Origin of the sequence: Bacillus proteolyticus, assembly GCF_001884065.1 — a bacterium.
GTDB classification, from domain to species: Bacteria; Bacillota; Bacilli; order Bacillales; family Bacillaceae_G; genus Bacillus_A; species Bacillus_A proteolyticus.
The window spans coordinates 1-57671 of record NZ_MACH01000052.1; the positions used below are offsets into that span (position 1 = coordinate 1).

The window sequence follows — 57671 nt, forward strand, 5'->3', positions numbered from 1 at the left end:
GGGCCTTAGCTCAGCTGGGAGAGCGCCTGCCTTGCACGCAGGAGGTCAGCGGTTCGATCCCGCTAGGCTCCATATAAATAGGGAAAGCTTACATCAAATGATGTAAGCTTTTTTTGTGCTTAAATTTCACATAAAAAGACAACTTTTGTATATGTTGTTTAAAATGAAAGAAGAGCATAAATAAGGGGAGATAATTATGAAAGTTGTTATTGCATCTGATTCATATAAAGAAAGTTTGAAAGCTATGGAGGTATGTGAAGCTATTGAAAGAGGTTTTGCAGCAGTTTTTCCTAAAGCAGAGTACGTTAAAGTACCAATTGGAGATGGAGGTGAAGGAACGGTCGAATCTCTTGTTGGTGCTACAATGGGGGAAATTATATCACTTAATGTGACAGGGCCGCTTGGAGAGAGCGTGCAAGCCTTTTATGGTATGTCTAAGGATAAGAAGACAGCATTTATTGAAATGGCAGCAGCATCAGGATTACAACACGTTCCAATTGAAAAGAGAAACCCACTTATTACAACGACAAAAGGGACAGGAGAACTTATATTACATGCATTAGATCAAGGAGCGAAACACATTATTTTAGGGCTCGGAGGAAGTGCTACAAATGATGGTGGGGCTGGTATGCTATCTGCTTTAGGCGCAAGGTTTATAAACAGGAAAGGTGAAGTAATAGAACCCTCTGGAGGGACATTACATTTGATTACTACTGTTGACCTTTCTAGGATTGATTCACGTCTAAAGGATCTAAAGTTAGAAGCGGCGTGTGATGTAGATAACCCTTTAGTTGGAGCTAGCGGGGCATCTTTTGTATTTGCGAGACAAAAGGGTGCAAATGTAGAGATGATGAAAGAGCTAGATGAGAATTTAAAACATTATGCTAATATACTTAAACAACATGTGTCTTTAAATGTATCTGAAATACCAGGGGCGGGGGCAGCTGGAGGAATGGGAGCAGCTGTCGTTGCAGTTCTAAAGGGGCAGTTAAGAAAAGGAATTGAAATTGTATTAGATTATACAAATTTTGATAAGTGTATAGAGGGCGCCGATCTGATTGTAACTGGTGAGGGAAGAATAGATGAACAAACAGCGTATGGAAAAGCTCCTGTTGGTGTCGCGAAGCGGGCGAAATGTCGTCATATTCCTGTAATTGCTATTGGTGGATCTGTATCCTCGAATTATACGACTGTTTACGAAAAGGGAATTGATGCAGTGTTTAGTATTACAGCGAGTCCAATGACATTAGAAGAAGCATATAAAAGGGCAGAAGAGAATATCGAAATGACAGCAAGAAATATTGCAGCAGTGTGGAAATTAGCATCAGAAAAACGCTTCTAAATGTAGAAGTGTTTTATAATTCATTTATTTGATGATATTTTGCATAATCCTGAGTGATGATGGGGAAAAGTGCGGATAAAAATATTAGCTGATAGAAAAGTCAGTTGTTTCATAAAGTTAACTTTATACATAGAATAGTCTTAAAATTTAGGTTTCAATGAGAGTACAAGTGAATATATTGTATATCCATGCAGAAAAATGTCGAGTTGAGTCAGACTATATAAAAGATTTAAAATATTTAGGAAGGCATAAAAGGGGGATACTATCTATGAAAAAAGAAATCTCAGTTATTGGAGTTCCAATGGATTTAGGACAGATGCGTCGCGGGGTTGATATGGGACCAAGCGCAATCCGTTATGCAGGGGTAATTGAAAGAATTGAACAAATTGGATATGACGTTAAAGATTTGGGAGATATATGTATTGAGAGAGAAAAAGAAGTAGATGAAAATACAAAATTAAGAAACCTTACACAAGTTGCAACTGTATGTAATGAATTAGCGAGTAAGGTTGATCATATTATAGAAGAAGGTCGTTTTCCACTCGTATTAGGCGGTGACCATAGTATTGCTATCGGTACGCTAGCTGGTGTAGCGAAACATTATAAAAATTTAGGTGTTATTTGGTATGATGCACATGGTGATTTAAATACAGAAGAGACTTCACCATCTGGAAATATTCACGGTATGTCACTTGCTGCAAGTTTAGGCTATGGACATCCGACGCTTGTAGACTTATATGAAGCATATCCAAAGGTGAAGAAAGAGAACGTTGTAATTATCGGTGCACGTGCATTGGATGAAGGAGAAAAAGACTTTATTCGCGATGAAGGCATTAAAGTATTCTCAATGCATGAAATCGATCGTATGGGTATGACGGCTGTTATGGAAGAAACAATTGCGTATTTATCTCATACGGATGGCGTTCATTTATCATTAGATCTAGATGGGCTTGATCCTCATGACGCACCAGGAGTTGGAACACCTGTAATTGGTGGTCTATCTTATCGTGAAAGCCACTTAGCGATGGAGATGTTAGCAGAAGCTGATATTGTTACATCTGCTGAGTTTGTTGAAGTAAATACAATTTTAGATGAGAGAAACAGAACAGCAACAACAGCGGTTGCTTTAATGGGTTCTTTATTCGGTGAAAAACTGAAATAAATGTAAAAAAAGCAACTGTGAAGTTGCTTTTTTTATTGGAAAATAGGCGTATAATAATGACTGATATTATACTGTAGGGTAAGAAAGTTTGACATCTTACCAATTTAAGCTAAAGGGGGCGTTTGTAATTGTCGTTTGTTTCATGTATGGTATAATTAACTAGTTGTTGGAAATACATACAGATAGAGCATAAAATAATATTTCAATATATGGATAGAATTGCTCGTAAGTAGGAGGAAGGGTTAGCATGCCTTTTGAAGATACGACCATTTTGAAATATCTTAGTACGGTATTAGATATTGCCGTTGTATGGTTTATTATATATAAGCTAATTCTTATAATCCGAGGGACGAAAGCTGTTCAACTTTTAAAAGGGATTACGGTTATTATTGTCGTTCGGATGATTAGTATTTTCCTTGGATTGCATACGCTATATTGGCTAACGGAACAAGTATTAACGTGGGGATTTTTAGCCGTTATTATTATCTTCCAGCCAGAATTGCGAAGAGCACTTGAGCAGCTAGGACGCGGAAGTTTATTTTCGCGTGTTGGAACTCAGGAGGATGATGAACCTGAAATTGTTGCAACATCGATAGCAAAAGCAACGGAATATATGGGAAAACGTAGAATTGGTGCATTAATTACGTTGTCAAAAGAGACCGGAATGGGTGATTATGTGGAAACGGGTATTCCGTTAAATGCAAATGTATCATCGGAGTTACTCATTAATATTTTCATTCCAAATACGCCTCTTCACGACGGAGCCGTAATTATGCAAGGAAGTACAATTAAAGCAGCGGCTTGTTATCTTCCGTTATCAGAAAGCCCCTTTATTTCTAAGGAGTTAGGAACAAGGCATCGCGCTGCAATGGGAGTTAGTGAAGTCACTGATAGTATTACAGTAGTTGTATCTGAAGAAACGGGCCAAATTTCTTTAACGAAAAACGGTAAGTTGCATCGTGATTTGAAGACAGAACAACTGAAGGATATGTTATTAGCAGAATTTAGTGGGAACGAAAAAACGACTTCTTCGTCTTTATGGAATTGGAGGAGAAAGCGTCATGGATAAGTTAATGGAGAATCATTGGTTTTTAAAAGGAATCTCATTACTATTGGCGTGTATGCTTTTTATGTCCGCAACTTTAACTGAAAAAAATACGACGTCGGGTATAGTACCTTTCGCAAATGATACGAAAGAAACATTAACTAATCATGCTATTAACCTTAAGTATGATGAAGAGAAATATATTGTAAGTGGTATTCCGGCAGAGGGCGTTAAGGTGAAGTTAGAAGGCCCAAAAGCAGCAGTTGCTACAGCAAAAGCAAAAAAACAATTTGATATAACGGTTGATTTGCGAGATAGTTCAAAAGGGACTTATGAAGTTTCTTTGAAAACGAACGGGCTTCCAGATGATGTAAAAGGAACAGTTCAGCCATCAACAATTAAAGTTACTCTTCATGAAAAAGCGAGAAAATATGTTCATGTAGATTTAAAATTATCAAATGAGGATCAGATGCCAGCGGGTGCTACTCTCGAAAAATCAAGCATTAAACCTGATACTGTTGAGGTAGTTGGGACGAAAGAAGAAATCGAAAGTATTTCATCTGCTAAGGCATATATCGACTTAAAAGGCGTGAATAAAACTGTTACAAAAACACCAGACGTTACATTGTACAATAAAGAAGGAAAACGTTTAAATGTAAAAACGAGTCCATCTAAAATAAGCGTAACGGTGAATGTAGCGACACAACCTACAGCAAATAACGTCGAAAAAACAGTTCCTTTAACATATTCGAAAAAAGGGAATTTACCAGAGGGTTTAGCTGTTACAAATATTAATGTTGAACCAAAAGAGGTAACGATAGCAGGTCCAAAAGACATTTTGGATAATATACAATCTATAGAGGGGGTCGAGGTAGATCTTAGTCAATTGACGGATTCTACAACATTCGATGCCTCTGTTTTATTGCCAAAAGGTGTGACAAGTGCAAAACCAAATCAAGTGAAGGTTTCTGTAGGGGTACAAAAGGTAAAACAAACGAAAAGTAAAACTATAGATGGTATCCCGATTCAAAAAAATGGCATTCCGAATGATGTTACTGCTCAGCTACTTTCGCCACAAGATGGAAAGATAAGCGTTGATATTTCAGGAGAAGCAAGTATAGTAGATAAAATAACAGCTGCTCAAATAACAGCTGCGATTAATCTGCAAAATGTATCTCCGGGGACGAAGGATGTTTCTATTCAAGTGAGCGGTCCTGGTAATATTTCGATAGAACCAAAACAAAAAAGTGCTAAAGTCACAATTGTGAAGAAAGAAAAGCCAGATAAAGAAGTACAGGGTAATATCGAACAACCAGATCCAGCAAACAATAAAGAAAACCAAACTGAAAAACCAAAAAATCCTGAACCGGATCCAGAAAAGGATCAGGAAAAAGATAAAGAAAAAAATAAAGACAAAGATAAAGACAAAGAAAATGGGCAAGAAACGAGCCAAGAACCAACAGTAGATAATCAAAAAGAGCACGAAAAAGGAGCGAATAATAATGGGTAAATATTTTGGTACAGACGGAGTACGCGGGGTTGCAAATAAGGAATTAACACCTGAATTAGCATTCAAAATTGGACGTTTTGGCGGTTATGTATTAACAAAAGATACAGATCGTCCAAAAGTAATTATTGGCCGTGATACACGTGTATCTGGACATATGTTAGAAGGAGCTTTAGTAGCAGGTCTATTATCAACTGGAGCAGAAGTAATGCGTCTTGGTGTTATTTCTACACCAGGTGTGGCTTATTTAACAAAAGCTTTAGATGCACAAGCGGGTGTTATGATTTCTGCATCTCATAATCCAGTACAAGATAATGGAATTAAGTTCTTCGGTTCAGATGGTTTTAAATTAACAGATGAGCAAGAAGCTGAAATTGAAGCATTATTAGACAAAGAAGTTGACGAGTTACCACGTCCAACAGGTACTAACCTTGGCCAAGTGAGTGATTACTTTGAAGGTGGACAAAAGTATTTACAATACATTAAACAAACTGTAGAGGAAGATTTCTCTGGTTTACATATTGCTTTAGATTGCGCACACGGTGCGACTTCTTCTTTAGCTCCATACTTATTTGCAGACTTAGAAGCTGATATTTCAACGATGGGAACTTCTCCAAACGGTATGAATATTAACGAGGGCGTAGGATCTACACATCCAGAAGTCTTAGCTGAATTAGTAAAAGAAAAAGGTGCCGATATCGGACTTGCTTTTGATGGTGATGGCGACCGTTTAATCGCGGTAGATGAAAAAGGAAGCATCGTTGATGGCGATCAAATTATGTTTATTTGTGCGAAGTATATGAAAGAAACTGGTCAATTGAAACATAATACAGTTGTTTCAACAGTTATGAGTAACTTAGGCTTCTACAAAGCACTTGAAGCAAACAATATTACAAGTGATAAAACAGCAGTTGGTGACCGCTACGTAATGGAAGAAATGAAACGTGGTGGATATAACCTGGGCGGAGAACAATCAGGTCACATTATCTTACTTGATTACATTACAACTGGTGATGGAATGTTAAGCGCACTTCAACTTGTAAACATCATGAAAATGACGAAAAAGCCATTATCTGAGCTTGCAGGCGAGATGACAAAATTCCCACAATTACTAGTAAACGTTCGTGTAACAGATAAAAAACTAGCATTAGAAAATGAGAAAATTAAAGAAATTATTCGTGTTGTAGAGGAAGAAATGAACGGAGACGGTCGTATTCTTGTTCGTCCATCTGGAACAGAACCACTTATTCGTGTAATGGCAGAAGCACCGACACAAGAAGTTTGTGATGCTTATGTGCACCGTATTGTAGAAGTTGTGAAAGCGGAAGTTGGAGCTGAATAATTTACCGAATTTGTTTTAAAAGGAGCACAAGAAGTGCTCCTTTTTCATATGTTTTATAGACAATGAAAAAAAATTCATTGACGGTTTATATTGTTTGTTATAAGATTGTCTTGTTCTTTTTCTCAAAGTAAATATTGTAAATTATAAAAGCGCCAGAACTACAAGTAGTGTAGTTGACGAGGTGGAGTTTATCGAGATTTCGGCGGATGACTCCCGGTTGTTCATCACAACCGCAAACTTTTACTTAAAACATTAAGGTGACTTAGTGGACAAAGGTGAAAGTGTGATGAGAGAAAAGGAACGGATGAAAACTAGCTGTATAAGTGTATACGGACTTAAACCCAATTGAGAGGAAGGTGAAAGCCGTTACAAGCTTACAGGGCTAGCAATATGTAATCCGTTTTTTTAATATAAATAAATGGTATCGGACTATGTCGTTACATGTTCGCAAAGCAGTGTAAGCATTTGTAACGGCGACTAAACATGTGTGGAATCGTAGGATTTATTGGAGAGCAAGATGCAAAGGAAATTTTATTAAAAGGTTTAGAAAAACTAGAATATCGTGGATATGATTCAGCAGGTATTGCAGTACAAGCAGAGAACGGTGTTGTTGTATACAAAGAAAAAGGCCGTATTGCAAAACTTCGCGAAATCGTAGATGAGAACGTAGCAGCAAGTGTGGGAATCGGTCATACACGCTGGGCTACACATGGTGTTCCAAGTAAGTTAAACGCGCATCCGCATCAAAGTACATCAAAACGTTTTACACTAGTTCATAACGGTGTAATTGAAAACTATGAGTTAGTGAAAAAGGAATATTTACAAGATGTAACGTTCGTAAGTGAAACAGATACAGAAATTATCGTACAGCTTATGGAACAACAAGTGAGCACAGGATTAAGTGTAGAAGAAGCGTTCCGTAATACGCTATCTCTTTTACATGGTTCTTATGCAATCGGACTACTTGATGCTGAAAATCCAAACATGATTTATGTTGCTAAAAACAAAAGCCCGCTATTAGTAGGTGTTGGTGACAACTTTAATGTTGTGGCGAGCGACGCTATGGCGATGTTACAAGTTACAGATCAATTTATCGAGTTAATGGATAAAGAAATCGTAATCGTAACAAAAGAAAACATTACAATTAAAAACTTACAAGGTGAAACGATTGAACGTGCACCTTATACAGCGGAATTAGACGCAAGTGATATTGAAAAAGGAACGTATCCTCACTTCATGCTAAAAGAAATCGATGAGCAACCACTTGTAATCCGTAATATTATTCAAAAGTACCAAGATGAAAATGGCGAGATTGAACTGGATTCAGATATCCGTAATGCAATCTTAGATAGCGATCGTATTTATATCATTGCATGTGGAACAAGTTATCATGCAGGTCTTGTTGGAAAGCAATTCATTGAGAAATTTGCGAAAGTACCAGTTGAAGTACACGTAGCAAGTGAATTCTCTTACAACATGCCATTATTAACAGAAAGACCATTCTTCATTTACATCTCACAAAGTGGTGAAACAGCTGATAGCCGTGCAGTACTTGTGCAAACAAATGAAATGGGTCATAAAGCATTAACAATTACAAACGTACCTGGATCTACGCTTTCTCGTGAAGCTGATTATACACTTCCGCTATATGCTGGACCAGAAATTGCAGTTGCATCGACGAAAGCATACACAGCACAGCTTGCAGTACTTTCAATCTTAGCGGCTGACATTGCACAAGCAAAAGGTGAAGTTCTTGATTTCGATTTAACACACGAATTAGGACTTGTAGCAAATGCAATGGTAGTACTTTGTGATCAAAAAGAAGAGATGGACGCATTAGCAAAACAATTTTTAGCAACAACGCGTAACTGCTTCTTCATCGGACGTAGCGTAGACTTCTTCGTAGGTTTAGAAGGTGCGTTAAAACTAAAAGAAATCTCTTACATCCAAGCAGAAGGATTTGCTGGAGGAGAATTAAAACACGGTACAATTGCCTTAATCGAAAACGGTACACCAGTTATCGCACTTGCTACACAAGAGCACGTAAACCTTGGAATTCGTGGTAACGTGAAAGAAGTAGTAGCACGCGGGGCTAACCCATGTATCATCTCAATGAAAGGCTTAGAAATGGAAGGTGACAGCTTCGTATTACCAGCTGTACACGAAGCACTAGCACCGCTAGTAGCAGTTATTCCATTACAACTTATCTCATACTACGCAGCGCTTCACCGCGAGTGTGACGTTGATAAGCCACGTAACTTAGCTAAGTCTGTTACTGTTGAGTAGGAAATTGGTAGAGTAACTAGATTATTGTAAATTTAAAATAAAGTCGCGACGTTTATAAAAAAGTTGTGAAGCTTTGCCCCTTTGGATATGATTATCTAAAGGGGCATTTTTGTGTCGAAAAAAAGAACATCTAATATCGATAAGTGGATTAAAGAGGGCAAGGAACTGGCAGTGGGAGAGATTATCAGCCTTGTCTTGAAATTCAAGACGATTCCTCATTAAATCGGTCAGTAGGATTAAAAAGTATAAAAATCGGCAGACAACATGAGTTTTTATCGGATTTGGGACGGAACTACTTCCATTTAACTGAATTTTCTGTTGTTATTTCGGGTATTTGTTGATGGAAAAAACCACTGATTAGAGTTTCACTTTATTGAACAAATTAGATTACTAGACATTACGAGGGGGATTATTAATGAAGGTGAAAGAAAAAACATATTTAAGTATAGAAGAGATCATTTCATTACCAACCTTATCAAATACAAACATAAGTGATGATGGCAAAAGCGTAGCATTTGTTAAGAAGACAGCTAACTGGAAAGACAATACATATAGGAATCATGTATGGATATATGAAAAAGATAAGGAGCAGAGTTACCCATTAACAACTGGGGATATAGATAGTATACACCCATTATGGTCTCCAGATTCTAGGGATATCGCATACCTTAGCCCAGTTGGTGACGGGGATAATAAGAAAAATCAAATCTTTGTTAAGTCAATAGATGGTTATAGTGAGTTACAAATTACTGATGAGAAAGAAGGGGTCAGTAATTTTAAATGGGAGCCTAATGGCAAAGGCTTTTATTATGTGGCACAGTCAAAAGAATCTGAGCTGATAAAGAAACGGAAGGAACTATATGGGGATTTCCAACATATAGGTAAGGAGTACAAGAATAATTGTTTATATTACATTGAAGTAGAAAAAGCGATACAAAATGATAAAGAGGAACACGAAAATAGTGGTGTTTATCAACTAACTAATGGGAAGGATTTTCATATCCACGGATTTGATATTTCAAATGATGGGAAAAAGGTTGTATTTATGGCTACACCAAGTCCAAATGATTATATGAATGGTGATCTATACATATTAGATATTGAAGCTGGAGAGCTACAAAAGATGAATATAGATAAGTTGTTGGGAGGGAGCGTTTGCTTTTCTCCTGAAGGCAGCAAAATATGTTACTCAGTAAGCATAAGGGAGAAGGAGTACTATAAGACTCATATACAAGACAGTACATTAGAAATCTATGATATTAATAATGGAGAGCTAATTCGACCTTTACTAGATTTTGATAGTACGGTTATGCCATTACAGTGGACAGCTAAAGGAATTTTAATTAGATGGCAGGATAAAACTAATTATCTTATCGGGTTGCTATCTGAGGATGGCACTGTAGAAATGCTAAGTGAAAAAGTAGATGGATTTATAATGGATGCTTCTATAACAAGGGATGGAAATCATATATCCTATAATAAAGCTATAACAAATGAAACCTTTGAAATCTATTTAGACGATAAAAAAATAACGAATGAAAATAGCTTTTTCGAAGGAAAGCTTAAAAGTAATAGGGAAATAATCTCATGGAAAAGTAGTGATGGTCTTGAAATAGAGGGTGTTTTATCAACTCCAGTAGAGTTTGACGCAAATAAAAAATATCCCTTATTAGTAGTAATCCATGGTGGTCCGGCTTGGGCATCCTTTCCGATATTTTCAGACTGTTTTAATGAGAAATATCCTATTGAACAGTTTATCGAAAAAGGCTTTATAGTTTTAGAGCCGAACTATAGGGGAAGTTCTGGTTATGGTAATGAATTCTTAAAAGCAAACTATAGAAAACAGGGAATTGCTGACTACGATGATGTTATATCTGGAGTGGATAAACTAGTTGATCAAGGGATTGTAGATAAGGATAGAGTAGGGGTTATGGGATGGAGCAACGGGGGATATATATCAGCTTTCTGTTCTACATATAGTAGTAGATTTAAAGCTATTTCAGTTGGAGGTGGAATTACTAATTGGAGTACCCATTATGTAAATACAGATATCCCTTACTTTATTAGAATGCATCTAGGAAATACACCATGGAATGATCCAGAGATATATACGAAAACATCACCAATGACGTATATTAAATCAGCCTGTACGCCCACTTTAATCCAACATGGCGAAAAGGATGCAAGAATTCCAACTCTAAACGCATATGAGCTATATCAAGGATTAAGGGATATGGAAGTTGATACAGAATTAATTATATTTAAAGGAATGGCATATAGTTCTGACCAGCCAGGAATTAATGCGGCTATTATGAAGCAGAATTTGATGTGGTTTTCACACTATATTCTTGGGGAAAGTATGAAAGATTTTAGGACTTTATAATGGATATCCTCACAGGATACATAAGGAAGCTTTTTTCTTATTTAGCCTGTGATTGCAGCTTTTTATTTTTTTCTTTCGTAGGTAGTTTCTCAAATGATGGATTTAATTTGATGGAGTTGTCTGGCGTTACTGTTTTGGTCTTATCCTTAGGTATGGCATTCTTGAGATCATCTTCTTTTATAGCCCCTTTCGCTAGTAATAGCTTAAACACTTCCTCCCCTAAGTTGATAAGATAGGAGGTTAATATATTTTCTTTTCCCATCATTTTTCCTCCCTACACTTATACAACGGATAGGTAATCATAAATGTATACACTTAAATTAAAGTTTTGTTCTTGATACAAATAGAAAAGGCATATAACAATCATATGTTATATGCCTTTTCTATTATATAAGTAGTAATTTATTTAGGTAATGCAAATTTAGCTTTTTTACCTTGTGAAATATCTTTTGCCTCTTTATTTCTCATAGGTCCTAATTCAATCTCAAAGCTTTTGTCTTTCCAAATTTTTTCATACCGTTCTTGATCTAAAATATATACTTGCAGTAACTCTCCAGATGTTCCTGTTTTGACTGCAGCGTTATAGTCGTAATTTAATAGCATACCTTCGCTAATTGTATATTGTGAACCATCATTAACTCTCAATGTAGAGCTTATAGGAGATAGTGCAACGTCTTGCGTATCTTTGTTATCAAGTTTGAATTTTACTGTTAATAGAACAATACCATTCTTGAAATTTGCAAATCGTGGAGCCTCGACGGAATTTGGTGTGAATTGAGCGAATTGATATCCATCTAATGTAACATTGACAGCACCTAATTCTTGACTGTTATTAATACCGGATTGTTCTTTTAGCATTTTTTTATCGCCCATGTTATTAGCAGTTACTTTATCTTGGTAGAAAGTTTTATTTGCTGCAACCTTTTCAGCGCCTTGTTTGTTTAAACTTAATGAAAAGTTTCCAGGGCTTCCAATTGGGGCATCAAATTTTCCTTTATTAGCTTGTGCAGTTGGGACTGAGACAGAGACTGTTGAGAGACTTAAAATTTTTGCTAGATCATCTTTTCCAAATGGATAAGCGATATAACCAGAAATTGTTTCTCCTGCTTTTACTAAATAATCATTTGTTGGAGCGAGCTTAGTTGGTAGCTGATCTTCTGTTGGAATTAAATCTCTATAGTTACTATATGCTTTTTGAGCACCAGTAAATGACATGTCCAATGTTGGCATATAATAAAGATCTTTAGCTGAACTATTTTTTACGCTATAGTTCACAAGAATAACTCCGCCCTCTGTTTGACGATTAAATGGAATGTTAAAATCCGTATGGAATCCATTTAATTCAACTAATGTATAACTATTCATTGATACTGAAATATCTTCAGCTTTATGGACTTGTGGTTCCTTATTTTCAAAAAGAACTTTTGTTTTACCACCTGTTTCTTTTTCCATATAAGAAATCAGCTTGGAATAATCGCTGGAACTAGTGGCTGTATTTTCGGTCTTTTTATCTTCAGTCTTTTTATCTTCGGATTTTTTTTCTTCAGGTTTATTTTCTTTCGTTGTATCCGTTTTTTCTGTTTTGCTTTCTTTCGTTACATCTTCTTTTTGTTCTTTATTTGTCGTATCACTTTGACCACAGCCAGTTATTACAAAAGCTGCTACGATTAGTGTAGAAAATAAAGAAAGTAATTTTTTTGACATATTTCTTCCCCCTATTTGTTTAAAACCAGTTGAGTCTGTATAATCAGACCCTTTATACCTCTCACATTAGCCCCACGTTTTATTATAAGAAAGTGAACCAGTATTTGCCAGCTTTTTCCGATTGTTTTTATTATTTTGATATTTTAATGATTATTTTTAATAGAAACATAGTTAAAGCTTATATAGGTAATTACAATATTTTTCCGCCAAAAGAGAGAGAAGATTATCTTTTCTATTTTAAATATTTAATCTTTTTGTTAGAGTAAATAATAGAGATATATTGAAAGGGGATAAAGACTAGATATGTGGATGAACTTTTAATGATTAGAAAGTGGATAGAGGAAATTTTCTCTCATTAATGAGGGTTTATTTAGCTATCTGTAAATCATTCAAGGACTGCATATTTAGCTTGTACATCCCTTTTGTAAGAATAGATACCTATGTGGGGAAAGTTTATATCTCTTATATAAAATATGCGTCCTTTAACTTTGGAGGAGTGTATGATGGACCAATTAAAAAGTAAAGTAGCAGTTGTTACGGGTGTTAGTCGTCTAGACGGTATTGGAGCAGCTATTTGTAAAGAGTTAGCAGAGGCTGGATACGATATATTTTTTACGTATTGGACAGAATACGATAAAGAGATGCCTTGGGGCGTTGATAAAAATGAACAAATACAATTAAAAGAAGAGCTGATACAAAACGGTGTCAAAGTATCGAGTATGGAGTTAGATTTAACTCAAAATGATGCACCGAAAGAGCTTATAAATAAAGTTACTGAACAACTAGGGTACCCCCATATATTAATTAATAATGCAGCGTATTCTACGAATAATGATTTCTCTAATTTGACTGCTGAAGAATTAGATAAGCACTACATGGTAAATGTTCGTGCGACTACGTTGTTAAGTAGTCAATTTGCCCAAGGGTTTGATAAGAAAGCTGGTGGTAGAATTGTTAATATTACGTCGGGGCAATTTAAAGGACCTATGGCTGGAGAGCTAGCGTATGCAACAACGAAGGGAGCTATTGATGCTCTCACTAGTACGTTATCAGCAGAAGTGGCTCATTTAGGGATAACGGTTAATGCGATTAATCCAGGTCCAACTAATACGGGCTGGATGACAGAAGAGATAAAGCGGGGGTTAACACCAATGTTTCCTTTCGGTAGAATAGGTGAACCGAAAGATGCAGCAAGGCTTATTAAGTTTTTAGTGAGCGAAGAAGCCGGATGGATTACAGGGCAAGTTATTCATTCAGAAGGTGGATTTAAGAGATAAATTTATAAATAAAAAGAAGGTATCTCATTTCAGTGAGATACCTTCTTTTTAATCTTTCTTCAAGCTTCGTGCTATACCATTCCCTAATGACTGTAATCCTTGAACGAGAATGATTAAAATAAAGACTGTTGCATACATTACTTCAGGTTCGTAGCGTAAATGTCCGAATCGATATGCGAGATCACCGAGGCCTCCAGCACCTACAAGTCCAGCCATTGCTGTTGCACCGATTAAGCCAATTGTTGCGATTGTTAATCCAAGTACGAGAGACGGACGAGCTTCTTTAACCATAACGTGCCAAATGATTTTTATAGTAGAGACTCCCATTGCTTGATATGCTTCAATGACACCGCGATCCACTTCTAATAAAGCAGTTTCCATTAAACGTGCAATATAAGGGGCTGTAAATACGACAAGTGGTACGATAACACCTTGCACGCCAATGGACGTTCCCATTAGAAACTTTGTGAAAGGTAAAATAAAGAATAATAGAATGATAAATGGAAGAGAGCGAATGACATTAATAATTGTATTAAGAATAGGATAGATAATTTTATTTTCTCGCTGTCCACCAGGTCTCGTTAAAACAAGTGTGACACCCAGTGGTAATGCAATAAGAATAGAGATAAGTAGTGAAATAGATGTCATTTGAAATGTTTGAATTGTTGCTTCCCATATTACGTTACCCCACTTATCCAAAAAGGACTTGTTTCCCATAATCTGTTCTACCTCCTTCTACGATGATCCCTTGTTCTTGTAAAAATGATAAGGCACGGTGTACTTCATTTTTTTCACCTTGCATATGAACGGTCAGTTTCCCATATGCTTCATGTTTTAACTGCGTAATATTTCCTGATAAAATATTCGGATATACTTGAAAACGTTTTGTAGCGATAGCTAACGCTGGTTCTCCTGAAGCGGTTCCTATAAATGAAAGTGTTACGATTTCCCCGGTGCTTTGTAACTCTTTCTGTACCTCTTCTGGAATTTTAGCTGCAAATGCGCTATTTACAAATTTCTTCGTTGTTACATGTTGTGGATTTGTAAAAATGTCCTTCACCGTTCCACTTTCAACGACAGATCCATATTCCATTACAGCAACTCGGTCACAAATACGCTGGATGACATTCATTTCATGTGTAATTAGTAAAATCGTGATCCCAATTTCTTCATTAATTTTTAATAACAAATCAAGAATAGAATCGGTCGTTTCCGGATCTAATGCGCTCGTTGCTTCATCACTTAATAAAACTTCAGGCTCATGAGATAGTGCGCGAGCAATCGCTACACGTTGCTTTTGACCACCAGATAATTCGCTTGGATATGCATCTTTTCTATTAAAAAGATCAACAATAAGTAAATACTTTTCTACCCTTTTTTCAATTTCATTTTTGGAGAGACCAGATAGACGTAAGGGTAGAGCGATGTTTTCATAAACGGTAACGGTTTTAAGTAAATTGAATCCTTGAAAAATCATGCCGATCTTTTGTCTTGCTTTTGCGAGTTCTTTTGTCGATAAGGTTGTTAAATCTTGTTCATTTACAATGATATTTCCTGTCGTTGGTTTTTCTAATAAATTTACACAACGAATTAATGTACTTTTGCCAGCGCCACTATATCCGATGATTCCAAATACTTCGCCCTTTTTTACTTTAAGGGAAGTTGATTTAAGAGCCTCAACATTCCCTTTTTTTGTTGTAAATACTTTGGAGACGTTTTTTAATTCAATCATTATAGTCAGCTCCTACCAAGACGGTAAAACAGAACCATCGAATTTTTTCTCAATGAAATCTTTTACTTCTTTAGATTGATAAGCTTTCTTTAATTTATTAACAACAGCATCATCTTTATTTTCAGTACGAACAACGACCCAGTTCACATATGGTGAATCTTTTCCTTCGCGGAAAATAGAATCTTTCGAGGGGCTTAATTTTGCACCTAATGCAAAGTTTGTATTAATTGCAGCTGCTTTTACTTCACTTAGCTGCGTTGGTAATTGAGATGCCTCTAATTCAACAATCTTTAAATTTTTCGGATTTTCAATTACATCTTTTGCAGTCGCTTTTTCTGTAGCTTTTGGATCAACTTTTAAAACTCCTGCTTTTTCAAATAGCTTTAAAGCACGAAGCTCATTTGTTGGATCATTTGGGACAGCGATTGCATCGCCCTCTTTTAATTCTTTTACATCTTTTAAACTTTTAGAATATACACCCATAGGGAATGTTACTGTGGAAAATACTTCAGTTAATTTCATGTTGCGTTCAGCTTTAAATACGTCTAAATAAGATTTAGTTTGATAGCTATTTACATCGAGGCTTTTTTCATCTAAAGATACGTTTGGAGCTACATAATCATTAAATACCTTTACATCAATTTCGAGACCATCTTTTGCTGCAACTTCTTTCACCTTTTCAAAAATTTGTTCATGCGGTCCACCTGTTACACCAACGGTAATCTTTTTCTCATCTAATGCTTTTACCTCTTTATCAGAATTAGCACCACATGCGCCTAACAATAATACAGCTCCACTTACAATACTTAATAATACCTTTTTCATCTATAATTCCCCCTTAATATACGTTCCAAAATAAAAAGCACCTCTCAAAAATAAGAGAGGTGCCGAATAGACGAAATAGGTTCCTCTCTTATCTTCCAAAACGAAAATCGTTCTGCAGGAATTAGCACCTTAGCTTATACGTTATAAGCTCGGTTGCCGGGCATCATCGGGCCAGTCCCTCCGCCACTCTTGATAAGAGTATGTGTATGTAGTTTTTAAATATGGTATTAATAGTAAATCTTACAAAAAGAATTGTCAACGTTATTTTCTGAATATATTTTATTTTAAGGTAATGGAAACATTCCCTTTTTTATGTCCGGTCTCTACGTACGTATGAGCCTCTGAAATTTCTTCTAGCGGGTAAGTTTTATCAATAACTGGTTTTAATTTTTCTTCTTCCGTTAGCATTTTTAGTAGAAGCATATCTTCTTTGCTTACTTTTGCCATCGTTCCGTTGACTGACACGTATTTACCGTTAGCTGTTAATGCGCTCTTGCAATGGGATTTTTTAATTTTTCCAACTGCATCGAATATAATATCGTAGCGTTCATCTCGCTGCGTAAAATCTTCTTTCGTATAATCAATTACATTATCTGCACCTAAAGATTTCACTAGTTCAAAATTTGAATTGCTACAAACAGCTGTAACAGTCGCACCGAAATATTTAGCAAGTTGCACAGCAGCGGTACCTACTGATCCGGAAGCGCCATATATAAGTACTTGCTGTCCTTTTTTTATATGTCTTTTTCTCAAAAAATGTAATGCTGAAGTGCCACCAAAAGGAATAACAGCAGCTTCTTCATATGTTAAATTGAGGGGCTTTAATGCTATCAATCCGCTTTCATGCACACATGTGTATTCAGCATAACCACCAACGTTCAGTCCTGTTAATGCAAAGACTGGGTCTCCTTTTTTAAATTGAGTTACATCCGTTCCTATTTCTTCAATTTCACCAGATAATTCTACACCGAGTATAGGCCTTCTCGGTGTTCTGAAACCTAATATAATTCGCATAGGAATCCAAAATAATAGGGGGCTAGAAAAGCTCCGCATTCTACAATCTCCAGTTGTTACACTTGTTGCATGAATCTTAACTAATACTTCATTCTTTTTAGGAGTAGGTTTCTTTACGTTTTGAAGCTTGAGAACGTTAGGTGGCCCGTATTTTGTGCAAATAATTGCTTTCATAGCAACCTCCTGAATAAAGTTATTTTCCTCTACATCATATTTAAATGTTTTTTAAATCATGCTTATGGTTTCACTTCATAGTAAGTAAAAGAAGGATAGTTCTTTTTTACAGTGTAGTATTTTCCTTTTAAGAAAGTAGGTACAATAAAAATAGAGAGAAGTACTAGTGGGATTAGAATTTCAAACGAGGAGAGTGCCATTTGAAAAAAAGAAAGATAGCAGTTGTTATTGTAGCGTATACAGTGTTGCTCGCGACATCTATATATACATACAAAGAGCAACTGGATCATCCTATTATGAGTGATGTAGGAAAGTTACTTCCAACGAAAATTAAACGTGTTGAAAATGCTGAGGATGAAAGTTCATTAAAAAAATTAGTGCAAGATGCAAATGTTTCTGGAGAGAAGATTTCTATTGCAGGTATGCAACATAGCCAAGGCGGACAGACGTATTATCCGAACGGCACGATGCTTGATATGAAGGGCTATAATGAAATATTAGAGTTTGATCCGGAGAAAAAGAGGATTAGGGTACAAAGCGGTGTCACATGGAATGACATTCAAAAGAAAATCAATCCATATGGTCTTGCAGTTCAAGTGATGCAATCTCAAAATATTTTTACTGTTGGTGGTTCATTAAGTGTAAATGTACATGGGCGTGATATTCGTCATGAAGCATTGATTGATACAGTAGAGTCGCTCAGATTGTTAATGGCAGATGGTACGGTACGTAATGTAAGTAGAGAAGAAAATGCGGACTTGTTTCCGTATGTAATTGGGGGATACGGATTGTTTGGTGTAATTTTAGATGTGACGCTAAAGTTAACTAATGATGAATTATATGAAACGCATACGGGGGTACTAGACTATAAGGAATATTCTTCGTATTTTAAGGAGAAGGTGAAGAAGGCTGAGAATATACGTATGCATTTAGCGCGTATTTCTGTTGCACCAAAGTCGTTCTTGAAAGAAATGTATGTGACGGATTATGTATTGGCGGAAGATCAACAGAAGCTGGGAGAATACAGCGAATTAAAGGAAGAAAATATTATAGCCGCACCGAAGTTTTTGCTTGGATTATCGCGTTATAGTGATTGGGGAAAGAATGCATTTTGGGATATACAAAGAAGTTATTTTGAACGTACAGATGGTAAGTATGAAACTCGAAATAATGTAATGAGATCTGATAGTGCTTTTATGGAATATGATAATCCGAACTTGACCGAAGTTTTACAAGAGTACTTTGTACCAATAGATAGTTTTGCAGAGTATATAGATGATTTACGAAGTGTTTTAAATGAAGAGGAATTAAACCTTCTTAACATTACAATCCGCTATGTTGAAAAGAATGAGAATGCGGTGCTATCTTATGCGAAAGATGATATGTTTGCGCTTGTGTTTTTAATTAATCAAGGGCGTTCTGAGGAGGAAATAAAGAAAACAAAAGTGGTTATTCAGAAGATGATTGATGTTACTTTAAAGCATAATGGAAGTTATTATTTACCGTATTATTCTTATCCGGCAAAAGAGCAACTAAAGGAAGCATATCCTCGTATAGAAGAATTCCTTCAGAAGAAGAAGGAAGTAGACCCAGAGGAACGATTTGTGAATTTATTTTATAAGGAGTATAGCAAATGACATATAGAAGATTTGTAGCGTCACAAAGCATAATTATGATGGCGGGAAGTATGGTATTTCCTTTTTACATTCTATTGCTTCGAAATGTTGGGAATAGCTTCTCGCAATTTGGCTGGGCGTACGGTTTATTTGCCTTAACTTCAGCTCTAGTATATCCGTTAGTTGGAAGAATCTCTGATAGAGTAGGTGATAGAAAGTTATTAATTATATACGCCTGGTCCATGGCTATATTAATGCTTTGTTTTCCTATTGCAACAGAGGTTTGGCACGTATACATTCTCCAAATTTTAATGGGTATTTTAGGTGCTGTGCAGCGCAATACGGAGAAGACATCATTAGCACGAAAGGTAGCGCATAAGGAAGCTGGTTACGAAATTGGGAAATACCATGTATGGACATCAATTGGTGGCGGGGGAGCTATAATTGCAACTGGTTACTTAGTGGATTTCTTTACGATAGGGACTATCTTTTATATTGCTTCAGTTTTATATGTAGTGAGTGGATTTGTACTAAGTCGCAGTGATAAGTAATTAAAAGTATTTCTATTCCCATTTTTACCTGATTAACCTTTATTTGTTATACTGAAAGGGAAGACAAAAGAAAAGGGGACATTGCCTTTGATGAAATTTATAGTTTTAGCTATTCTCACTTTGTTTTTGATTCCATGGACTAGAAGCGGTAATAAAATTCGCGCGGTGGATAAAGGAGGAAATGAGAAAGTTGTAAAGGGTAAGAAATCATCTATTTTAGTTATTCCTGTTTTATTTTGGATAGGTATTGCAATCTATGAATATTTCTGGCTAATTGATGATCGAACAGATTCTATTCTTACTCATTATTCTGTTGCAGTAGCGATTTTAATTGGGCTTGTTTTATTCTCACAAGAGCAGGTAGGGAAATTAGAAGGTATGTTAAAAGGACTTCTAATGTTTGTTTTACTAGCAAGTTACGGCTATTTTGGTTATTTGCACGATATAGTAATCTCGCAAAAGAAATATGATTCGGTCGTGAAGGTAGAGAAAGATATTTCAGAGCCATTTACTGAAAATGACCAACCGTTTACAGTTCCGCCTAAAACAGCGGAAAATAAAATGAAAAAGGTATTTGGTGATATTCCGAAAGTAGCTTATTTTGAGCTAGGGGAATTAACGCCACAAATGGTAAATGGTGAAGCCTTGTATGTAGCACCAATAGAAGTTTCGGGATTTTTTAAAGCACGTAAAGCGGAAACAATTCCAGGTTACGTAACAATGTCAGGTACAAATCCTGATGCGGAAGCGAAATTACATCTTGGATATAAAATGAAGTATGTACCAAGCATGTTTTTCGGTAATAAATTAGAACGTGTCGTTCGAAAAGCGGAGCCAGATTTAATTTTTAAAGGGAAACCAAAATTTGAAGTTGATGACAAAGGAAAACCGTATTATACAATGACATACGGTGAGTTTATTTCAGGAAGATCCGGGTTTGAAGTAGAAGGCGTTGTCGTTGTTGATGCACAAACAGGTGATGTGAAACGATATGATAAAGGGAATGCACCTAAATTCATTGATGGTGTATTAAATCATGAAACAGCATCTACGTTAAATACGTACTTCGGAAAATATATTCACGGATTTTGGAATACGAAATTCTCACAAACTGACATGAAGATTCCGACTGAGTGGGGGACGAAGGAAGGCGTTACGCCAATCTTCGGAAAGGATGGTAAACTGTATTACTTTACAGACTTTACCTCTCCGAAAGAAGGAGTAGATTCTGCTCTCGGTTACTCGTTAGTTGATGCACGTACAGGAAAGTTGTATTACTATAACGGAAAAGAAGTGAAGGGAATTATGGACGGTTCGGCTGCTACAGAAGTAGTAGATAATTCCTTTAAGAGGGAGAAATGGCATGGAACAATGCCAGTTATTTATAACGTATACGGTAAACCTTCTTGGATTGTACCAGTTATTGATGACGGCGGATTAGTACGTGCTCATACTGTTATATATGCTTCTAATGCAAAAGTGTTTGCGTCAGGTTCGACGCAAAAAGAAGCACTTGAGAACTATAAAAATGCGCTAAGCGGAAGTGGTGATTCATTTAGACCGACTTCAAATGGGAAAGAAGCGCAAAAAGAAGGTACTGTACAACGTGTGTATAAAGAAAAATCAGGTGAAAATACGATTGTGTACGTACTATTAGAAAACGAGCAAAAAGTATTTATGGTACCAGCGAAGAAATTCCCATATGCAATGTTTACAGAAGTAGGAGATCCAATTCAAATCACATATTTAGACACAGGAGAAATGATGGCATCTGTATCTAAATTTACAAATAGTAATTTGAAAAAGTAAAGCGATAGAGATTCTATCGCTTTTTTTACATTATTAAACAGGAAAATACGGTATACTTGAAGTATATTTATGTTGTAACTATAATTGTTACGATTCGATATTTATATGAAAGGGTGAATAGAAAAAGTGAATGGAGTTAATCACGAAGTATATAAACCTGTAAAGACAAACAGGTTATGGATGATTCTTGTATTAGGGACACTTACGGCAATTGGGCCATTATCGATTGATATGTATTTGCCTTCTTTACCAAAATTAACGGATGATTTACAAACGGGGGCATCCCTCGCGCAGCTTACATTGACAGCTTGTCTGCTTGGGCTTTCAGTGGGACAATTATTTGTTGGTTCAATTAGTGATATTTACGGAAGACGCAAACCTCTTATTATCGCTCTTATTATTTATGTTGCTTCTTCTTTACTTTGTGCTGTTGCACCATCGATTTGGAGTTTAGTGCTTTTACGTTTCTTACAAGGTGCTTCAGGATCTGCTGGTATCGTTATATCACGTGCAATGGTACGTGATATGTATTCTGGTTCTGAAATGACAAAGTTTTTCTCACTGCTTATGTTAGTAAACGGAGCAGCGCCTATTTTGGCACCGATTATCGGGGGACAATTATTACAGTTCACATCATGGCGCGGCGTTTTTATCGTTCTTGGAGCAATTAGTGTATTCATGTTAATATCAGCTACTTTCGTATTACGTGAAACATTACCCCCTGAAGAAAGAGAGACGGGTGGATTATCAGGAACGCTTGCAACATACGGAAAGCTTCTGAAAGATCGTTTATTTATGGGGTATGCATTGTCGCAAGGATTAGTAACAGCTGCAATGTTTGCTTATATTTCTGGTTCACCGTTCGTGTTGCAAAATATATATGGGGCATCACCACAACAGTTTAGTTTGTTCTTTGCAATTAACGGTATCGGTATTATTATTGCTAGCCAAGTTACTGGCCGATTAGCGGGGAAAGTTAATGAGAAGACTTTATTTGTTTCCGGTATTATTATTGCGGCTGTTGGCGGCCTATCGTTACTACTTACAATTGTATTAGGAATAGGGTTAATCGGTGTTTTATGCTCGCTATTCCTTGTTGTATCAAGTGTTGGGGTTGTATCAACAACTGGCTTCTCATTAGCGATGAGAAATCAAAAACAGGCTGCAGGAACAGCATCAGCTTTACTAGGATTATTACAGTTCATCTCAGGAGCACTTGTAGCGCCGCTAGTAGGTATTGGTGGAAGCAATACCGCACTTCCTATGGGTGTTGTTATAGCTCTTTGTGAAATTGGTGCTGTGTTATGTTATTTATTCATGGCAAAAAGAAGTGAAAAGCAGTTTGAACTGCAACAAAAACAAAATTTAGAGGCTTAACAAAAAAGAGCTGATTCAAACATTTCTTTGAATCAGCTCTTTTTTTCATTTCTTTGAAATAACTCATGCAAAAGTTACTTGCATAAAGTGACGATACTGTGACAAAAATGTGGGTATATATATTAAGGAATCATCTTAAGTACAAAATTTAGGATGTTCTCGGTATAATAAAACAAGTGGAGATAAAAGAAACTATAATTAGAAGTAGCTGTAGATAAAAGGAGAATTAAAGATGAAGAAGGTTTTGGGTATTGCTGTAATGGGAGGTATGCTCCTTCTAGCAGGATGTAATGGGAATAAAGAAGCGAAAGAACCGAAAGAAAAGGTGGAGCAATCTACTGAACAGACAGAAGATATGAAAGTGTATCAAGAGGTACATGAAAAGTATGATGCGAAAATGAACAAAGAAATTAATAAAGCGTTACAGTTATTTGAAGTGGCAAAAGAAAAGGGCGGTAAGGAAATAACTAATGCTAAATATAAGGAAGACGTGAAACAGGTAACAACGGGTATGTTAGAAGATATTGATCATATGCGTAAAGAAATTCGTGTTCCGAAGTCGAAAGAACAGGAACATGAATTATATGTTGGTTTCTTAAATGAATCAGAACAATCAATGAAAAAATTGCAGAAGTTAGCAGAAGAAGAAGACTCCTCGTTGATTCGTGATATAGAAATTAATTTTGCAACAGCATCGACATACTATAAACGTTTTCAAACAGAGGCCCAAAAATAACCTTGCGCATGCGCAAGGTTATTTTTTCTTCTTACCATCTCCATCTTCATCCTCGGATACTAATACTTTCTGTTCTTCGTGAAATTCTGAAATTGTTTGTCCAGTGATATTATCGAATGGAGTATAAAAAGAAGTGATACGTTTTTTCTTAATGAAGAGTTTGTAGAAGCCGATGATGAAGAGTATGACGATTGTTAATGGCAATCCTATGCTGGCTAGAAGTAAGGGATCCATCGTATAACTCCTTTAAAGTAATTAATTTTATCCCGCTATTTGCGGGCAGCCCGATTGGTGTGGGCTAATAATCAGTGAAGGATGGACAAAGATCCCCACTGATTAAAGTTTCACTTTATTATAAGTTAAAGTAGTGATTTTAAGAAATAACGCCATTAAAAATTGATTTTTCTAAATATATCCAATTAGATTGACTTTTCATTTTTTCAGAATTATAATTCAAAATATACAATTTGAACCAAATAATAATATAGCAATTTACTTATCCAGAGAGGTAGAGGGACTGGCCCTATGACACCTCAGCAGCGGGTTCTGTAATAGAACACCGTGCTAATTCCAGCAAGAAAGTCTTGAAAGATAAGTGATGGGCCTTTGTTTATTAAGCCTTGATCTTATTTTTTAAGATCAAGGCTTTTTGTATTTTAAGAAGAGAAAAGGGAGTAATGGGAAAGATACGTCAATAAAACAAAGTAAATTTATGAGTTTAGGGGGTTATTAGAGTGTATGTTGTTAAAAAACTATCGGTTATGGTATTTACACTATGGGTTATTACGACAGTAACATTTTTAATTATGCATATTATTCCAGGGGATCCATTTTCGTCAGATGCGAAAATCTTTCCTGAAGAAGTGATACAAAACATGAGAGCAAAGTATCACCTTGATGAACCGTTATGGAATCAGTATGTTGCTTATTTGGATGGGGTAGCTCATTTTGATTTTGGTGAATCTGTTCAATCGACAGGTCAAGGTGTATCGGAAATTATAACAACCGGTTTTGGACCATCAGCAATTATTGGTTTACAAGCATTTGTTATTTCATTGTTAGTCGGAATTGCCGCAGGTACATTTGCCGCGCTATATCACGGGAAAGTGATTGATTATAGTGTAAGCTTGCTTGCGATTCTCGGTATTTCTATTCCTAGTTTTATTTTAGCTCCACTATTTATACAAGTATTCGCCATCCAATTTGAATTACTACCAGTGGCGTCTTGGGGAACGTTTGAGCATACTGTATTACCTTCTTTCGCATTAGCGCTCGGGCCAATCGCAGTTATTACAAGATTTGTTCGCTCTAATATGATTGAAGTGTTGCAGAGTGATTATATTAAGCTAGCGAGAGCGAAAGGTATACCAATTAAGAAAATCATTATAAGACATGCTCTTCGAAATGCAATTGTTCCGGTACTTACATTTGTTGGCCCATTAATGGCAGGACTTTTAACAGGAACTTTCGTTATTGAAAAAATCTTTTCAATTCCTGGTTTAGGAAAATATTTTGTAGATAGTATTTTTAACCGAGATTATCCGGTAATTATGGGAACAACCATTTTCTATAGTTCGCTATTAATTGTATGTATTTTTATTACAGATATCATTCATCGTATTGTTGATCCGCGTATTCGTTCTATTACGTAAGGAGGAGGATGTTTAAATGGGGGCTTATGAAATTAATGACCAGTTATTAACGAATGAAGAGAAAAAAGAATTAACTATAAATAAAGATCAGCAAACGATTAGCCGAAAAAAGGAAGTGTTTCGCAAGTTTATATCAAATCCTATAGCAGTTTTAGGGGCAGTGACGTTATTACTAATTATTGTTTTCTCACTTATTGGCGAAAGTTTAACGTCATTTACTGCGAGTGAACAAGTAAAAGAAGCAACTAATTTACCGCCTAGTAGTGAGCGTTGGTTCGGAACAGACGATTTAGGGAGAGATATTTGGGCGCGTACTTGGGCTGGTGGGAAAATTTCACTAACAGTTGGGTTAGTTGCAGCAGCTCTCGATATAGGACTCGGTGTACTTATCGGTGGATTTAGTGGATACGTGAGAGGGCGTAATCGTCTTGGAACGTTAATTGATGAGTGGATTATAAGAGGGATTGAAGTGTTATACGGTATCCCATATTTATTAATTGTCATTTTACTATTAATCGTTATGAAACCAGGACTTTTTACAATTATAATCGCCCTTGCGTTAACGGGATGGATTGGCATGGCACGTCTCATTAGAGCGCAAGTCTTGTCTTTAAAACAAAGAGAATTTGTTATCGCAGCAGAGCGATTAGGTACATCTCATATGAAAATTATATATGGGCATTTAATTCCAAACTTAACGGGGATTATTATCGTAAATTTATCATTTACAATTCCAGCCGCTATTTTCTCAGAATCATTTTTAAGCTTTATCGGACTTGGAGTACAATCACCAGCGGCAAGCTGGGGCACGATGACGAACGATGCACTCGGGACATTACTAAGCGGTGAATGGTGGCAACTTTTCTTCCCAGCAATCATGATTGCACTAATCATGTTCGCATTTAATGCGATTGGTGATGGTTTGCAAGATGCGATTGATCCGAAAATCGTAAAACGTAATCGAAAGGAGAAAAAACATGGCACAAATCTTATCTTTAGAAAACGTAACGTTAGCCGTTGAAAAAGAGAATAGTAAGCAAGCAATTGTGAAGCATGTTTCCTTTTCTATTAACGAAGGTGAAATAGTTGCACTTGTCGGAGAAAGTGGTTCAGGGAAAAGTGTTACAGCACAATCAATTATCGGCTTAAATCAAGAATCGATTCATATTGATGATGGAAATATATCTTTCCAATCAAAGGAATTAACTAATTTACAAGAATCAGAATGGAATCAAATTCGCGGGAAAGATATTTCCTTTATCTTTCAAGACCCGCTTTCATCTTTAAATCCGACGATGAAGGTGGGAAGACAAATTACAGAAGTAATTGTGCAGCATGAAAAGAAATCGAAAAAAGAGGCAAAAGAAATTGCAATTAACTTACTAAATGATTTAGGGATACATGAAGCAGAGAAACGTTTTGAACAATACCCGTATCAGTTGAGCGGAGGTATGAGGCAGCGTATTTGTTTAGCAATTGCATTTGCTTGTCACCCAAAGCTCGTTATTGCAGATGAACCTACAACGGCGTTAGATGTAACGATTCAAAAGCAAATTATGGAGTTGTTAAAAGAAAGAAAAGAAAAACAAAATACGAGTATCTTATTAATTACTCATGATTTGGCACTTGTACGTGAAGTAGCTGACCGAGTAGTAGTTATGTACGGGGGACGTGTTGTTGAAAAAGGAACGATACAAGAAGTAATAGGTTCACCTAAGCATCCGTATACGAAAAGTTTATTACAAGCTATTCCGAATATGGATGATTCAGAAAAGGTACTTAGAGCAATTGAGGGAACAACGCCTTCAATTGAAACGTTAAATAGTTTTGGATGCCCGTTTGTGAATCGTTGTCCTGTAGCAATAAAAGAATGTATTCATCGTTTCCCAGAGAGAACAACATATTCTGAGGAGCATAGTTCACATTGCTGGCAGCATATTCTGGAGCATAATAAAGCGAAATCAAAAGAGAGGGTGAATGCCTCATGACGACAGATTTAATTACTGTAAAGCAAGTAACGAAAGCGTATGGAAGTAAAAATAAAGAAATCGCAGCGTTAAAAGGTATATCACTTTCTATCCCAAAAGGAACAACGCTGGGCATTATTGGAGAGAGTGGTTCTGGAAAAACAACACTTGGTAAGCTCATAGCTGGGATCGAGCGTCCAACGTCTGGTGAAATTGATTATAACGGTCAAGTTGTTCACACGCTGAAGTCAGCTAATAAGCGGAATTTCTTACAGAAAGTACAGTTTATTTTTCAAGATTCCACAGCTGCATTAAATCCGCGCTGGAAAGTACGCGATATTGTAACGGAAGGCTATATTTCATTCGGTTTAGGCGATAAAGGATTGAAAGATAAAGTCGCAGGTGATGCACTAGAGCGTGTTGGATTAGATAGACGATATATTGATCGTTACCCACACGAGTTTAGCGGTGGACAACGTCAACGTATCGCTATTGCAAGAGCGTTATTATGTGAGCCAGAAGTTTTAATCCTTGATGAACCAATTTCAGCATTAGATGTTTCACTGCAAATCCAAATTGTACATTTGCTGCAAAAGATTCAAAAGGAACAAGGCTATACATATTTATTTATCGCACATGATTTATCGATGGTTCACTATTTATGTGAAAAAGTGGCTGTCCTATATAAAGGAGAACTTGTTGAATTTGGAAATACGGACGAAGTGTTCCGTAATCCACAACATTCTTATACAAAAACATTATTAGCATCAACACCAAAAATTTCAGGTTAAAGGAGAATGTAGGATGAAGAAGTTTTTACTGTTTGTCATTATGACTGTTTTAGCAATTACTTCTGTCGCTTGCGGTAAGAAAGAGACGCAAAAGGCGAGTGCTGGTAAGGGAGAGGGAGATCGATTAGTAACGAATATTGGTAGTGATCCATATACGCTTGATTCTGCCATTGCGACAGATAGCACGTCAGGTTACATAATTGGACAGTTGTTCTCAAGTTTATATACGCAAGATAGTGATGGGAAATATCAAAATGAATTGGCAGAGAAAGAAGAAGTAAATGCTGATGGAACTGAATATACAATTCATTTAAAGAAAGATATTAAATGGTCAGATGGTTCTCCTATTACAGCAAATGATTTTGAGTTCGCATGGAAGCGATTATTAAACCCAAAAACAGGTTCTATGAATGCGACAGAAATGTATTTTATTAAAGGAGCAGAGGCATATAATACTGGAAAAGGTGAAGAAGGACGAGTTGGCATTCAAGTCGTTGATCCTCAAACATTAAAGGTAACACTTGAGCACCCAGTTGCTTCTATTAAACAAAAATTAGCAAGTTCATTATTTATTCCATTATCTAAAAAATCAATTGATGATAATAATAAATTAAAAACAGATCCAAAAGAGTTAATTACGAACGGACCATTCACGTTAAAAGAATGGAAGCATAACCAAGCTATTACAGTACAAAAAAATAAAGAATACTATGATAAAAAGGTAACATTAAAAGAAATTGAGTTTCGTATTATTCCAGATTCTAAAACAGCGTACCAATTGTACAAGTCAAAAGAATTAGATTTACTAAGTGGTTTACCACAAGAGATGATTGAAAAAGAAAAAGGAAACAGAGAATATAAGCGTGTTGCAGGATTTTCATCTTATATTTATTCGTTTAACGTAGAAAAAGAGCCGTTTACAAATGCAAAAGTACGTAAAGCATTTTCATTAGCGGTTGATCGTAAGTTTATCGTTGAAAAACTGTATAAAAATAACGCACAAGAAGCATATGCATTCGTTCCAGAAGGAGCAAAAACACAAGGTGGTCGTGATTTCCGTAAAGAAAAAGGTGATTACGTAAAATTTGATCCAACAGAAGCGAAAAAATTATTAGAAGAGGGCATGAAAGAGCAAGGTTGGTCCACATTACCTGAAGTAACATTAAAATTCACTACAGATACACAACATAAAAAAGTAGCAGAAGCAATGCAAGAAATGTTTAAGAAAAATCTTGGTGTAGATATTAAATTAGAAAATAAAGAGTGGAAGAGCTACATTGATACATATAAGCAAAGTGATTTCCAATTAGCTTATATGGGATGGGGCGGCTCTCTATTAGATCCAATTACTAAACTAGATTTATATGCAGGTGATGGTCCAAACAACTATGCGAAATGGCATAATAAAGAATTTGACGCTTTAGTAAAAGAAGCAGAAGTTGAACAAAACGAAGATAAGCGTTTTGACTTATTGCATAAAGCAGAAGATATTATGTTTGATGATACACCATTAATCCCAATTATTTTCCCAAGTGCTTCGTATTTGCAAAAATCATCAGTATCTGGCGTCCAATTCATTATCGGGTCTAGTCCAGAACTAAGATATGCAAAAATAAAGAAGTAGGCAACCGCCTACTTCTTTATTTTATTTCTCTTTTATATTCTTTCTTCGTTCCATCAGAGAAGACAACTTCTAAATCAAATTTTTGGTAGTCTTTATCAAGTTTGAACACATTTACTACTTGATCAATTACTTCTTGATCGGGTGTGTTTTTATCAAATTTTAATTCTTGTAGAAGAGGGCTTAATTTTGTAATAGCTTCATCACCTGTTAATTTTACATCTGCTTTATGGTCTTCAACTTTTGCTTCCATTTTTTTATCGGCTGCTACATTTTTATAATCAGCTTCGTAGTCTTTCTTTGTATCCTGATAGTCCGCTTTTAAATCAAATTCATTGAAATTTAGCTTTAAATCAGCAGGAGCTTCGTTTTTTGCCTCTTCTGTAGTCTTTTTATTAGAAGTTGTGTCTTCTTTTGCAGGAGCTTTACATCCTGTTAATGCAGGTACTAGCATAAGAGCTAATAAAGCTGATAGTAAAATTCTCATTATAAATTCCTCCTTATGTAAATTTGTTCTATACAAGTTTTTCCCAATTTCATGTAATTATGTATAAACCAAATAAATTATTTACTTAAGGGGGGACACATGCTTATGTATTAATTAAATTGAAAAAACTTGTATGTATATAGGCATTTCAAACAATCGGCGAATTATTTCCCGCAACATATGCAGCGAATGGTTATTACACAATAATATTTTTGGGGGTTAGTTTAGAGAAAAATATTATTTCATTATTAGTCATTATATTAGTTACACAAGTGGTAGCGGTGGTTACTGTATCTATAAAAGGAATAGTAAAGAGAAAAAGTCATGTAGTTAAAGAAGTATAAAATAAAAAAGGTACCCCACGAAGGATACCTTTTTTATTTTATTATTTTGCAACTTCTGTCCACTTGTAGTTAAATTCACCGCCGAAATCAGTTGTTACAAGTCCTTTAATAAATCCGCGTTGTAAGTAAGAACGGCCTTGTTGGTATAAAGGAGCGACAGCACCGTCTTGTAATAGAATTTTTTCAGCTTGCTTCATTGCTTCAAAGCGACCTTTTTCATCACCAGCTAAATCAGTTTTTACTTTACGAATAAGCTCGTCGTACTCTTTGTTAGAGTATTTATCGAAGTTATAAGCACTATCTGTTGTGAATAGATCTAAGAATGTAATAGGATCCGCGAAGTCAGGGCCCCAGCCATCGATTCCGATTTCGTAATCACCACTTAATAGTAGTTTTAATTGTTGTTTACGTGGTTGAGGTTTTAAATTCACTGTTAATCCATCTAGATTCTTTTCTAATTCACCTTTTAAATATTCACCAGTTTTCTTAGCTAAAGCATTATCACTTGTTAATAGTTCAATTGTTACTTTGTCAGTACCAAGTTCTTGTTTCGCTTTTTTCCAGTTTTCTTTTGCAGATTTCACATCATCTTTGACTAGATTTCCATTCTCTTTACGGAAGTCATTACCGTCTGGACTTTTTGCGAATTTCGCAGGAACCATTCCTTCTGCTGGGATTGCACCGTTATTTAAAATTGTTTCTACGTACGCTTTTTTATTCATTGCTCCGTTAATAGCGAGGCGTGCATGTTGATTTTTTAATACTGCATTTTTCTGATTTAGTCGTAAGAATTGGATACCGACTTCAGCGCGTTCCTTGAAGTTTGAATCGTTCTTATACTTATCAACAAACTCCGCAGTTAAAGCAACACGGTCAATTTGTCCTGAATCATATAAGTTAACTTCTGTAGACTTATCTTTAACGACATTGAAGTTGATTTCTTCTAATTTTACAGTTTTAGCATCCCAATAGTTAGGGTTCTTCTTCAATTGGAAGCTTTGTTCATGTTTCCAGTTATCTAATGTGAAGGCACCGTTGTAAATTAAATGATTTGTTTCTAAACCATATTTATCACCTTGGGATTTTAAGTAATCTTCATTAATTGGTAAGAATGTTGAGAATGTCGTTAAGCTTAAGAAGTAGGGAACAGGGCGATCTAGTTGTACTTCTAAAGTTTTGTCATCAAGAGCTTTGATGCCTAATTGATCAACTGGTAATTGTTTTTGGTTTATTTGTTTTGCATTCTGTATATCGAAGAATAAGAATGCATATTCAGCTGCTGTTTCAGGGCTTACGGCACGTTGCCAAGCGAAGACAAAGTCTTTTGCTGTTACAGGAGTACCGTTTGACCATTTTGAATCACGCAGGTGGAATGTATATTTTGTTTTATCGGGACTAACGTCAACCGACTCAGCAACACCAGGAATTGGTTTATTATCTTCTCCCATTGCATATAAACCTTCAAAAACATTTCGCATTACATTCATGGATTCCCCGTCTGTTGCCTTTGCAACATCCATTGTTGGAATTTCTGAAGCAAATGATAAGTTAATCGCTTGTTTATCAGGTGCTTTATCGTTTGCTTTCGCTCCGCTCGCATTATCTTTATTTCCCCCACAAGCAGTTAGTAGTAGACTTGCCCCTAAAACAGATGCAACAACAGGTACAACTTTTTTCTTCATTGTTCTTTCCTCCCTAAATGTGTTGTTCGTAACGTCATAATGTCCATGTCTTGAAGTAGCTATAGAAAGAGATAAAACCTAGTATGAGTATTTGTTTATAGGTAATCATGTGTTCTATATGTATATACATGTTGAACTATAATTTATCGTTATATGTTTCAACGTAGTAGACATTATATTTTGATGGTTAAATATTTCGTTTCTTTGATTATTTAGAATATTAACACCAGAAAGAACTATATGTCAATAATAAAAATAAAGTGTTAATTTCTTGGAATAATATATTAAAAAAGTAGATTCACTCATATTAAGGAATCTACTTTTAGTATATTTTGCCAAAAAACAATGGGGGTTGGTGGAAATACGCTGTTTAAAGTTTCACTTTATTTTTCAATTTTTGCCCATTTGAAGTTTAATTGACCAGCAAAGTCTACTTGTACAATGCCTTTTACATAAGATTTCTCTAAATAAGATTCGCCTTTTTGGTAAAGAGGAGCGATAACAGAGTCTTTAAATAATATTTTCTCGGATGCTAGTAATGCTTCCCAGCGAGCTTTTTCATCACCAGCTAAAGTCGTTTTAACTTTCTCAATTGTTTCATCGAACTCTTTATTAGAGTAATGATCTAAGTTGTAAGGGTTATTCGTTGTAAACAATTCAAGGAATGTAATTGGATCAGCAAAATCAGGGCTCCAGCCATCAATTCCGATTTCGTAGTCGCCTTTTAGTAAGAGTGAAACTTGTTGTTTACGTGGTTGCGGTTTTATATTTACTGTTAAGCCCTCTAAATTCTTTTCTAATTGTCCTTTTAGGAACTCACCAGTCTTCTTCTCAAGGTCACCGTCACTTGTTAATAATTCTAATGTTATCTTTTCAGAACCTAGTTCTTTTTTTGCTTTTTTCCATAATTCTTGTGCAGATTTCGTATCAACTTTTGTTAAATCGCCGTTTGTAGTACGGAAGTCTTTTCCATCAGGACCTTTTGCAAAGTTTTTCGGCACGAGACTAAAGGTTGGTGTAGAGCCATCATTTAATAACGTATTTACAAAGGATTTTCGATCAATTGTTTGATCGATTGCTTGGCGTGCAGAAACGTTTTGAAGTACTTTGTTTTGTTGATTCATACGTAAAAACTGTACCCCTACATTCGGACGTTCTTTGAAGTTAGTATCCTTTTTATATTTATCAACGAAATCAGATGTTAGTTTTATACGGTCTAATTGTTTGGATTCGAATAAATTTACTTCTGTTGATTTCTCTTTCACAACGTTGAAATTGATTTCTTCGAGTTTGACATTATCTTTATCCCAATAGGTAGGGTTTTTCTTAAATTTAAAGCTTTGTTCGTGCTTCCAATCACTTAGTGTAAAAGCTCCGTTATACAAAATTGTATTATCTTCTAAAGCGTACTTATCACCTTGTGCTTTAAAGAATTCCTCGTTAATTGGTAAAAATGTTGGGAACGCCGTTAAGCTAATAAAGTACGGAACAGGACGCTCTAATTCTACCTCAAACGTATGGTCATCAACTGCTTTTACACCAAGTTGATCGGCTGGAAGCTCTTTGTTGTTAATTTTTGTTGCGTTTTTAATATCAAAGAATAGAAATGCATATTCAGAGGCTGTTGCTGGATCGACAGCTCTTTGCCAAGCGAAGACAAAATCTTTCGCGGTAACAGGAGTGCCGTTTGACCATTTTGAATCTCGTAAATGGAATGTGTACTTCGTTTTATCGCCATTTACTTCATGAGATTTTGCAACGCCAGGGACAGGTTTGTTACCTTCACCAAGATTATACAAACCTTCAAATACGTTTCTCATTACTTGACCAGAATCAGTATCTGTAGCACGAGCTGTATCCATTGTTCGTATTTCAGAAGGTGAAGATAAGTTTAAAACCTGTTTACTAGGTGCCTCGTCTTTTGCATTTGCTCCGCTAGCTTCGTTTTTATAACTACCGCAACCAGCTAATAAAATACTTACTCCTACAACTGATGCAATACCGGGTACAAACTTCTTTTTCATTTGATTTTCCTCCTAAATAATTAAGTTTGGATGATGATGAGGGAAATGAAAAATAAAAAATCCCTCTTTTCATATTGAGAAAGAGGGATTTTTACGTACAAGTTATGCACCCGTATATAAACGAAGTCCCTCATTCTATCTTTCAAGCATAAAGCTTGCAGGAAGTGGCACAGTATTCAAAATGAACCTGCTGCCGAGGTTTCAAAGGGCCAGTCCCTCCACCTCTCTTGATACAATGAGTAAACGAATAAATTTTATTAATTTTTGTGTTTCTTTGATAATTCAAAATCTTACACCTTAGATAATGAAGTGTCAATCAAATGGAATATAGTTTAAATTTTCAGTTTTTTTAAAGTGAAAAAACCACTGCACATGGCAGTGGTTTTTCTACTAGAAGTTAAAATTATCTGGATCTGGACCAACGCGATGATCCTCATTTAGAGCTTGAATTGCTTTCATATCATCCGAGCTTAATTCAAAATCAAAGATGTTCGCATTTTCAATGATACGGTGTTCTTTAATTGATTTAGGAATCGTTACAACTTCATTTTGTAGATCCCAGCGTAGAATCACTTGTGCAGTCGATTTATTATATTTGGTAGCAATTTCTTGTAATGTTGGGTGATCTAGTAGTTGTCCTTGCATTAATGGTGACCAAGCTTCAAGCTGAATACCATTCTCTTTACAGAAAGTGTGCAATTCTTCTTGTGCTAAACGTGGATGGTATTCCACTTGGTTAACCATAGGCTTAATTTCAGCAATTTCAAATACGTCTTGCAAATGGTGAATATGGAAATTACTCACACCAATAGCGCGCACACGACCATCTTTATAAAGTTGCTCTAAAGCTTTCCATGATTCAGTGTATTTTCCTTTTACAGGCCAATGTACTAAATATAAATCTAAATATTCCAGACCTAATTTTTCTAATGTAGTTTCAAATGCTTGTAATGTTGACTCGTAACCTTGATCGCTATTCCATACTTTTGATGTGATAAATAATTCTTCACGTGGAATACCTGATTCACGGATTGCTTGTCCAACGCCTTCTTCATTTTTATATATGGCAGCTGTATCGATACTACGATATCCATTTTTAATAGCTGCTTTTACAGAATCAATTACTTCTGATCCGTCTTCTACTTTAAAAACACCTAAACCGAACCAAGGCATTTTTACGCCGTTATGTAATGTTGTGTAGTCGTTTAAACTTGTTAAAGTCATATTAATTCCCCCTAGCTTTTTTATTGGTCGCTTCAATTGCTTGTTGAATGACTTCTGAAAAATTATTTTCATATAGAACTTTTAAACCTTCAGCCGTTGAACCTCCTGGTGTTGTTACTTGTTCACGTAACATAGCTGGATCCTGGTTTTGCTGGAGCATAGCGGCAGAGCCAGCGATCATTTGAATGACAAGATGTTTTGCTGTTTCCTCATCAATTCCATAGCTTTTCGTTGCTTCAATTAAACCTTCAGCAAAGTGATAGAGAAAAGCAGGTGCACTACCAGTAACTGCGGTAAGTTGGTGAACTTCCTCTTCGGTACAAAACTGCGAGGTACCAATACCTCTTAAAAGAAGTTGTAACGTTTCATGATGTCGTTGCTCTACGGAATTTCCCGTCGTGTATAAAGAGATAGACTTGCCAATTTCAGCAGCTGTATTTGGCATAATCCAGGCAACAGGTGTCCCTTGAGGAAGTCTTTCTTCTAGATAAGATGGTCCGATTCCGGCAGCAACTGTCACGACAAATTGATCAGTTAGAAGAGGCGATAGATCCGCTAATAGCTGTTCATGTGCAACAGGCGGCATTGCTAAAACAATTGTATCTACAGATTTAATATGCTGCTTCCAATCCGTTGTAATCGATAGATCATATTGAGTTTGTAGTTGCGTTAGTTTTTCTATGTTACTTCGATTGGAAACAATAATTTCTTCGATGTATTCTTTACTTGTTGTAAGTAGTCCAGCAAATATAGCTTCTGCCATACGACCGGCACCAATAAATAAAATTCGATGTTTATTAGGCATATCCTTTATTCCTTTCTGATGAGAATATGTTATAAAAACGATACCATTTTTAAGAGAATTTTGTAAAAAGAAACGGCTTGTAGTGGAGAGAATACAATTGGAGGGAAGGGAGGCTATATAAAAAGAACTATGAAGATTATTATATTTGAAAAATAGTTATAATCAAAAATCCCTGAAGCATTTATGCTTCAGGGATTGATAAATTATAAGCTTATGCTTTCGTCATACCAAGCAATACAGCGCCACCGATAATTAAAACACTACCTAGTGCAATAAAGATCAATTGACGTTTTGTTTTCTTTTCACCTAAGAATACAATCGCACCGAATGTTGAGATAACGATTCCAGTTTGAGATAATGGGAAGCTTGTTGCTACTCCGACACGTGGTAATGAAAGAAGTAAGAATAAGTTTCCTGTTCCCCATAGTAAACCAGATAAAGCATTACGAATTGCATATTTGTTAAATGGTTTATGTTTAGATGTCAGTACAACCGCACCAACAAACATACCAACTGCTTGTGGTAAAATAGCAGACCAACCATCAATGTTATACCAACGAATAATAATTACGTATACAAGATAGCCAAAAGTAGAAACAATTAAAGTGAGAAGTCCCTTTTTCAATTGTCCTGGTGGCTGAGCATTTTCTTTATCGTCTAGTGATGTGAATACAACACCGACTACGATTAATAGGATTGCAATCGTTCCCAGAACAATCGTCGTAGTAGTAGTCCACTCACGGAAAGCGATAACTCCAAAGATAGAAGTTGCAACAAGCTGCATACCAGTAGAAATAGTTACAGTAGTTGAAACACCTAGTTTTTCAACTGTTTTTAATTGGTTTACTTGTCCTAAAGCCCAGAATAAACCTGAAATAAAACCAACAATCAAGACTGTCATTGTTAAAGTTGGTTGAGTAAATACATACATAATTGTTGCGAAGAATAGAGCACCGATTGTCATACCTACCGTTTGGCTGTATGCACCACCGCCCATTTTTACGCTTACTAATAAGATGTTTCCCCATGCGATTGCAGGAAGAAGCGCTAATAAAATGTCCATTACAAGACTCCCTTCGGTTTTCTATACCAATATAATTACATATCGTTCTAACGATCGGTAATGCCCCACTAATAGAGTAGAAGATTACCGATCGCTAAAACAGGATGAAGAACTTACGATATAAATGCGTTTTCATTTCTTCATTTTTTGAAACACCTCCATATAATAACAGGAAATTGCCTATTTTAGAAAGTGAATTCAAATAAAATGTATATTTTAATAAAAGGTAAAATTCAGTTATTTCTCATCGGTATATTTTATTTCCTAAGAAATAAAGAAGCAGCTTCGAAAAAAGCTGCTTTAAGAGTTAGTAATTCTTTTATTAATAAGCTGAATACATAGCAGAAATAGAAGTGACATACTAATAGTGATAACTACAAGTGTCCAGGCGAGTTGCATATTACTTGCATCAATCGCCATGTAAATTGCAGTTGGGATAGTCTGTGTTTTACCAGGAATGTTCCCAGCAAACATGAGTGTAGCACCAAACTCACCGAGCGCACGAACAAAGCTCAAAATCATTCCGCTTAGTAAGGCAGGAAATGCAAGTGAGAGTGTCACGTGCAGGAAAACTTGATATTCACTGGCACCAAGGTCACGAGCACTTTCTTCAATTTGTACATTCGCAATAGAAAATCCTGTTTTTGCTGATTGGTACATAAGCGGAAATGCAACAACTGTAGAAGCGATGATCGCAGCAGTAGATGTGAACATAATGGACTGCTGAAACAATGATTCTATCCACATTCCAATGGGACTATTATTTCCAAAAATGATGATGAGGAAAAAGCCAATTACAGTTGGCGGAAGTACCATTGGTAATAAGAAAATCGTTTCTAATATTACTTTATATCTCCATGAGGAGCGTGCTAGCGCTCGCCCGATAATCGTCCCTAAAATTGTAACGATAATGGTGGCGTATGCAGCTACTCGTAAAGATAGAAAGATCGGTGACAAAATAGCATCAAAGCTCATGGCAATTATGATAGGACTGTAAATCCATATTTTTTAAAGATAGATTGTGCATCTTTTGACTGCAAATACTCATAAAATGAAGTCGCCTCTTTCTTATGCTTAGATTCCTTTATAACACCTAAAGGATAGTGAATTGGCTCATGAGAAGTAGCTGCTGCTGTCTCACCAATCTTTACTTTGTCTGAAATAAGAGCATCTGTTTTGTATACGATACCAGCATCGACATTGCCTGTCTCTACATATGTTAACACTTGGCGAACGTCTTTTGTAAATACGACTTTATTTTGAATGTCATTCCAAAGATTTTCATGTGTGAGAGAAGCCTTTGCGTATTTTCCCGCAGGTACGGATTCAGGTGTACCAAGTGCAATTTTCTTGATTTTTTCATCTTTTAAATCTTGGAATTTTGCAAGAGAACTATCTTTTGGGACAACTAGAACTAGTTCATTTCCAAGAAGATTTTTCCCTTCTTTTTCATCGATGAATCCTTTTTTAACAAGAGTTTGGAATTTATCTTCTGCTGCAGAGAAGAATAAATCAGCAGGTGCGCCTTGTTCAATTTGTTGTTGAAGTGCACCAGAAGCACCGAAGTTAAAAGAAAGTTGAATAGTTGGTTCTTTCTCTTTATATTGCTTTTCAATTTCTTTTAATGCATCTTGTAAGCTAGCAGCAGCTGATATAGTCAGTTCGATTGTTTGTCCCTCTTTAGCAGCTGACCTTTCTTTCTTTTCCACACTTGTACAAGCAGCGCTAAATATAAGAAGGAAAGAAAGTATAAGTGCCCCAATAGATCGTAATGTGAATTTGTTCATAAAAAAATCCCCTTTCGTTTCGATATATTTAATTATAACTAAATATAACTAATTATAACTAGTTATAATTGAATATAATTTGAACGATATGGTTGTTTTTAAAAAATAGGAGAAATATTCTTTTCTTTGTTACAATGAAGGAAGAAAGTGAGGAATCGTCTATGGATCATCATTCCTACACAACGGAAGAAGTAGCAAAGCGATTAAAAGTATCAAAACTAACTGTATACGACTTAATTAAAAAAGGAGAACTGCCTTCTTATAGAGTTGGTAGACAGATGCGCATTGATGCAGCGGATTTAGAACAATATATAAAGCAAATGAAAACTGGTAAGGTGCAAGTTGTTCCTGTAAAGAACGATGGTAATAGTACCTCGAATACATGTATTATTAGCGGGCAAGAACTAACGTTAGATATGCTGGCAAAACGTATAGAAAATCGTATGCCAAATTCTAATATATTAAGAGCGTATCAAGGTAGTTTAACGAGTTTGGTGAAGATGTATCAAGGAGAAGGAAGCGTCGTTAGTTTGCATTTGTTTGATGGGGAAACGGGTACGTATAATGTTCCTTACGTAAAACGTATTTTAGTCGGACAACCATGTATTATGATTAATTTATTATCAAGGAATGTTGGGTTTTATGTGCAAAAAGGGAATCCAAAAAATATAAAAACATGGGCTGATTTATCTCAGTCATCTATACGATTTATAAATCGAGAAAAGGGTTCTGGTATTAGGGTATTAGTGGATGAGCAATTGCGAATTCAAAAAATAAATAAAGAAGATATTAGCGGGTATGAATGGGAAGAATCGAATCACCTTGGTGTTGCCTCGCAAGTTGCGAATGGAAAAGCTGATGTTGGGGTAGGATCAGAAAAGTTTTCACAAATTGTGAACGTAGACTTTATTCCAATCATGAAAGAGCAGTATGATTTAGTGATTTTGAAGAATAAAGAAAATGAAGAGCTGATCGAAGTCATGAAAGACATTCTGCAATCGGAAGAATTTCATGATGAATTAAAAGCGATTGGCGGATACGATATGACGAAAACAGGTCAAATTATATATGAAACAAACTAAAAAGCTGCTTGTCTATAAGACGAGCAGCCTTTTCTATATAAAGGGGTTTGGGGAAACAAAGTATTAAACAAGACTTTGAGCAAGTGCATAAATGAAAGCTGTAAGAAGAGTTGCTCCGCTTGCAAGTCCGATAAAGTCTGATTTGTTGAAAGTAATGTTACTCATTATAATCTCTCCTTATTTGTTTAATGTAGTTGCAACAGATTTTGCATCGATAAGTGCGGATAGCACCATGCTCATTGTATTTAAAAATTTATTTGATTTCATTTTGTTCATCATGCGTATCCGCTCCTTTTCGAATTGTTGTTGCCCTGCTTTATGTCTTAATTATATGAAATATGGACGCCTACAACTATCGAATTAGCTTACGGGAGGATTACACTTTTGTAAGAAAAAAAGACATTCGTGTAAGAATGTCCTTTAAAGCATGTTGATATGATGATGCCCTTCAATTGTTTTTAAAAAGCTACGCATTGAATTTGTCATATAACTATCTTTACGGCGTATGAAAACCGTGGAAATACTACCATATTTTTCAGGGATTGCATGGCAATGTACTTTACCTGCCTTGGAAAGATGCTGGACGGCGGACTGCGGTACGAGTGTAATCCCAAGGCCGAGTGCGACACTGTTTAGTATTGTTTCTAATATATTAAATTCCATAATTCTTTTTGGAAGCAAACCTTCATCTTTAAGCCAATGTTCTAGCTTGGAGCGGTATCCACATCCTTGATTAAAAACGAGTAGGGGCGTCGTAGTGAATTCTTCTATATGAAAAGCTTTATTTTGTGTAACAAGCATTAATTTTTCGGTACTAACATCGTATTGTTCAATTAATGGATGTTTAATAGGACCTGATATAAATGCACCATCTAATTGGTGATCGATTACTTCTCTAATAAGTCCTTCTGTTAGACCAGCTTGTAATGATAGATCGACATTTGGATAGCTCTTATAGTAAGAAGACAAAATGGTAGGCAATGTGCTTACTGTTTCGACTGTACCAATTTTTAATATACCAGATGGTGTTTCGCTATCTAAAAACACTTGTTTTAGCTCTTCAACATCTTGCAAAATTTTATGAACATAAACGAGCATTTTTCTACCTTCAGCTGTTAAAGTCATGCCTCGTTTATGACGGTAAAAGAGCGGTGTTTTTAATTCGTTTTCTAACTGTTTAATACGTGCTGTTACATTTGATTGTACGTAATTTAATTCTTTTGCTGCGCTACTTACACTACCTCGGTCAGCAACGCTCTGGAAGATTTGTAAGTCTCGTAATTCCATTTTATGCCCCCTTGATGTTAAGTATCATTATAAATGATACTTAACATCATTTTGAATCATTTTACGTGATATATTTTTTCTTTTACAATTCTCTTTGTGCAAATAGAAAGAAGTGGGGGGATTGTGGTGAAAAGAGGTCAAATGATAATAGGGGCTTTGGCGTGTTTAATAGCAAGTATGTCATGGGGAGCGATGTTTCCTGTTGCTGATCATGCGCTAGAATACATAGATCCGTTTTATTTTTCGTTTATTCGTTATGGGGCGGTAGCAATTGTACTGATTGTATTATTGCTAATGAAAGAAGGAAAGAAAGCATTTCGCTTAGAAGGAAGAGGGAAGTTACTCGTCTTTTTTGGAACAATGGCGTTTACCGTATATAATGTATTAATTTTTCTAGGACAAATGTTAATGGGGAAATCAGGTGTAATGGTAGCTTCTATTATGGAGGCACTGATGCCGATGATTTCAATTTGTATTTTATGGGGATATAAACATATAAAGCCGAAGAAGTATATGATAACGAGCATGATTATCGCGTTTGTAGGGGCTATATTTGTTATTACGAAAGGCGACATGAGTTTCTTTTTAACATTGAAAGATAACATGTTTTCACTAGCATTTATATTTGTTGGTGTTGTAGGATGGGTTATTTATACGATGGGTGGTCAAACGTGTAGCGATTGGTCAACATTACGTTATTCTACGTTGACATGTGTATTTGGTACAACTGTCACAGGGATTATAACGGTAATCATTACGGCACTTGGATATGTATCAATTCCAAGTATGGAAACGATCTCTATTGTGAAGTATGACTTGTTATTTATGATGACATTACCAGGTATCGTAGCACTACTTGCTTGGAACTACGGTGTGAAAATCTTATCATCCATTAATGGTATTTTATTTATTAACTTTGTGCCAATTACTACGTTAGTTATTATGATGATGCAAGGGTATAAAATAACAACATTTGATATTGTAGGAACATTATTTGTTATTGCAGCGCTTATTCGTAATAATGTTTGTCAGAGAAAAGAAGAAAATGCAAATAAGCAAATGTTGCAAGAAAAGCAATTGCGCCAAGCTGTTTAATAGGCAACTGGAGGATTTTATATGTTAGAAAGTTTATTGTTTTTCTTTGCTGCTGGAGTTGCCTGCGAGCTTGCAGCAATTAATCGAAATGGTCGTAAGAATGTAAAACAACAAGCTGAACTGATACAGCTTTTAAAAGAATTGAAGGAAAGAAAAAATTAAAAAGACGACCGGGCATAGACGGTCGTCTTTTCTATTACTATTTATATAAAGGGGAAAGGGGACACAAAGTTTATATAAGCGTAGCAGCGTAAATAAAAGCAGTAAGAAGAAGGGAGCCGCTAGCTAATCCTAAAAAATCTAATTTGTTAAAAGTGATGTTATCCATAATACATTCTCCTTACTTGTTTCTTTCTGACTTAATTATATGAAATATTGTAAGAAGTAACTATCGAATTAGCTTACAAGAAAATTACACTTTTGTAAGAATTGAAATTTAACAATAAATACTTATTTTTATTACCAACTCCTAAAACTTAGTGTTATAATCGTTGTAAGAAAATGATTATACTTCGGATATTCAGAAAGGAACGAAACAAATGTATAAACCAATTACATTTTCGTTGAAATATATATTTAAAATGGCTGGGAAGGTAGAAGTGCAAGGGAGAGAAAAATTACCAGAAGGTGGCCCTTACGTTGTTGCGTGCACACATACAAGTTTTATGGATGTTTTAATGTTAGCAACGGGGATGTATCCAACCCAAATTCATTACATGGCAAAAAAAGAATTGTTTGAAGGGAAATTTAAAAATTGGTTCTTTAAAAATGTAAATGCATTCCCTGTAGATCGTGCGAATCCAGGACCGAGTACACTTAAAATTCCATCACGCCTATTAAAAGAAGGAAAGGTAGTCGGGATTTTTCCGAGTGGAACGAGATCATCAGAAGATGTTTCATTAAAAGCTGGGGCTGTTACGATTGCGCTGCGTTCTAACGTTCCATTAGTACCGGCAGCTTATATTGGTCCATCAAGTGTAAAAGAATTAATAAAAGGAAAAAGGGCGCAATTAATTTTTGGAGATCCGATTCAAATTGATGCGGGAGAACAAATAGATCGGAAAACAGCTATGAAAATGATGACAGATCAATTAAATGAAAAATTTGAAGAGCTAAAGGTAACTTTGCAATCAAATCAAAAATAAGAAAAGGCGACCGGGCATAGACGGTCGTCTTTTCTATTACTATTTATAATAAAGGGGAAAGGGGACACAAAGTTTATACAAGCGTAGCGGCGTAAATAAAAGCAGTAAGAAGAATCGAGCCACTAGAAAGTCCTAAAAAATCTAATTTGTTAAAAGTGATGTTATTCATAATATATTCTCCTTACTTGTTTAATGTAGAAGCAACAGCTTTTGCATCGATAAGAGCAGATAATACCATGCCCATTGTGTTTAAGAAATTGTTTGCTTTCATTTTGTTCATCATATTAGATCCGCTCCTTTTCGAATGGTTGTTGCCCTGTTTCTGACTTAATTGTATGAAATATAGCGGAGAGTCACTATCGAATTAGCTTACAGGAAAATTACACTTTTGTAAGAAAAACGAATGAAGGTGTCATGATGAGAAGATTTGACATATGTTCATGTGATTTATTAAGTTAAAAGTAGAGGTGAGTGTATGGCTAATATTAAAGATATTGCAAAGATGGCTGGGGTTTCGGTTACGACTGTTTCGAGGGTATTAAATGATCATCCGTATGTAAGTGAAGAAAAAAGGAAAGTTGTTTTAGAAATAGTTGAGAAATTGAATTACTCACAAAATGCAAATGCTGTTCATTTATCAAAAGGGAAGACGAATATTGTTGGTGTGATTTTACCTTATATTAATCATCCGTGTTTTGATGCGATGGTGGGTGGAATGATGGAAGTTGCGTTAGCTCACAATTATCGAGTGCTTCTTTGTCAAACGAATTACAATAAAAAAGAAGAAATGAAAAGTTTACATATGTTGAAAACAAAGCAACTAGATGGTCTGATCATTTGTTCTCGTGCCAATGAGTGGGAAATTATAGAGCCGTATGCAGCGTATGGGGCGGTTATTGCTTGTGAGGATAATGATATTGAAAGTATATCGAGTGTATATACAGATCATTTTAATGCCTTTCAATTAGGGATGAGTTATCTTATTGAAAAAGGTTATAAGAAGATTGGATATTGTACGGGAAGAAAGTTAGGACCAAGTAGTAAGAAACGTTTTGATGCTTATAAACAACAGCTACAATTAATAGATGCAGAAGTGATGGAAGATCGGATTTTCACAGAATGCTTTACATTAGAAGATGGTGTAAGAGTTGCACATCAATTTAAGGAGATGGAGAATCCACCTGAAGCATTAATAGTGGCAGGAGATGAAGTTGCTATTGGGATCATGACAGAAGTTAATAAACTAGGTATTAAAGTTCCGGAGGATTTAGCGATTATTGGTTTTGATAATCAACCGATTTCTCAAGTTTTACAACTGACAACTATTGACCAAAATTTAAAGGAAATAGGTAAGACGGCTTTTGAAATGTTTTACAGACGAGTAAGTGATGAGGGTTCTAAACAAGAAAAGATGGAAATTCCGTATAAACTTGTGGAACGCTCTACAGTTTAGCAATAATCCGTTATGTGTATAATCACATAACGGATTATTTTTTGAAATGTCTTTGACAGGAAACGCATTTCATACTTTATAAAAGAGTTACACCGGTCTGTAATAATCCATGGATTCTTTTCAAGTGTTAAAGCAATGAATAGAATTTGGAGGGATATGTATGAATGAACTTTTATTAAGTATGAAAAAGTATGTAGAGGATGATGAACAAATTTTAGCATTTGTGATAGGGATATTTGAGAAAGATGATTTTACCTTATCATATCGGCATGGAATTTTCGTTGCTACTACTAGACGTCTCCTCTTTTATGGAGGATTTTCGTATTATCCATCAACATTTGAAGAGTATTCGTATTTGCATATAGACGACATAAATTTTCATCCGCAATTAGTGTTTACTTGTAATCAGGAAACGGTAACAGCTAAGTATATTCAGAAAGGTAATGTGGAACGCTTTGCTCGTGCAGTTAGAGCAAATATGAATAATTAATCAGGTGTTTGTTTAAACATAATACCATTGCTGTTATGAGAAGAATGGCGTAATAAAAACCACTTCTAAACCTCTAGGAGATAGTGATACAATGTCAAATGGGGGGAGGTATGAACTATGGTTAATCAACGTATAAAAGAGATAACATTAATTACAATTGGTTCATTGTTATTCGCAATCGGTATTAATTATTTTGCAATTCCAAACCGTTTATCAGAAGGTGGCATTATTGGTGTAACGGTTGTTACGTATTATTTATTTGGTTGGTCGCCAGGGATTGTCAATTTTGCTATAAATGCAATTTTACTGGCTGTTGGTTATAAATTTTTTGATAAAAAAACGATGGTTTATACAATTTTAGGGATTGTAGAAACATCTTTGTTTTTATATGTTACAGAGCACATTGAGTATCATGTAAATAGTGATACGCTCTTAGCAGCTTTATTCGCGGGTCTATTTGTAGGTATCGGATTAGGGTGTATGTTCAAAGCTGGAGGTACATCAGGAGGATCGGCAATTTTAGCGCAGTTAGCAAATCAATACTTAGGTTGGAGTGTTGGTAAAGGCGTACTCATTATTGATATCGTTGTAATTGCTGGTTCTGTATTTATAATAGGGCAAGAAAAGGCAATGTATACACTCGTTGCTGTATTTATCGGAGCGAAAGTAATTGATTTCATTGTAGAAGGAATGGATACAAAGACTGCAGTTACGATTATCTCGAATCAACCAGACTTAATTCGTGAAGCTATTACGAAAAACATGACACGTGGTGTCACTGTATTAGAGGGGCGCGGCGGATATACTGGTAAAAATAAAGAAGTATTATATGTCGTTATTAATAAACAAGAGCTTGTTAAGTTAAAGCAAGTTATCGGCCGAGTTGATGAAGATGCCTTCGTTGTCATTCACGATGTGCGTGATGTACTTGGCGGTGGTTTTAAAGCGAGCTAAAAGGTGAACGAGTAAATTCGTTCGCCTTTTTTAATTCTTACAAAAATGTAAGTGTAATGTAATGAGATTCAATAGTAGATTTTATTCCTTCTTTTTAAAATGGATGTATATATATCCTGCAAGGGAGGAAGATTTATTATGAAGAAAAAAATGATCACTACTATAATAGCGATGATAGTGATAGTAGTAATGTTATTGCCTACGAAACTTGGACCAGTTATCGATAAATATAATCCACTTTATAAGACGAAAGAATATTATACGGTTGTGAATACAATTGGTCAGCATATTGGTGATGAGTGGTATGAATATGAATTTATTGCATTTGACGAACGTGGAAGAGAGCAAAAAATAAAGAAGACTGTTAAGCATATGTTAAAGAGAGAGGGGGCATTAAAGGTGTACGCAAAAGGACGCTACGGCGAGGCAATTGAAGAAATTGAAGTTGTAAATATTCCTATTAATGCGAAGAGTAAACTTTTAACGATGAGATAGCGGATTATACCCCCACCTATTTTTTGTCGAAAATAAAAATACTAGGTAGGGGTATTTTGGAGTTCATGAAAAAGCCTTAGTCCATATGGACTAAGGCTTTTTTTATTATATAAAGGGGAAGGGGGTACATTGTAGTAGCGTGAGTGAAAGATATAAGAAGAGTAGCTACTAGCAATGTAATTTGGTTATGTGAGTGTTCTTCTTATTTGGCTTACTTCCTAACTTTATTGTACGAAATATAGGTAAGGGAAACTATCGAATTACATTACGCATAGCTTACAAACATGTAAGCCTTCTGTAATGTAATTCGATAGTTAAAATATAGTGAATTTCATATAGTATAACTAGAAAGTCTCACTGTATCACTTTCCGTTTGTAATGTTAATGAAGAATGAAAAACCAACTACTTTTTAATAGCCCTCATCTCTATTTAGATGAGGCTCTTTTTTTAACCTTACAATATTGTAAGGTTTACGTAAGTTAATTCGATAGTAACTTTGTCATATTTTTTGCATAATAGATACAAATAGATAAAAAATAATTAGGGATATATTAAGAAGGGAGAAAACTGGGATGCGTAAAGAAGAAGTAGTGAAGTTTCCAATTAAAGATTTCTGTAGCTACTTTACTGTTGCCATAGTATGTATTGGATTATTTGATATAATAACAAATTTAATTGTTAAATAATATAGATGATAAAACAAGAAGGGGGACCCTTTCTTGTTTTTTTTATGGGGGCATAAAGATGAAATGGATTGATAGCCATATACATGTTGATCAATATGAGAATGAAGAGAAAAGTAGATTACTTATAGATGTGGAAAACAGTAAAGAGATACAAGGGCTTATTGCAGTATCTATGAATTATCAATCATGCCTAGAAACTTTATCTTTAGCAAAGCGATATCCTTTTGTACATCCAGCAATAGGTTTTCATCCGGAGCAGCCGATTCATAGAGAAGAATGTGAGCGCATATTTAAATTAATTGAAGCTCATGTAGAGGACATTGTTGCGATTGGTGAAGTGGGACTCCCGTATTATTTAAGGAAAGAAGATGAAAATATTGCTATCGATCCATACATAGCGGTGTTAAAAAAGTTTGTTGAACTAGCTAGTAAACATGATTTACCAATTGTATTGCATGCGGTTTATGGAGATGCTGACACTGTATGTGATTTTCTTGAAGAATATAAAGTTTCACGCGCACACTTCCATTGGTTTAAAGGAAGTGAAGAGACAATGAAACGGATGATGAGGAACGGTTATTATATTTCTATCACACCGGATGTTTTACATAAGGAGAAAATTAGAAAAATCGTTTCGTATTATCCGCTTGAATATATGATGGTAGAAACAGATGGCCCATGGGAATTTCAGAAGGATACGATGACACATCCTTATATGATAAAAGATGTATTACAAGAAATTAGTATAATAAAAAAAATACCAGTAGAGAAAGTTACTGAGCAAATATATGCGAATACGGTACGATTTTATAAAGTTAGTGAGTCATAAAAAAACACCAAGCATCTCGCTTGGTGTTTTTTTATGACTCTAATTTTTTCGCACGTCTTAATAATAAAAGAAAGACAATTATAATGAACCCAATTATAAGGAAGAACCCATATTGTTTTATATAATTAATTATGTCATTCGCACTTGTTGGTTTTTCAACGTGAATGCCGTCTTTATTAGTAGTAATATGAATATCTTTCATTTTTACTTCATTCGTTTCTTTTTGTAAATCAATCCACTCTATGTTTGGAATGCTTTCTAGTTCTTTTAATACTTCTTTTAATGGTTGAACACCTAAGTAAGGGTGATAGAATGCGCCGATAATTCCATCAGATAGTTTAGTGATAGATAAAGCACGTTCTTTCATTTTGGCAATATCTTGTGGCTGGCCTTCTTCGATAAATCCAACCGTTTCAGGTATTAATTTCATCCCATGTAAAAACGATGGTGTACTCGTATAAGCTGGTGAATGCATAGATTTCCAAGTTGTATCGTTTAGTTGTAGTTGTCCTACATAAGTAGAGAAATATTGAGAAAGTATTTCATATCCTTTTTGAGACATTGTATAGTGCGGAGCCTCAAAGGCAACTGGATATAATTTCGCTCCTACAAGCTCTGTAATCCCTTTTTCAATATGATCTTTAGTATATTTTTCTTCGAAGGCTTTTCCGTTCTCTACGTATCTATTATAGTCTTCTGTAGACTGAAAATCTTCTTTTGTCTTTGATTTTTCATGGTTTGGTTGGCGAATTGGTTGATCTGTTTTTACATCCCAAAATTCAAAACCTTCGCCAGTTTCACTATCATAAAACTGATGGGTGTAGCCATGCATAACGATTGAACCACCGTTATCTTGCATAAAGCGTAAAACATCGACTAATTCAGAGTTATCCTTTAAATGTACTGTTTTTCCTGTGTCGGGATCTTTGTAAACAGGGATAACAGTAATCATATAAGGAAGGTTTTTCTCTTTTAGTAATTCAGCAATTTCTTTTAATTGCTTTACATTTACAGCTGGATGAACGTCTTCAAGACGTAAATAAGCTGAAGTTTTATTTGTCATCGGCTTTTGTTCAAAGTAAGAAAATAGCATTTCACCGACGTAATGAGACATCCAATCGAAAAGGTTTGGAGTTGCAACATAATATGATATTCCTTGCTGAACAATTAATGGATGGGCTCCATCGGCACTCAAGGCGTAAGCAAGAGTTGTTCCTTTTGCTTCAATTTTCTTCATTAAGCGTTCTTCTTGTAATTCATTTTTTAATTTGTGTGTCGGATATTCTATAGTATGAGTTCGTATATCAGTTTCATCCGAGGTAATGAAAGAAAAACGATTAGATAATTGCTCAACATTTTGACCTAAAACTAGTACTGGACCTGAGAAGCTTTCTAGAAATTGTTTTACTTCAGTAGAAAGAACTTCTTTTTGCTCTCCGATATAAACGATATGTGTATAAGAAGATGAGTTACTAATTTCATGTATCTCTTTTAAACTTTTTACTGTTATATCTTTTGTAAAGTGCCCTAACTGAGTATTAAGGATTTGTACATTGTTTGTAATTTTGTTGTCTTCTGTACTATACAAAAAAAGTACTTTTGGCTTGGATGATGTTTGCGCAGATGTGTGTATAGGAATGAGTAGTAAAATGCTAAAAAAGAGTAGTAGGGCTTTTTTCATTTATATATGCTCCTAGTCTATATAGAATTCAATTTACAATTATATACAAGAAATAAGTTATAGTCCATGTTAGTTACATTTTTGCATATATTTACCAATTATTTTTCGCGAAATCGGTCTAAAGCATGATGATAATATGTATAGTAATTTGCTATGATGGAAGAGTAAGAGAATGATAGAATGTAGGTAATTGTAAAGGGAAGGCTGAAAGGGGACAAATTTCAGCGGAGAAAGAGGTAGAGGTAGTGAAGAAATTCTTTGTAGGATTTTTAGTTGTTCTTGGAGTGTATTTATATTTCCAAGAGAAGTCTGAAGGAATGGATAAGCTAATAAATGAGACAAGCTATGTTGATTCAGAGGAAGCAAAACAGATGAAACAAATTATTATAGAGGAAGCAAAGAAAGTAAACCTTCCAGAATGGATACCTCTGACAATTGCCGAACATGAAAGTAGGTTAAATCCAAGAAGTGTTGGAGATAACGGAACTTCATTCGGATTGTTTCAATTGCACCGCGGTGGTGGGCTTGCACCGGATAATTTAACTGATGAAGAGTTGAAAGATCCGCGTACAAATGCGCAAATTGCAATGCCGCACTTACTGAAAGGATATAAGCGTGGGGTGCAAAAGGGTCTGACTGATTTTGCATTACTGAAATATATAGCAAATACATCTGGATGGCCAGGGAATCTAGGGCCAGAGTGGACGGATAACAATATGAAGTATAACGTTGGATTAGAAGATGTATATTATCGGAATAAAGGCGTAATAAAAGAGTAGGTTTTCGACACCTACTCTGTTTTTTTATGAATAATTTTGTCTTCTTGTTTCATGAAATACTGTGCTAGTTGTATTTTCACCTCTTCTAGTTTTGTAGAAACTTGTGGTATTTTATACCCTACATACAATGGTGAAACGACAAACCTAGGAACAACTTTACAAATGATTTTTCCATTTAGGTGATAGAAGAATAAGTTATAACTACTACATCCTTTATGGAAATCTGTCAGTATGTAACGTACAGTTTGCTGAATATAATTTGCCATTTCATCTATAAATGCAATATCTTCAATGACTATGTTAAATTCAGTAAAGCCAATAATAGGACGCTTTGAAATATTGAGTTCAATACGTTCGTTTTTTTGTACAATTACTCCTTGGAAATTTTCCTTTTCTACATTTTCGAGATAGTCTACATATTTCATTCCGATAATTTGCATGTGTGCATGGTGCAAACTGCCACCTGAAAATGGACCATGATTTTTATATAAAATCACAGATGCAAATTCTTCGTTATTCTGTAAGTTTAACCAATGGTAAATAGAGAAACGAATTAGTTTTCTCATATGTTCTTCTGTATATGTTCCGATATGATCTTCACAATTATCTGTTTCGATTAGCACTGTTTGAAAGGTATCTTTTAATGTAGGAAATTTATTTTTCAGCCAAATAATAGAGCCCTCAGCTGCTAAAATATCCGTTAAATTTTCTCTGTCACAAAAAGGACATGCAGCGCTTCTGTTCCGAATGCTTTCTGGTTTTTGTTTACCGATATCGTTTAAAAAATATAGTTGTTGAGTATCCATTTGTATATATGCCCCTTTAAAATATGTGTAAAAATCCCGCTTAATACATTCGGGGAAAGGAGGAGGAAATCCTTTAAAGGGAATAGGGAAAAATAAAAGACAAGATATCCTCATTACAATAGGGTACCTTGTCTTTTATTTTTTCTTCAATAGTGTGTATGGATAATATAGAGCATTTGCATTTTTTTTCTTTTTTCTATTTTTTATTGTGTATAAGGCAATTGCCGTACTTGCGATCATAATAATGGCTTTCTTCATATTCATGTACCCCTTTTTATTGTTGGTTTAATTCTTGGCTAACTGCTTTTGCGTCGACTAAAGCGTGTAAAATCATTTTCACCATGTTTATCATATTCCTTCACTCCTTTTTATAGTTCGTTTAGTTCTTTTACAACTGCTTGTCCGTTCACTAATACCTCAAAGATTGCTTTTACGATTTCTTTCATCATGATTGTTTTCCTCCTTGTTTTTGTCTCTCTTGTTTATAACTTTATTGTATAGGGAGGCATCTTTTCGTACTATCGCTTTCCATTACGTGAACATAACAGTTTTGTAAGATTTGATGTCACTTATTGAAATGTTTAGTCTATCTTCATTATTTTCAGAAAAATGACTATTCAAACATGAAATGGGAAAGTATAATAAAGAAGTAGTATTAAATTCCGTACGAAAGGGGTGAATGAGATGAAACGTTCTTTAGCTGCGCGTGCCAAATTTTTAGATTATATCTATTTTTGTCGTGCGATTTTTCATGATGTAGTTGTTAACGGGATACGTATGCCCTTTTTTAACAATTGCATAGTAGCTATTGAACGATAGAAGTCTCTTCACCCATTTTTGATAAACGTGTGAAAAGGGAGCTATTTGGCTTCCTTTTTCTATGCCAAAAACCATGGGGAATGTTTCTTTCCCATGGTTTTTTATATTGAAAGGAGTACGGAAAATGACAATTTGTAGTGTAAATAATATAACGAAATCTTTTGGTGGAAACATCATATTTGAAAATATATCGCTTGAAATAAAGAATGGTGAACGTATTGGTTTAGTTGGTCGTAACGGTAGCGGGAAGACAACTATCTTGCAGCTTCTAACAGGAATGGAGAGTTTGGACGAAGGAGCCATTCATATGAAGAAAGGTACACGTATTGGTCATGTGGCGCAAATTCCAAAATTTGATGAGGATATGACTGTATATGATGTATTGAGCTCCGCTTTTAAAGAAGAAAAGGAATTAGAAAGAGAAATGCATGCTTTAGAAAAGAATATGGCGGAAGAACAGGAAGCATCTGCTTTACAAAAATTGATGGAGAGGTACGGAGTAATTCAAGAAAGGTACGCGTTTCTCGGTGGGTACGAAATAGAAGCGAATATTATGAAGGTAGCAAATGGTCTACAGGTGACGGAACTATTTCCCCGATCATTTATGGAGTTAAGTGGTGGAGAACAAACAAAAGTAAGCCTTGCGTATATGCTATTGCAGAAACCAGATTTACTTTTATTAGATGAACCAACAAATCATCTAGATTTATTTGCAGTGGAATGGTTAGAGCAATTTCTAAAAGAATATACAGGAACAGTTATGATCATTTCACATGATCGCTATTTCCTTGATGAAGTTGTAACGAAAATTTTTGATCTAGAAGATGGAGAAATTCACGTATATCATACGAACTATTCCCAGTTTGTTGAGGAAAAGGAAGAAAGGCTGCTTCAAGAATTTCAAGCGTATCAAGAACAGCAAAAGAAAATAAAGAAAATGAAAGAAGCAATTAAGCGTCTACGTGAATGGGCAAATCAGGCGAATCCGCCGAATGAAGGATTGCATAAGAGAGCGAGAAATATGGAACGCGCATTAGAGCGTATAGAGAAACTAAAGAGACCCATTTTGGATAGAAAACAGATGGGACTTCAGTTTGAAGGGCAAGAGAGAAGCGGAAAAGATGTTGTTGTAATGAAAGAAGTGAGTAAAGGATTTGCTGAACGATCTTTATTCGAGAAAGTAAATTTGCATATTCGTTTTCAGGAGCGCTCAGCTATCGTTGGACGTAATGGTACAGGAAAGACTACGTTATTAAAATTACTATTAGAAGAAATGAAGCAAGATGCTGGAGAAATTCGGATTGGTAGTAGTGTGAAAATCGGTTATTTATCGCAACATGCGTACGGGAATATGAAGAACAATGTATTGGAAGCTTTCAGAGATTGTGTAGCTGTAACAGAGGGAGAGGCAAGACATATATTAGCTCGCTTTTTATTTTATGGTCCAGCTGTTTTTAAGAAAGTAACGCAACTGAGTGGCGGAGAAAAAATGAGGTTAAGGCTCGCGCAACTTATGTATCAAGATGTTAACTTTCTTATTTTAGATGAACCGACGAATCATCTTGATATTGAATCAAGGGAAGTTTTAGAGGAAGCCCTTGAACAATATAACGGAACGATTTTAGCTGTTTCACATGATCGTTATTTCTTAAATAAATTGTTTGAAAAGACATATTGGATTGATGAGCACAAATTATTTGAGTTTGCGGGGAACTATGCATGGGCTCGTCAAAAGTGGGAAGAAAGAATTGAGAAACAAGTAGCAAAACAGAAGCAGCAAGGGAATAAAGTGTTAAAAGTAATACCTATAAAAAAGAAGGAGTCTAGGAATTTAGAGGAAGTTGAAAACGAGTTAATGCATATAGAAGAAGATATATATGCACTCGAATGTAAAATGGAACATGTAGTTGATGTTGAAATGCTTGAACAATTGTATGAAGAAAAAACGAAAAAAGAGTTTTTGCGAGCGGAGTTATATAATGAGTTAGAGAATATTGTAGAGTAAAGAAAATAGAATGAAAAAGAGCGAGTTGTTTTCCCGGATTTTGAGGGAGGGCTTGCTCTTTTTTGTATAACGAAGGGGTAAAAATTGGTATAATTTTCTTGTTAGTATGATGAGGAAATGAGCTTTATGCTACGGAAACGTGAGGGGAATTTTATGTTAGGATACGCGCGGATTGCTACAATCGTTATGATTTGTTTAGTTTACGCAAATCATGTTTCACGTGAAACAGCGAATTTACAATTTTTTGTCGGTATTGCACTTTTCATTTATATTGTGAATCATATTTTACTTGTAAAAGCAAAAGAGAGTAGGAAAATCATTTTTTATACCTTGCTCACAAACGGTATTGTCACAGCATTATTAGGGTTTTTATTTCCCGAGACATGTTTGTATTTAATTATATTTGGAATTGATGCGGTAGGATTATTTATTCATGATTGGCGTAAAAGGATGACTTATTTTTTTATCGCTTTTTTCTTTCTTTGTTGGTTTATAAATATACTACATACGTATCAACATACAGGGAGCCTGGAATTGGAGAGTAATGCAATTAACTTTATGTTCATCGTTTTCAGTGCTTTAGCTGGAAACTTAATAAAAAAACTTACAGCTGCTCGGCAAATGGTAGATGAGCAATATGGGGAATTAGCATCATCTCATACAGCTTTAAAAGAAGCTCATGAACAATTACGGTTATATGCTAAAGAGGTGGAAGAATTGACTGCTGTTCGGGAGCGGAATGATATTGCCCGAGAAATTCATGATACAGTCGGTCACAATATGACTGCCTTACTTGTTCAATTACAACTAGCGGAGGCTTTATGGAAACAAAAATCGGACGCTACAGAAGAGGTATTACATACATGTCATGGGTTAGCTAGAAAATCACTTCAAGAAGTGAGAGCTTCTGTGCATGCCTTAAAAGAGGAAAGTAAACTAGGGAACATAATAGAGAATATGCGTGAAATGTTACATGAATATTCTAAAGCGACGAAAGTACAAATATCTTTTCAATTGCAAGGGGATCCGGTTGAGATTCCGTTGTCACTACAGCCTACGCTGCTTCGTATTATGCAAGAGTCTTTAACGAATGCAAAACGTCACGGGAAAGCTAGCTTGTGTGAAGTAAGTTTAGTTTGTTCAATGGAACAAGTTAAGTTATGTATTTTGGATAATGGTATGGGAGTCAATGAAGTAAGTCCTGGGTTTGGGTTACTTAATATGAAAGAACGTGTAGAGGAGCATGGTGGAATCATTCAATTTGAGAGTGAAATAGAAAAAGGTTTTCGCTTAAAAATCGAATTCCCACTGCGAGAAAAAACATGGATAATAGGGGGAGCGTTATGATTCGAATTATGATTGTTGATGATCAATCACTGATTCGTGATGGATTGGCAATGATATTAAATTTGCGTCCGGAACTTGAAGTGGTGGGGACGGCTAGTGATGGGGATGAAGTTGTACAAAAGGTGAAACAATTACAGCCTGAAATTATTTTGATGGATATTCGGATGCCTCGTATGAATGGTGTTGAAGGAACTCGTTTAGTTAGAGAAAAGTTTCCTCATATAAAGGTTCTTATGTTAACGACTTTTAGTGATAGTGAGCTTATTTTTGAAGCATTAGAGCAAGGGGCAAGCGGATATTTATTGAAGGATATGGAGACGGATGCAATCGTTCAAGCTATTTTAACGGTACACGGTGGAGGTGCTGTGCTTCCTCAAGATATAACAGCGCAAATTGTAAAAGAATTAAAAAAGACAAAAGTAGCAGTAGAGTGCCCCACACCAGAACAACTAGAACAATTAACTGAGCGTGAAGTAGATGTTTTAAAGGAAATTGGGCGCGGTTTAAATAATAAAGAGATTGCTGAAAAGTTATTCATTACAGAGGGAACTGTAAAGAATCACGTTTCTAATTTAATTAGTAAGCTAGAACTAAGAGATCGAACACAAGCAGCAATATACGCAGTAAGATACGGTGTTACGACATACACATGACTTTTGGCATATACAAGTGTGAAAAGGCAGCAGAATTTGCTGCTTTTTTATTTTGTATTTCTATCTTAAGGGTGATGGAGAGAAGAAGAAATTTTTCTACAATGAAAGTGTAGATGAATGCAAAGGGGCTGAATCAATATGTTAGTCATAGATCATATTACGAAATCATTTGGTAAGAAGGAAATCGTAAAGAATGTTTCTTTTGAAGTGAAAAAAGGTGAAACATTTGGATTGCTTGGCCCAAATGGGGCAGGAAAATCAACGACGATATCAATGATTTGCGGATTAATTCCATACGATAGTGGTGATATAAAAGTTGGTGGGAAATCGGTAAAAGAGTATCCATTAGAAGCGAAAAAGAAAATTGGTATTGTTCCGCAAGACATTGCGCTGTATCCGACACTTTCAGCAAAGGAAAATTTGGTTTTTTGGGGAAAGATGTACGGTTTAAATGGAAAAGTTGCAAAAGAGCGAGCGGAGGAAGTGTTAGGTTACGTCGGTTTACAGGATCGGGGAAAAGATAAAATTGAAACATTTTCAGGTGGAATGAAAAGGCGTATTAATATTGGTGCAGCACTTATGCACGAACCAGAGTTATTAATTATGGATGAACCGACAGTCGGGATTGATCCGCAATCGAGAAATCATATTTTAGAGACTGTTAAAAAATTAAATGAAAAAGGCATGACGGTCATTTATACGAGTCATTACATGGAAGAAGTTGAGTATTTATGT

The 57671-nt window shown here is 35.5% G+C and carries 54 protein-coding genes, 1 tRNA gene, 4 pseudogenes and 3 riboswitches (1 of these 62 running past the window's edge); of the genes and pseudogenes, 37 read left to right on the forward strand and 22 right to left on the reverse strand.

Going from position 1 to position 57671, the window contains the following annotated elements; translation table 11 throughout:
* The 10 genes and pseudogenes from BAQ49_RS05315 (at position 1) to BAQ49_RS05355 (ending at position 11067) form a co-directional block, all read left to right on the forward strand.
* Positions 1–72: transfer RNA gene (locus BAQ49_RS05315), tRNA-Ala, on the forward strand.
* Positions 73–196: 124 nt separating this feature from the next.
* A complete protein-coding gene (locus tag BAQ49_RS05320) occupies positions 197–1342 on the forward strand; it encodes a glycerate kinase (RefSeq protein ID WP_071744472.1) in 1146 nt (381 codons plus the stop codon).
* 268 nt (positions 1343–1610) lie between these two features.
* Entirely contained in the window at positions 1611–2504 is an 894-nt protein-coding gene (gene rocF, locus BAQ49_RS05325) for an arginase (RefSeq protein WP_000711584.1), read from the forward strand.
* Positions 2505–2751: 247 nt separating this feature from the next.
* Entirely contained in the window at positions 2752–3573 is an 822-nt protein-coding gene (gene cdaA, locus BAQ49_RS05330) for a diadenylate cyclase CdaA (RefSeq protein ID WP_071744473.1), read from the forward strand.
* Positions 3566–5059: a CdaR family protein gene (locus tag BAQ49_RS05335; protein ID WP_071744474.1), complete on the forward strand. Its 1494-nt coding sequence runs from the start codon at positions 3566–3568 to the stop codon at positions 5057–5059. Before cdaA ends, BAQ49_RS05335 begins: the two co-directional genes overlap by 8 nt.
* A complete protein-coding gene (gene glmM / locus BAQ49_RS05340; RefSeq protein ID WP_071744475.1) occupies positions 5052–6398 on the forward strand; it encodes a phosphoglucosamine mutase in 1347 nt (448 codons plus the stop codon). Before BAQ49_RS05335 ends, glmM begins: the two co-directional genes overlap by 8 nt.
* Before the next feature lie 286 nt (positions 6399–6684).
* Positions 6685–6869, forward strand: a pseudogene (locus tag BAQ49_RS34205) (hypothetical protein).
* A 12-nt stretch (positions 6870–6881) separates the two neighbouring features.
* Positions 6882–8684 (forward strand): glutamine--fructose-6-phosphate transaminase (isomerizing), encoded by a 1803-nt coding sequence (glmS, locus tag BAQ49_RS05345; protein WP_071744476.1) that lies wholly within the window; start codon positions 6882–6884, stop codon positions 8682–8684.
* A 111-nt stretch (positions 8685–8795) separates the two neighbouring features.
* Positions 8796–9019 (forward strand): annotated as a pseudogene (locus BAQ49_RS34045) (TnsA endonuclease N-terminal domain-containing protein); the annotation flags it as partial.
* 80 nt (positions 9020–9099) lie between these two features.
* Positions 9100–11067, forward strand: a complete 1968-nt coding sequence (locus tag BAQ49_RS05355) for a S9 family peptidase (protein ID WP_071744477.1) — start codon at positions 9100–9102, stop codon at positions 11065–11067.
* A gap of 169 nt (positions 11068–11236) precedes the next feature.
* Here the strand turns inward: BAQ49_RS05355 and BAQ49_RS05360 are convergent.
* A pseudogene (locus tag BAQ49_RS05360) lies at positions 11237–11329 on the reverse strand (RNA polymerase sigma factor); the annotation flags it as partial.
* Positions 11330–11469: 140 nt separating this feature from the next.
* Positions 11470–12771 carry a DUF5068 domain-containing protein gene (locus BAQ49_RS05365; RefSeq protein WP_071744478.1) on the reverse strand — a complete coding sequence of 434 codons (1302 nt, stop codon included), beginning with the start codon at positions 12769–12771 and terminating at the stop codon, positions 11470–11472.
* A 500-nt stretch (positions 12772–13271) separates the two neighbouring features.
* On the opposite strand from BAQ49_RS05365, the gene BAQ49_RS05370 reads away from it, so the two are divergent.
* Entirely contained in the window at positions 13272–14048 is a 777-nt protein-coding gene (locus BAQ49_RS05370; RefSeq protein WP_071744479.1) for an SDR family oxidoreductase, read from the forward strand.
* A gap of 48 nt (positions 14049–14096) precedes the next feature.
* Here BAQ49_RS05370 and BAQ49_RS05375 read toward each other — a convergent pair whose 3' ends face one another.
* From BAQ49_RS05375 to BAQ49_RS05390, 4 genes are all read right to left on the reverse strand, one after another.
* Complete coding sequence (locus BAQ49_RS05375) at positions 14097–14765, reverse strand: methionine ABC transporter permease (protein ID WP_071744480.1); 669 nt, start codon at positions 14763–14765, stop codon at positions 14097–14099.
* Positions 14740–15780 (reverse strand): methionine ABC transporter ATP-binding protein, encoded by a 1041-nt coding sequence (locus BAQ49_RS05380; RefSeq protein WP_071744481.1) that lies wholly within the window; start codon positions 15778–15780, stop codon positions 14740–14742. Before BAQ49_RS05380 ends, BAQ49_RS05375 begins: the two co-directional genes overlap by 26 nt.
* 12 nt (positions 15781–15792) lie before the next feature.
* Complete coding sequence (locus BAQ49_RS05385; RefSeq protein ID WP_071744482.1) at positions 15793–16605, reverse strand: MetQ/NlpA family ABC transporter substrate-binding protein; 813 nt, start codon at positions 16603–16605, stop codon at positions 15793–15795.
* 85 nt (positions 16606–16690) lie between these two features.
* Positions 16691–16804: riboswitch (SAM riboswitch) on the reverse strand.
* 80 nt (positions 16805–16884) lie between these two features.
* Positions 16885–17793: an NAD(P)-dependent alcohol dehydrogenase gene (locus tag BAQ49_RS05390; protein ID WP_071744483.1), complete on the reverse strand. Its 909-nt coding sequence runs from the start codon at positions 17791–17793 to the stop codon at positions 16885–16887.
* 200 nt (positions 17794–17993) lie between these two features.
* Between BAQ49_RS05390 and BAQ49_RS05395 the strand changes: the two genes are divergently transcribed.
* The 5 genes from BAQ49_RS05395 to BAQ49_RS05415 all read left to right on the forward strand — a co-directional run bounded on the left by BAQ49_RS05395 (position 17994) and on the right by BAQ49_RS05415 (position 23882).
* The gene (locus BAQ49_RS05395) at positions 17994–19430 is read left to right on the forward strand and encodes an FAD-binding oxidoreductase (RefSeq protein ID WP_071744484.1); all 1437 of its coding nucleotides are present in this window, start codon (positions 17994–17996) and stop codon (positions 19428–19430) included.
* A complete protein-coding gene (locus BAQ49_RS05400; RefSeq protein WP_071744485.1) occupies positions 19427–19960 on the forward strand; it encodes an MFS transporter in 534 nt (177 codons plus the stop codon). The genes BAQ49_RS05395 and BAQ49_RS05400 overlap by 4 nt, the downstream gene beginning before the upstream one ends.
* Positions 19961–20050: 90 nt before the next feature.
* Positions 20051–21769, forward strand: a complete 1719-nt coding sequence (locus BAQ49_RS05405) for a DUF3981 domain-containing protein (RefSeq protein ID WP_071744486.1) — start codon at positions 20051–20053, stop codon at positions 21767–21769.
* A gap of 117 nt (positions 21770–21886) precedes the next feature.
* A complete protein-coding gene (locus BAQ49_RS05410) occupies positions 21887–23146 on the forward strand; it encodes a multidrug effflux MFS transporter (RefSeq protein ID WP_240523184.1) in 1260 nt (419 codons plus the stop codon).
* A 232-nt stretch (positions 23147–23378) separates the two neighbouring features.
* Entirely contained in the window at positions 23379–23882 is a 504-nt protein-coding gene (locus tag BAQ49_RS05415; protein WP_071744487.1) for a hypothetical protein, read from the forward strand.
* Positions 23883–23900: 18 nt separating this feature from the next.
* Here BAQ49_RS05415 and BAQ49_RS05420 read toward each other — a convergent pair whose 3' ends face one another.
* Entirely contained in the window at positions 23901–24116 is a 216-nt protein-coding gene (locus BAQ49_RS05420) for a DUF3951 domain-containing protein (protein ID WP_071744488.1), read from the reverse strand.
* 259 nt (positions 24117–24375) lie between these two features.
* Positions 24376–24480, forward strand: a riboswitch (SAM riboswitch).
* 136 nt (positions 24481–24616) lie between these two features.
* Between BAQ49_RS05420 and BAQ49_RS05425 the strand changes: the two genes are divergently transcribed.
* Genes BAQ49_RS05425 through BAQ49_RS05445 form a run of 5 tightly spaced genes read left to right on the forward strand, consistent with a single transcriptional unit; the run spans position 24617 to position 29916 of the window.
* On the forward strand, positions 24617–25534 hold the full coding sequence (locus tag BAQ49_RS05425) for an ABC transporter permease (protein WP_071744489.1): 918 nt from the start codon (positions 24617–24619) through the stop codon (positions 25532–25534).
* 16 nt (positions 25535–25550) lie between these two features.
* On the forward strand, positions 25551–26555 hold the full coding sequence (locus BAQ49_RS05430; protein ID WP_071744490.1) for an ABC transporter permease: 1005 nt from the start codon (positions 25551–25553) through the stop codon (positions 26553–26555).
* The gene (locus tag BAQ49_RS05435) at positions 26512–27522 is read left to right on the forward strand and encodes an ABC transporter ATP-binding protein (protein ID WP_071744491.1); all 1011 of its coding nucleotides are present in this window, start codon (positions 26512–26514) and stop codon (positions 27520–27522) included. The genes BAQ49_RS05430 and BAQ49_RS05435 overlap by 44 nt, the downstream gene beginning before the upstream one ends.
* Entirely contained in the window at positions 27519–28292 is a 774-nt protein-coding gene (locus BAQ49_RS05440) for an ABC transporter ATP-binding protein (protein WP_071744492.1), read from the forward strand. Before BAQ49_RS05435 ends, BAQ49_RS05440 begins: the two co-directional genes overlap by 4 nt.
* Before the next feature lie 13 nt (positions 28293–28305).
* Positions 28306–29916 (forward strand): peptide ABC transporter substrate-binding protein, encoded by a 1611-nt coding sequence (locus BAQ49_RS05445; protein WP_071744493.1) that lies wholly within the window; start codon positions 28306–28308, stop codon positions 29914–29916.
* Positions 29917–29932: 16 nt separating this feature from the next.
* Here BAQ49_RS05445 and BAQ49_RS05450 read toward each other — a convergent pair whose 3' ends face one another.
* Complete coding sequence (locus tag BAQ49_RS05450; protein WP_071744494.1) at positions 29933–30400, reverse strand: YusW family protein; 468 nt, start codon at positions 30398–30400, stop codon at positions 29933–29935.
* Between the two features lie 146 nt (positions 30401–30546).
* On the opposite strand from BAQ49_RS05450, the pseudogene BAQ49_RS34050 reads away from it, so the two are divergent.
* A pseudogene (locus tag BAQ49_RS34050) lies at positions 30547–30744 on the forward strand (ABC-2 transporter permease); the annotation flags it as partial.
* A gap of 41 nt (positions 30745–30785) precedes the next feature.
* On the opposite strand, the gene BAQ49_RS05460 reads toward BAQ49_RS34050, so the two are convergent.
* From BAQ49_RS05460 to modA, 7 genes are all read right to left on the reverse strand, one after another.
* Entirely contained in the window at positions 30786–32426 is a 1641-nt protein-coding gene (locus BAQ49_RS05460; protein WP_071744496.1) for a peptide ABC transporter substrate-binding protein, read from the reverse strand.
* A 383-nt stretch (positions 32427–32809) separates the two neighbouring features.
* Entirely contained in the window at positions 32810–34450 is a 1641-nt protein-coding gene (locus BAQ49_RS05465; RefSeq protein ID WP_071744497.1) for a peptide ABC transporter substrate-binding protein, read from the reverse strand.
* 132 nt (positions 34451–34582) lie between these two features.
* Positions 34583–34687, reverse strand: a riboswitch (SAM riboswitch).
* Between the two features lie 153 nt (positions 34688–34840).
* Positions 34841–35674, reverse strand: a complete 834-nt coding sequence (locus BAQ49_RS05470; protein WP_071744498.1) for a glyoxal/methylglyoxal reductase — start codon at positions 35672–35674, stop codon at positions 34841–34843.
* A 1-nt stretch (position 35675) separates the two neighbouring features.
* Positions 35676–36479 carry a pyrroline-5-carboxylate reductase gene (proC, locus tag BAQ49_RS05475; RefSeq protein WP_071744499.1) on the reverse strand — a complete coding sequence of 268 codons (804 nt, stop codon included), beginning with the start codon at positions 36477–36479 and terminating at the stop codon, positions 35676–35678.
* Positions 36480–36690: 211 nt separating this feature from the next.
* The gene (locus BAQ49_RS05480; RefSeq protein WP_070140575.1) at positions 36691–37542 is read right to left on the reverse strand and encodes a GRP family sugar transporter; all 852 of its coding nucleotides are present in this window, start codon (positions 37540–37542) and stop codon (positions 36691–36693) included.
* A 300-nt stretch (positions 37543–37842) separates the two neighbouring features.
* On the reverse strand, positions 37843–38517 hold the full coding sequence (gene modB, locus BAQ49_RS05485) for a molybdate ABC transporter permease subunit (RefSeq protein WP_071744500.1): 675 nt from the start codon (positions 38515–38517) through the stop codon (positions 37843–37845).
* 5 nt (positions 38518–38522) lie between these two features.
* Positions 38523–39329, reverse strand: a complete 807-nt coding sequence (modA, locus tag BAQ49_RS05490; RefSeq protein WP_071744501.1) for a molybdate ABC transporter substrate-binding protein — start codon at positions 39327–39329, stop codon at positions 38523–38525.
* 134 nt (positions 39330–39463) lie between these two features.
* On the opposite strand from modA, the gene BAQ49_RS05495 reads away from it, so the two are divergent.
* The gene (locus BAQ49_RS05495) at positions 39464–40411 is read left to right on the forward strand and encodes a substrate-binding domain-containing protein (RefSeq protein WP_083596095.1); all 948 of its coding nucleotides are present in this window, start codon (positions 39464–39466) and stop codon (positions 40409–40411) included.
* Between the two features lie 63 nt (positions 40412–40474).
* On the opposite strand, the gene BAQ49_RS05500 is transcribed toward BAQ49_RS05495, so the two are convergent.
* The gene (locus tag BAQ49_RS05500) at positions 40475–40576 is read right to left on the reverse strand and encodes a DUF3948 family protein (RefSeq protein WP_071744502.1); all 102 of its coding nucleotides are present in this window, start codon (positions 40574–40576) and stop codon (positions 40475–40477) included.
* Positions 40577–40831: 255 nt separating this feature from the next.
* Entirely contained in the window at positions 40832–41698 is an 867-nt protein-coding gene (locus BAQ49_RS05505; protein WP_071744503.1) for a LysR family transcriptional regulator, read from the reverse strand.
* A 126-nt stretch (positions 41699–41824) separates the two neighbouring features.
* Between BAQ49_RS05505 and BAQ49_RS05510 the strand changes: the two genes are divergently transcribed.
* Positions 41825–42793, forward strand: coding sequence for a DMT family transporter (locus tag BAQ49_RS05510; protein ID WP_071744504.1), 969 nt, complete (start codon positions 41825–41827; stop codon positions 42791–42793).
* Positions 42794–42814: 21 nt separating this feature from the next.
* Positions 42815–42955: a YrzO family protein gene (locus BAQ49_RS05515; protein ID WP_071744505.1), complete on the forward strand. Its 141-nt coding sequence runs from the start codon at positions 42815–42817 to the stop codon at positions 42953–42955.
* A gap of 70 nt (positions 42956–43025) precedes the next feature.
* Here the strand turns inward: BAQ49_RS05515 and BAQ49_RS05520 are convergent, their stop codons facing one another.
* Positions 43026–43121, reverse strand: a complete 96-nt coding sequence (locus BAQ49_RS05520) for a DUF3948 family protein (RefSeq protein WP_071744506.1) — start codon at positions 43119–43121, stop codon at positions 43026–43028.
* Positions 43122–43332: 211 nt separating this feature from the next.
* On the opposite strand from BAQ49_RS05520, the gene BAQ49_RS05525 reads away from it, so the two are divergent.
* Positions 43333–43938: a lysophospholipid acyltransferase family protein gene (locus BAQ49_RS05525; protein ID WP_071744507.1), complete on the forward strand. Its 606-nt coding sequence runs from the start codon at positions 43333–43335 to the stop codon at positions 43936–43938.
* A 73-nt stretch (positions 43939–44011) separates the two neighbouring features.
* Here the strand turns inward: BAQ49_RS05525 and BAQ49_RS32115 are convergent, their stop codons facing one another.
* On the reverse strand, positions 44012–44107 hold the full coding sequence (locus tag BAQ49_RS32115) for a DUF3948 family protein (RefSeq protein WP_071744508.1): 96 nt from the start codon (positions 44105–44107) through the stop codon (positions 44012–44014).
* A gap of 306 nt (positions 44108–44413) precedes the next feature.
* Here BAQ49_RS32115 and BAQ49_RS05535 point away from each other — a divergent pair, with 306 nt between their 5' ends.
* From BAQ49_RS05535 to BAQ49_RS05560, 5 genes are all read left to right on the forward strand, one after another.
* Positions 44414–45391 carry a LacI family DNA-binding transcriptional regulator gene (locus tag BAQ49_RS05535; protein WP_071744509.1) on the forward strand — a complete coding sequence of 326 codons (978 nt, stop codon included), beginning with the start codon at positions 44414–44416 and terminating at the stop codon, positions 45389–45391.
* 160 nt (positions 45392–45551) lie between these two features.
* Positions 45552–45881, forward strand: a complete 330-nt coding sequence (locus BAQ49_RS05540; protein ID WP_071744510.1) for a PH domain-containing protein — start codon at positions 45552–45554, stop codon at positions 45879–45881.
* Positions 45882–45998: 117 nt separating this feature from the next.
* Positions 45999–46835: a YitT family protein gene (locus BAQ49_RS05545; RefSeq protein WP_071744511.1), complete on the forward strand. Its 837-nt coding sequence runs from the start codon at positions 45999–46001 to the stop codon at positions 46833–46835.
* Positions 46836–46973: 138 nt separating this feature from the next.
* Positions 46974–47330: a YxeA family protein gene (locus BAQ49_RS05550; RefSeq protein ID WP_071744512.1), complete on the forward strand. Its 357-nt coding sequence runs from the start codon at positions 46974–46976 to the stop codon at positions 47328–47330.
* Between the two features lie 745 nt (positions 47331–48075).
* Positions 48076–48846 carry a TatD family hydrolase gene (locus BAQ49_RS05560; RefSeq protein WP_071744514.1) on the forward strand — a complete coding sequence of 257 codons (771 nt, stop codon included), beginning with the start codon at positions 48076–48078 and terminating at the stop codon, positions 48844–48846.
* Positions 48847–48877: 31 nt separating this feature from the next.
* Here BAQ49_RS05560 and BAQ49_RS05565 read toward each other — a convergent pair whose 3' ends face one another.
* Positions 48878–50527, reverse strand: a complete 1650-nt coding sequence (locus BAQ49_RS05565; RefSeq protein ID WP_071744515.1) for a DUF2334 domain-containing protein — start codon at positions 50525–50527, stop codon at positions 48878–48880.
* A gap of 245 nt (positions 50528–50772) precedes the next feature.
* Between BAQ49_RS05565 and BAQ49_RS05570 the strand changes: the two genes are divergently transcribed.
* Positions 50773–51306 (forward strand): transglycosylase SLT domain-containing protein, encoded by a 534-nt coding sequence (locus BAQ49_RS05570; RefSeq protein WP_000713240.1) that lies wholly within the window; start codon positions 50773–50775, stop codon positions 51304–51306.
* 11 nt (positions 51307–51317) lie between these two features.
* Here BAQ49_RS05570 and BAQ49_RS05575 read toward each other — a convergent pair whose 3' ends face one another.
* Entirely contained in the window at positions 51318–52112 is a 795-nt protein-coding gene (locus tag BAQ49_RS05575) for a DUF4931 domain-containing protein (protein WP_071744516.1), read from the reverse strand.
* 135 nt (positions 52113–52247) lie between these two features.
* Positions 52248–52376 (reverse strand): spore coat protein B, encoded by a 129-nt coding sequence (locus BAQ49_RS05580; protein ID WP_071744517.1) that lies wholly within the window; start codon positions 52374–52376, stop codon positions 52248–52250.
* Between the two features lie 420 nt (positions 52377–52796).
* On the opposite strand from BAQ49_RS05580, the gene BAQ49_RS33870 reads away from it, so the two are divergent.
* The 5 genes from BAQ49_RS33870 to BAQ49_RS05600 all read left to right on the forward strand — a co-directional run.
* Positions 52797–52931, forward strand: a complete 135-nt coding sequence (locus BAQ49_RS33870) for an RAxF-45 family protein (protein ID WP_079999070.1) — start codon at positions 52797–52799, stop codon at positions 52929–52931.
* A 124-nt stretch (positions 52932–53055) separates the two neighbouring features.
* Complete coding sequence (gene abc-f, locus BAQ49_RS05585; protein ID WP_071744518.1) at positions 53056–54936, forward strand: ribosomal protection-like ABC-F family protein; 1881 nt, start codon at positions 53056–53058, stop codon at positions 54934–54936.
* Between the two features lie 153 nt (positions 54937–55089).
* Complete coding sequence (locus tag BAQ49_RS05590) at positions 55090–56283, forward strand: sensor histidine kinase (RefSeq protein WP_071744519.1); 1194 nt, start codon at positions 55090–55092, stop codon at positions 56281–56283.
* Complete coding sequence (locus BAQ49_RS05595) at positions 56280–56936, forward strand: response regulator (protein WP_071744520.1); 657 nt, start codon at positions 56280–56282, stop codon at positions 56934–56936. Before BAQ49_RS05590 ends, BAQ49_RS05595 begins: the two co-directional genes overlap by 4 nt.
* Before the next feature lie 138 nt (positions 56937–57074).
* Positions 57075–57671 carry the 5' portion of an ABC transporter ATP-binding protein gene (locus BAQ49_RS05600; protein WP_071744521.1) on the forward strand. Its footprint extends 336 nt past the window's final position, so 597 of the gene's 933 nt are visible here — the first part of the coding sequence; it begins with the start codon at positions 57075–57077; the stop codon falls past the right edge of the window.

Coding starts and splice junctions, on each gene's coding strand:
- BAQ49_RS05320 (WP_071744472.1), top strand. CDS start 197: ATGAAAGTTGTTATTGCATCTGATTCATATAAAGAAAGTTTGAAAGCT.
- rocF (WP_000711584.1), top strand. CDS start 1,611: ATGAAAAAAGAAATCTCAGTTATTGGAGTTCCAATGGATTTAGGACAG.
- cdaA (WP_071744473.1), top strand. CDS start 2,752: ATGCCTTTTGAAGATACGACCATTTTGAAATATCTTAGTACGGTATTA.
- BAQ49_RS05335 (WP_071744474.1), top strand. CDS start 3,566: ATGGATAAGTTAATGGAGAATCATTGGTTTTTAAAAGGAATCTCATTA.
- glmM (WP_071744475.1), top strand. CDS start 5,052: ATGGGTAAATATTTTGGTACAGACGGAGTACGCGGGGTTGCAAATAAG.
- glmS (WP_071744476.1), top strand. CDS start 6,882: ATGTGTGGAATCGTAGGATTTATTGGAGAGCAAGATGCAAAGGAAATT.
- BAQ49_RS05355 (WP_071744477.1), top strand. CDS start 9,100: ATGAAGGTGAAAGAAAAAACATATTTAAGTATAGAAGAGATCATTTCA.
- BAQ49_RS05365 (WP_071744478.1), bottom strand. CDS start 12,771: ATGTCAAAAAAATTACTTTCTTTATTTTCTACACTAATCGTAGCAGCT.
- BAQ49_RS05370 (WP_071744479.1), top strand. CDS start 13,272: ATGATGGACCAATTAAAAAGTAAAGTAGCAGTTGTTACGGGTGTTAGT.
- BAQ49_RS05375 (WP_071744480.1), bottom strand. CDS start 14,765: ATGGGAAACAAGTCCTTTTTGGATAAGTGGGGTAACGTAATATGGGAA.
- BAQ49_RS05380 (WP_071744481.1), bottom strand. CDS start 15,780: ATGATTGAATTAAAAAACGTCTCCAAAGTATTTACAACAAAAAAAGGG.
- BAQ49_RS05385 (WP_071744482.1), bottom strand. CDS start 16,605: ATGAAAAAGGTATTATTAAGTATTGTAAGTGGAGCTGTATTATTGTTA.
- BAQ49_RS05390 (WP_071744483.1), bottom strand. CDS start 17,793: ATGAAAGCAATTATTTGCACAAAATACGGGCCACCTAACGTTCTCAAG.
- BAQ49_RS05400 (WP_071744485.1), top strand. CDS start 19,427: ATGACATATAGAAGATTTGTAGCGTCACAAAGCATAATTATGATGGCG.
- BAQ49_RS05405 (WP_071744486.1), top strand. CDS start 20,051: ATGAAATTTATAGTTTTAGCTATTCTCACTTTGTTTTTGATTCCATGG.
- BAQ49_RS05415 (WP_071744487.1), top strand. CDS start 23,379: ATGAAGAAGGTTTTGGGTATTGCTGTAATGGGAGGTATGCTCCTTCTA.
- BAQ49_RS05420 (WP_071744488.1), bottom strand. CDS start 24,116: ATGGATCCCTTACTTCTAGCCAGCATAGGATTGCCATTAACAATCGTC.
- BAQ49_RS05430 (WP_071744490.1), top strand. CDS start 25,551: ATGGGGGCTTATGAAATTAATGACCAGTTATTAACGAATGAAGAGAAA.
- BAQ49_RS05435 (WP_071744491.1), top strand. CDS start 26,512: ATGGCACAAATCTTATCTTTAGAAAACGTAACGTTAGCCGTTGAAAAA.
- BAQ49_RS05440 (WP_071744492.1), top strand. CDS start 27,519: ATGACGACAGATTTAATTACTGTAAAGCAAGTAACGAAAGCGTATGGA.
- BAQ49_RS05445 (WP_071744493.1), top strand. CDS start 28,306: ATGAAGAAGTTTTTACTGTTTGTCATTATGACTGTTTTAGCAATTACT.
- BAQ49_RS05450 (WP_071744494.1), bottom strand. CDS start 30,400: ATGAGAATTTTACTATCAGCTTTATTAGCTCTTATGCTAGTACCTGCA.
- BAQ49_RS05460 (WP_071744496.1), bottom strand. CDS start 32,426: ATGAAGAAAAAAGTTGTACCTGTTGTTGCATCTGTTTTAGGGGCAAGT.
- BAQ49_RS05465 (WP_071744497.1), bottom strand. CDS start 34,450: ATGAAAAAGAAGTTTGTACCCGGTATTGCATCAGTTGTAGGAGTAAGT.
- BAQ49_RS05470 (WP_071744498.1), bottom strand. CDS start 35,674: ATGACTTTAACAAGTTTAAACGACTACACAACATTACATAACGGCGTA.
- proC (WP_071744499.1), bottom strand. CDS start 36,479: ATGCCTAATAAACATCGAATTTTATTTATTGGTGCCGGTCGTATGGCA.
- BAQ49_RS05480 (WP_070140575.1), bottom strand. CDS start 37,542: ATGGACATTTTATTAGCGCTTCTTCCTGCAATCGCATGGGGAAACATC.
- modB (WP_071744500.1), bottom strand. CDS start 38,517: ATGAGCTTTGATGCTATTTTGTCACCGATCTTTCTATCTTTACGAGTA.
- modA (WP_071744501.1), bottom strand. CDS start 39,329: ATGAACAAATTCACATTACGATCTATTGGGGCACTTATACTTTCTTTC.
- BAQ49_RS05495 (WP_083596095.1), top strand. CDS start 39,464: ATGAAGGAAGAAAGTGAGGAATCGTCTATGGATCATCATTCCTACACA.
- BAQ49_RS05500 (WP_071744502.1), bottom strand. CDS start 40,576: ATGAGTAACATTACTTTCAACAAATCAGACTTTATCGGACTTGCAAGC.
- BAQ49_RS05505 (WP_071744503.1), bottom strand. CDS start 41,698: ATGGAATTACGAGACTTACAAATCTTCCAGAGCGTTGCTGACCGAGGT.
- BAQ49_RS05515 (WP_071744505.1), top strand. CDS start 42,815: ATGTTAGAAAGTTTATTGTTTTTCTTTGCTGCTGGAGTTGCCTGCGAG.
- BAQ49_RS05520 (WP_071744506.1), bottom strand. CDS start 43,121: ATGGATAACATCACTTTTAACAAATTAGATTTTTTAGGATTAGCTAGC.
- BAQ49_RS05525 (WP_071744507.1), top strand. CDS start 43,333: ATGTATAAACCAATTACATTTTCGTTGAAATATATATTTAAAATGGCT.
- BAQ49_RS32115 (WP_071744508.1), bottom strand. CDS start 44,107: ATGAATAACATCACTTTTAACAAATTAGATTTTTTAGGACTTTCTAGT.
- BAQ49_RS05535 (WP_071744509.1), top strand. CDS start 44,414: ATGGCTAATATTAAAGATATTGCAAAGATGGCTGGGGTTTCGGTTACG.
- BAQ49_RS05540 (WP_071744510.1), top strand. CDS start 45,552: ATGAATGAACTTTTATTAAGTATGAAAAAGTATGTAGAGGATGATGAA.
- BAQ49_RS05545 (WP_071744511.1), top strand. CDS start 45,999: ATGGTTAATCAACGTATAAAAGAGATAACATTAATTACAATTGGTTCA.
- BAQ49_RS05550 (WP_071744512.1), top strand. CDS start 46,974: ATGAAGAAAAAAATGATCACTACTATAATAGCGATGATAGTGATAGTA.
- BAQ49_RS05560 (WP_071744514.1), top strand. CDS start 48,076: ATGAAATGGATTGATAGCCATATACATGTTGATCAATATGAGAATGAA.
- BAQ49_RS05565 (WP_071744515.1), bottom strand. CDS start 50,527: ATGAAAAAAGCCCTACTACTCTTTTTTAGCATTTTACTACTCATTCCT.
- BAQ49_RS05575 (WP_071744516.1), bottom strand. CDS start 52,112: ATGGATACTCAACAACTATATTTTTTAAACGATATCGGTAAACAAAAA.
- BAQ49_RS05580 (WP_071744517.1), bottom strand. CDS start 52,376: ATGAATATGAAGAAAGCCATTATTATGATCGCAAGTACGGCAATTGCC.
- BAQ49_RS33870 (WP_079999070.1), top strand. CDS start 52,797: ATGAAACGTTCTTTAGCTGCGCGTGCCAAATTTTTAGATTATATCTAT.
- abc-f (WP_071744518.1), top strand. CDS start 53,056: ATGACAATTTGTAGTGTAAATAATATAACGAAATCTTTTGGTGGAAAC.
- BAQ49_RS05590 (WP_071744519.1), top strand. CDS start 55,090: ATGTTAGGATACGCGCGGATTGCTACAATCGTTATGATTTGTTTAGTT.
- BAQ49_RS05595 (WP_071744520.1), top strand. CDS start 56,280: ATGATTCGAATTATGATTGTTGATGATCAATCACTGATTCGTGATGGA.